Source organism: Francisella adeliensis, from assembly GCF_003290445.1.
Lineage (GTDB): Bacteria > Pseudomonadota > Gammaproteobacteria > Francisellales > Francisellaceae > Francisella > Francisella adeliensis.
Window position 1 is genome coordinate 634,386 of record NZ_CP021781.1, and the last position, 57,671, is coordinate 692,056.

The following is a 57,671-nucleotide window of genomic DNA, read 5'->3' on the forward strand; positions in this document are numbered from 1 at the left end:
AGAGAATGCCAGTAAAGCATCAGCTTTGCTAAAAGCAATATCTCATGAATCAAGATTATTGATACTATGTTTGCTTTTAAGAGAAGAAATGACTGTCGGTCAGCTTGCAGAATATTCTGATCTTAGTCAGTCAGCTTTCTCACAGCACTTATCTGTATTGAGAAAGGAAGGGTTAGTACAAACTAGAAAAGAAGCACAAACAGTTTTTTATAGTTTAAAAGATCCTGCAGTAAAGAAAATATTAGAAGCTTTATATAGTATATATTGCGACTAAAAATTTTGTAAAATATATTAGAATAAACTAAATTAGAAAAACCTAAAGGAAAATAAAAATGCATAATGTAAAAAATATTTCAGTAAAAGAGTTTTTTGACCTTCAAAAGAAAGAAAAGGTTAAGTTGGTAGACATTAGGTCATCTGATGAGCATAGAAGAGAGTGCATTGAATGTGCTCATAATATCTCTATTGATGATATTCATAAAGCTGGTATCAAAGATGATGAGATTGTGGTTTTACATTGCCAATCTGGTAATAGAACAAACCAAGCTGCTAGTAAAGTTAAAAACTTAAATGCAAAAGCGGTTTATTTACTAGATGGTGGTATTGGTGCTTGGAAACAGCATAATCAACCTACAAAAAAAGATGAAAAAGCACCTCTACCTCTAATGAGACAAGTGCAAATCATCGTTGGATTTATGGTGCTTCTAGGTGTAGTGCTTTCATTCACAGTTTCTCAGTACTTTGCGATACTAAGTGGCTTCTTTGGAGCTGGTTTGTTATTTGCTGGTGTTACTGGATTTTGTGGATTAGCTAGAGTATTAATGATATTACCATACAATAAAAAATAAGGATTATAGGCGATGGCTAAAAAATATCTAATAATCGGAGGTGTTGCTGCAGGAGCTTCTGCGGCTGCAAGACTGAGAAGGCTTGATGAGTCTGCAGAGATTATAATGTTTGAAAAAGGACCTCATGTATCATTTTCAAATTGTGGTTTACCATACCATCTTGGTGGATATATAGAACCCGCGGAAAAGTTGATTTTGATGACACCGGAGAAGTTTGATAAGCAATATAATATTGATGCTCGCACAAATTCAGAAGTTGTAGATATTGACAAGTCAAATAAGCTTGTAACAGTTTTAAATCATAAAACAGGTGATAAATATACCGAAAGCTATGACAAGTTAGTCGTAGCTGTTGGAGCTAAACCTATAGTTCCTCCATTTGAAGGTTTAGATTCTATAGATCATTTTATCCTAAGAAATGTAGTCGATGTTGAGAAAATCCATAGTGCTGTTTTTAGTAAAGAAAAAACTGTAAAGAATGTAACAGTAATCGGTGCTGGATTTATTGGTATTGAAGTCGCAGAGAATCTCAAAGAAAGAGGTTTTAATGTAACTATCGTTGAGATGGCAAATCAGATTATGCGACCTTTTGATTATGAGATGGTTAAGCCTTTAGAAAAAGAACTTTTAGATCGCGACATTAGTTTAATGCTTTCTGAAAAAGTTGTAGGCTTTGAGTCTGATAAAGTATTACTTGAGTCAGGTAAAAATATAGATAGTGATTTAGTTGTATTATCTATCGGTGTAGCACCAGATACAGCTTTTCTAAAAAATGTAGGTATAGACTTAGCTAAAAGTGGCCATATTGTTGTAAATAAAAATTATCAAACTTCTGATGAAGATATTTATGCAGCAGGTGACGCTATTTTAGTGAAAAATGCTCTTACAGGTCAGGATTTTAATCTACCTCTAGCTGGTCCAGCAAATAAGCAAGGGCGTTTAATTGCTGATCATATTAATGGTAAAAAAGTTGTAAATAAAGGTTATATAGCTTCATCAATTATTCAGATATTTCACTATACAGGTGCTGCTACTGGCTTAAATGAAGCTTGGATTAAATTTTATAATTTAGATATTGATTATGGTGTTGCCTATACTGCTCCATTTGATAGAGTTAGTATTATGCCAAATGCTGAACATGTATTCACTAAGATTTTATTTGAAAAAAGTAGTGGTAAATTACTTGGTGCTCAGGTTGTAGGTAAAGGAATTGTTGATAAAAGAGCCGATGTATTTGCAACAGCGATTAAGGCTGGAATGACAATTGAAGACTTACAAGATCTTGAGCTATGTTATGCACCGCCATACTCAACAGGTAAAGATGTGGTAAATCACACAGGTTATGTTGCTAACAATCTACATAGTGGGGAATTTAGACAAATATCTTTCACAAAGGTAGCAGAGCTTGTCGCAAAGAATGCTCAAGTTGTAGATGTAAGAGAAGTTGCTGAAACCCGTAATGGTATGCTAAAAAATGTTAAAAATATACCAATGTCTGAAATAAGAAGTAGACTATCAGAACTTGATAAAACTAAACCTGTATATGTACATTGTCATACAGGGCAACGCTCTTATAATGTGGCTCTTATGTTGCAACAACATGGCTTTGATGTTTACAATATATCAGGAGGGTATATCATGATTTCATATTACTATGCTACTCTTGAGAGAATAACTGGTGAAAAAGCACCATTTAATAAGGCAAATTTTAATTAAGTTTTTATAGAAAACTAAGGAGAATACTATGATTTTAAGACAATTATTCGACCAAGATACATGGACATATACTTACATTCTAGCATCTGGTGTAGGTCGTGAAGCTATAATTATCGACCCTGTAGATACTCAAATAGCAAAGTATCATAAGCTACTAAATGAGTTAGATATAAAGCTAGTTGCAGCGATTGATACTCATGTGCATGCTGACCATATCACAGCGATTGGCCAATTAAGATATGATACTGATTGTAACTCAATTATGGGAGCACATACAAAAGCTGAATGTGTTTCTGTAAAAATCAAAGAAGACGAGACTGTAGACTTTGATGGTATGAAGCTAAAAGCTATTTATACACCAGGTCACACTGATGATTCTTATAGTTTTATCTTAGATGATAAGCTTTTTACAGGGGATACTCTTTTTATTAGAGGGACAGGTAGAACAGATTTCCAGCATGGTGATTCATTTGCTCAATACGATAGTATTACGAACAAATTATTTAAATTACCAGAAGATACTATAGTATTACCAGGGCATGATTACAATGGCGCTACAACAAGTAGTATTGGCGAAGAGAAAAGGTTTAACCCAAGGCTTCAAGTAAAAAATGCTCAAGAGTATGCTGAGCTTATGGCTAACTTAAATCTTCCGCATCCTAAGTATATGGATGTAGCAGTACCAGCAAACTTAAAGTGTGGTTTAGTTAAGTAATGACTCTTATAATATTTGGACTAATCTGTGGAATAGCTCTTGGCTTAACAGGAGGGGGTGGTTCTATATTAGCTGTGCCTCTTTTGACTTATGGTGTGGGTTTAGATTTTCATAGTGCGGTTACAATATCTTTATTAGTAGTTGGATTTACAGCTATCTTTGGTATAGCAATGAACTATAAAAATCTTGATATAAACTTTTTGGCAGCGGCTGTTATGATTGTTACAGGTGTTGTATTTGCACCTATTGGTACTTATGTATCTCAATCAATAGCAGATGAAACCCTTATGACCAGCTTCTCTATGCTGATGGTAATAATTGGTGTTTGGAGTCTAATTAAATCAAGGTTTATGCCAAATTCTCAAGAATCTAAGAATGACAGTGTAAATTTCAAATACATAGTATCTTTACTGATCGGCGGAGCTATTGTTGGTACTCTAACAGGTTTCTTTGGTGTCGGTGGAGGTTTCTTAATTGTACCGGCACTTATTTTCATAACAGCTATGCCGATTAAAAGAGCTATTAGCACTTCGTTATTAGTAATATTTGTAGTTTCAATATCAGGTTTTATTTCTCACTATGATGATTCAAGTATGAGTTGGTATGTCGCTAGTTTATTCATTTTAGGTGGTATGGTTGGTATGTTTATAGCGAACAAACTAAAAGCTAAGTTAAATGACAAAATCCTTCAATTAATATTTTCTATCATGTTAGTGGTTTTGGGAATTACTATTTATTTTGTAAACTAAAATTTTATATTTTTTTTAAAAATAAAATATAGCTTTATCTGCTTCCTTATAGTATTTTATCATAAAGGTCATTTTTTTAATTTACTGTTTTTTCACTTAGAAAAACACTAAAAAACACACTAACTCATTAAGGTTAGCCTGCTTTATATCAATCTTAACACAAATTGGTATTACTTCAGAAAAGAGTAAATTATAGACTTTGGATATTTATTAATTTTCATAAGGATAAAATAAAACATGGCAATGATAAGTCATGAGTCTCTGAAGAAGACTCTTAAAAACAGTGGTTTGGTTGTAGACATTCGTAGTTATCATGAATACTTGATAGATATGATTCCTGGAGCTATTCATATTAGTGAGCTTCTAATAAATTTTGATAAGTACAAGCACCATAATTCTGTAATTATTTATTGTGAAACTGCTAATAGGTCTGGTAAAACACATAGTTATTTTGTAGAACTATTTGATGAAGCAAATTGCTTATCTGGTGGTATGTCAAGCTGGCGAGAAGCTGGTAATGAAACTATCGTTCCTAAAGAGCTTAAATATTTTGATATTGATAAAATAATGTTCTTTAACTATGCTGCAACAACACCTGTATTTTCTGAAGTTGTAGATGAGATGCGTAAGTATATGGAAATCGAGACAGATTTTGCAAATCCAGCTTCAACTCACTACCCAGGTAGAGTAGCAAAACAAAAAATAACGGATTCAGAAAAAGTTATCAGTGATTTTATAAACGCTAAAAATGGTAATATCATTTGGACATCGGGTGCTACTGAATCAAATAACCTTGCTATCAAAGGTTTGATTGAAGCAAGTGACAGAACTAAAAAGCATATTATTACAACTTCTATAGAGCATAAAGCTGTGTTAGATGTATGTAAGTATCTTTCTGCAAAAAATGAGAATATTTCTGTTAGCTATCTTGATGTTGATAATCACGGTAGAATCAATCTTGAGCAATTAAAAAGCTTTATTACAGAAGATACTATTCTCGTATCTGTAATGGCAGTAAATAACGAAGTTGGTGTTGCAAACCCTATAGAGCAAATTGGTAATATCACAAAAGAGCATAATATAGTCTTTCATGTAGATGCAGCACAAGGTATAGGTAAAGTAGATATTGATGTTGAGAAAATGAATATTGACTTAGTTTCTATGTCTGCACATAAATGTTATGGACCTAAAGGAATAGGTGCCTTGTATGTGCGTGAAGGGGTAGAGTTAGCAGAGCAAATTCATGGAGGAGGTCATCAAAATGCTATGCGTTCTGGTACACTTTCAACACAGCAAATAGCTGCTTTTGCAAAAGCTGTAGAATTGTTGGAGCAAAAAACTGATTTAGCTAAGATAGAGAACTATAGAGAAACTGTGGTTAAAAGCCTTAGTAAACTTGATAATGTAATCATAAATACACCTTTAGATGAAAGTTATGTTGGGATACTAAGTGTAACTGTTGAAGATGTAGCTGGTGATATTTTGTTTACACTAATGCCAGAATTTGCTTTATCAATGAGTTCTGCTTGCACAGCTGCAGCAGATAAGCCATCGCATGTTTTGACTGCTTTAGGATTAGATGCAAAGCAAGCTGCTAGTACTTTGCGTATATCTTTTGGGTGCTTTACCTCTGATGAAGATGTACAGAAGCTAGTTAAAAGTTTAGTTAGTAATATAAAATTACTGAGAAGTATTCATAAAGAGTAATCTTTTTAAAATTAAGTAATCATAAAATATTTACAGTATTTATCTAATTGTAAATTATTTTAAGTTTTTTAAAAAAAATGGAGTTTAATAACAATGGCAGCAGATTTATCAAATCTCAATAAACAGCCAAGTCTATTTACCGCTGTAGGTATTGGTCTTGGTTGCATGATCGGAAGTGGCTGGCTTTTTGCAGCATATTACGCAGCTCAATATACAGGGCCTTCAGCATTTATCTCTTGGATAATAGGTGCTACTTTAGCTCTTATACTCGCTTTATTACTTGCAGAAATTGCGACAATGTATAAAGAAACTGCACTATTTTCAAGACTGTTAACAATAAGTCATAAAAATAGAGACTTCGGTTATGTGATTGCGATTTCAAATTGGCTAGGATTGGTTATAATAATCCCATCTGAAGCTTCAGCAACAGTCCAATACCTAAGTGCAACTTTCCCAGATATAGAGCATATTTTTTATTCAAGTCATGAGCTTACAGCATATGGTTTAGGCGCAATGTTTGTATTGATGGTAATATATGGTCTTGTGAACTTTTGGGGGATTAAAGCTCTTGCAAGAATTAACAATATCATTACTTGCTTTAAAGTTATCATTCCAATAACAACAGCTCTAATTTTGATGTATGTAGCGTTTAATCCAAGCAACTTTACAGACTATGGTTTTGCCCCAATGGGAGCTAATAGGATTGTAGGTGCTGTAGTTGTATGTGGTATTTTCTATGCTTTTTATGGCTTTGGTATGATTGCAACATTTGGTAGTGAGATAAAAAATCCACAAAGAAATATACCAATCGCTCTAGTACTATCTGTTGTAATAAGTTTGAGTATATACCTTTTACTTCAGGCGGCATTTATTGGTGCATTACCTACGGATATTATCAGTAAAGGCTGGGAGAATATGAATTTCACCTCACCATTAGCTCAGCTATTAATCTTACTAAACATAAATGTTTGGGCTATGATTTTATATGCAGATGCTGCTGTTAGTCCTTCTGGTGCTGGTATTTTGTACCTTGGTTCAGGTGCTAGAATGTTTAATGGTATGGCAAAAGATAATCAAGTTCCTAAGTATTTTGCAAAAGTGACAAAAAATAACAATCCAAGAAGAGCACTGATATTTTCTTTAATAGTCGCTTGTGCAATTCCTATGTCTTTTAAGAATTGGCAAGAAATAATGATTATCGTAACGGTATTTCAGATAATATCTTGTGTAGCTATTCCTGTAGCGTTTGCTAAGCTTAGAATGACAAAGCAAGGTCAAGAAAAAAGACTTTTCAAAATGCCTGGAGGTTCTATCTTAAGCTTTATCATGTTTGTGGTTTTGACATATTTATTAGTTGAGGCTGGAGAAAAAGCACTATTATGGGGATTATTGCTACATATCATTTTCTTTGTTATTTATTTGTTCAACTTTTATGGTTTCAATCTTGAAAAAGCAAAACTTGCAATTATGTCTTCTTGGAGTTTATTTGCATATATGACTTTTGTTTATATATTTGGTATTTTGAATGAAAATGGTATGTTTAATAATACTCTTGTAATAGTCTTATTCTTTGCTATTACTATTGCTTTGTATATAGCGTTACTATTCCAAAAAGACTATAACAAATAGAAGTTAATCTAATTTAATAATAAAATCTTCTAAATAATCCTCCTCCCCCATTTCATACTCTGAGATTGCAAAATGTTTTGCTGATTTTTTCTGGGCGTGCATTTGCTCTGTTGAGCCATCATTATTTAGATGGTGCCAATCAGGAAGATCATCTCCTTGTAAAAGAAGTTTGTAAGCACAAGAATTTGGTAACCATTTATGAGCATGATTCTTCAGTTGCTTATAGGTTAGGTTTATACAGTCTGGGACGATTTGCTTTCGCTTTTCATACATACTACATTGGCATTTTCCAGTATCTAAAAGTTTACAACTAACCCTTGTATAGAAAATTTCATCAGATTCATCATCTTGGAGTTTATTAAGACAGCAAAGCCCACATCTATCACAAATAGACTCCCATTGTTGTGAATCCATATCTTTTAGTTCAATTTCTTGCCACCATTTATGCATATTTTAAAATTGTTAGGTATAATAGTAAATTGCAAACAATGATATACCAAATCACCTAAAAAAAACACTAAAGGCAATAAATGAAAACTACCGCTAAAGCTAGAAATAATGCAAGACTTTATGCAGTGCAAGCTTTGTATCAAAAAAAAGTAGCAGGCAACACTTATTCAGAATTAAAAGTACAGTTTTATGCAGATAATGCTGGAAGGCATCAAACTGATTGGAACTTCTTTAATAGGTTAATAGATGCTGTTGAGGCAAATGAAGAACAAATAAACCAATACATCGTTGATAACTCAAGAGATGGTATAGAGTTTACTAACCACGTTGATCTTGCAGTACTTCAAGTTGCGATTGCTGAGCTTATTGAATGCCTAGAGAACCCTTACCAAATTATCATAAAAGAATATGTGGAAATTGATTTTAGTATGGGAACAGAAGAAGGCTTTAAATTTATAAATGCAATGCTGCAGAAGCTATCGAAGATTATCCGAGGTGCAGAGTAAACTTATCTTGTGATTTTAAGAAGTTAAATTTCTCTCGATGCTCTATCTGAGCATTTTTATCTAAATTTGCATACAAAATAGTTTCATCAAAGTCTTGATGAGCTATTATAACGCCATTATAGTCAATAATCATACTATCTCCAGCATAGCTAAGATTTGGGTCTTGACCAACTCTATTGCAGGCTAAGACAAAAGTTTGATTTTCTATCGCACGAGCTTTTAATAATGCCATCCAATGTTCACGGCGAGACTCAGGCCAGCATGCTACATTTAGTAAAATGTCGTAATCGTGATTATTACAATTAAAGACAGGAAAGCGTAAATCGAAGCAGACTGTTAGTAGGATATTAAATCCTTTGTAGTTAATGATTTTTTTTTCATTACCGCCACAGTATTTCTTACCTTCTCCAGCGTGTAGGAAAAGGTGGTTTTTATCATAGGTATGCAAAGTACCGTCAGAAGTTACAAAATATAGTCTATTTGCTATTTTATCATCCGTAAAAGTAGCAGCACTACCAGTTATAGCACAGTTTTTATTTTTAACTTGTGAGCTTAGCCAAGCGATAATATCTTCTTGAGTGCTAGCTTCATTTGTCGGATTCATAATAAAGCCAGTATTAAACATTTCTGGCAATACTATCAAATCAACATCATTATCGAGCTTAGATATTTTTTGTTCTAAGTTTTTATAGTTAGCTTCTTTGTTACTCCAGGTAATATCTGTTTGGATTATAGCTATTTTTAAAGTGGTCATTGATGTCTACCTATATGTTTATACTGTCTGAATTTTAACATTTTTTTTTGTAAAAAATGAAGAGTTATTCTATATATAGCAATAGTCCTTAAAATTGTTTGACAAATAAATAATCTAATAAGATAATCAAAGTTACTAAATGCTTACAATTATATAAACAATGAAAACATTAAGGTTAAAAACTAATATATTAATTTTGATAGCTATATTAATCGTTGTGTCAGGCTGTACTATGTTTGGAAATAGTAATGATACAGAATATAAAGGTGGCTTTTTAATGGTTACCTTGCATGAGAAATTTGAGGAAGTGTATTCTGCTACTATAGAGGCTATAAATAAGGGGCAAACTTATGATGAAAATAATAGTGCTTATGATTTAAGAATAAATGAGAAAACTGATAGTAAAGCAGTAGTAGGTGCTATTAGTGAAAATAATCCTTCAGATTTTGTTGAAGTTGTGATGGCAAAAACATCAGATGATACGACAAGAATCTCTATTAAATACGGTAAACAAGGTGATACAATAAGATCTTCAGCTTTAATTGATATAATAAAAGCAAATATCCGTGAGTCTAAACACTAAACATATAGCTAGTTATATCTGGGATAAAATCTTAGCACCTTTGATAATATCGTCATCTTTTTTAGCAAAGCATAGTCTTAATAAACCATTTTGAGGTTTTTCAAATAGAGTAGATATAGGGATTAAGCCAACACCATGTTCTTTTATAAGGTTGGTTGCAAATTCATGATCATTTTCATTGCTTATATTGCTATAATCCAACACTTGGAAAGGTGAGCCTTGCCATTCAAGTACTTTAAATCTTGAATTTTTTAGTCCTTCACGAAGTAATTGATTTTGTTTTTTATAGAGGCTGTGTAGGTTTTGATAGTACTCTGGATGCTCAACTATGCCATCAGCTAAAGCAAGTTGCATTGGGTGAACAGCTGAAAATGTAGAGAATTGCTTGATATACAATATTTCTTTGATGATTTTACTTGGGGCGATAGCAACACCAAGACGCCATCCTGTTAGGTTATAAGTTTTACCTAGAGACTGTAGTACTACAAGCTTATTGCGTAGTTCAGGGATCTGTATGGCACTAGTAAAGCTATCACCGGCATAAATATGCTCATACACTTCATCAGAAATTACTAGGATATCTTTGTCTTTAATTATATTAGCAATCTCTTTAAACTCAACTTTTGATATAACTGTTCCCATTGGGTTATGTGGAGAGTTTAGGATTATTATTTTTGTTTTATCTGTAATAGCATTTGCAATAGCTTGAGTATCTATTCTACCGTTTGGCAATAAATTCAGCCTTACACATTTTCCTTGATTAAAATTTGTAACACCGGCATAAGTGTCAAAAATTGGATCAAACATAATCACTTCATCATCTTTTCCGACATAGCTTGAGATAACAGCGAAAAGACCTTCTTGAGCACCAGCTGTTATAGTTATATTATCGAACTCTATATTAACGCCATAGCGCTGTTTGGTTTTCTGAATCATTGCTTTGCGTAAAGCAGGGGCTCCAGGAATAGGAGAATATTGGTTTTTGCCATTTTTCATATAAAAATTGGCTCTATCAATAAGCCATTCAGGAGTATCAAAATCAGGAGCTCCTTGAGTGAAGTTGACAGCTTTATGTTCATTTGCCATTGTAGCAAATTTTGCGTACACAGATGGAGATGTATCTATTTGAGGTTTTAACTTAGGCATATATTATTCCTTTATTTTTAAATGTGTTTTCGATTATATAGACTATACAGGATATTAATGGTTTCCTTCAAGTTGATTGTGTAGTTTAGATCTTCTATCATGCCTAGCATCTAGTCTTTCCTCTCTAAAAGGAGCTACTTTCTTACGAGATTTTTTGTTTTCTGCTTTTTTGCCACTGTTATCATCTTTATTTTCAAATCTATCTAAGAGTCGATGTCTTGATTGATCGTTAGAGTTGGCAGATGTATTATCGCTTGAGTTTATGTCTGTAGCAGTAGCAAAACTTAATGTAAAAAAGCTTATAAATAGAATTATGATAGTCTTGTTGGAAAATTTCATGACTACTAATGTTAAGTATTTCATATAAACATTCTAAACCTATTGATTGATTATTTATATAGTTTTAGCAGCTCTCAAGTTTATTTATCTCATCTATAGTTAGTTTTAAGTTACTATCTATAGTTTCTATAGGTGCTTGATGTGTTATAAATATTCTTAAGAAAAGAATACCTATTACAGCAACTAATAAATTGTCGTATGGGAAAGCAATACATCCTAACTCGTGAACAAATGAGATTAACCATAAGGTGATGATATAACCACAGACAAACCATACTTGTTTAAATATTTTGATAAGATTATTTCTTTCAAATACAAACCAGTAGAAAGCTATAACAACTATTACTAAAATTGATAAATATTTAAGATTATCAGTACCAGACCAGTACACAAAATAACTACATGAAATAAATCCTAAATAACCAAATAATTTATGGAAAGGTAGCTTGAATTTTCTATCCATTTGAGGGAATTTATCTCTAAATATAATCAGTACAACAGGACCAGATAAACAACTAAACAATACTAAAGAAGAAAGGAAGGATACTAGTTGTGACCATGTTGGAAATTGGAGTAAAAATATTAACCCTATAAAAAAGTTAATCCAAATACAGTATATAGGCACAGAATGTTTGTTGAGCTTAGTAAGTATAGAGGTTTTAAAGAACTCTAGGCCAAATGCTTGTAATACACGACCTGTCACAGCAGCATAGACATTTGAAGTACCTAGTGGAGCTACAATAGCATCTATAAATAACACTGTATATATAAAGTGTAATCCAAACAAACTTAGTAATCCTAATAAAGGAGCAACATTTACAGCTAAATGATCAGCACTTGCAGGTAAGCAAAACATAAATAATAAAGATAGCGATAAGTACATTGTTAAGCCAACTACAACTGGGGCAAATAGCGATAGTGGGATAGCAAGTCTGGGATTTTTTGCCGAATTTGCTACAACTAAGCCATTTTGGAATCCTGAAAATGCAAACGCTAACCCCGAGCCTGTTATTGCTAAAAGTATTGTTTCAAAACTTATGCTTGTAGAAGAGGTGTTATGTGAAAAATTATCAAATGATCCATAAAATGCCAACATTCCAAGAGCTATAGCTATAGGTAAAAAGATTTTCCAAACACTGACGACATTATTTACTTTAGCAACATTTTTTAGTTGGTATGTGTTTAGAATAGTTATTCCGACCATAATGAAAAAAGCTATACTAACACCAAAGTATGAAAGTAGTACACCAGTACTATTACTATCATCAACTAAGCTAGGAAACCAAAAACCTAAATACTGAACTACAGATTGTGCCTCTAATGGCAAATATACCAAATAACTTACCCATCCTAAAACTACAAACAAAAAGCCTAAAGAGCGAGAATGAGTTATTTTTAAAAATCGCATAGCTCCAGAAACTATAGGGAGCATTGATGCAACTTCAGCAAAACATACCGCGACAAAGAAGGTTAGTAGTGCTGTTATAAGCCATGAAAATATAACACCTACACCAGCTGTTTGATAACCATAGTATGGTGCAAAGAGCCAACCACTTCCAATCATGCCACCAGTTGATATGAATATTATTGACCATGTAGAAAGTTTTTTCATATATTATTTTGATATTTATCACTACTAATTAAATATACTTATATGAGAATCAAACATCAACTAAATGTCTTAACATATTTGTAGTTCTTGTATTTAGCTATCGCAAGTAATTATATGAAATTGTTTTAATTAGCAATAAATATACAATATAATCATTGATTACATTATTTTTTAAAAACACTTTTGGAAAAAAGTTATATGAGCGAAAGAGCTTCATTTACAAGAAGGATTGGTGCAGCATTAATTATTGCTGGGACTTGTGTTGGTGCAGGTATGCTTGTTATTCCATTAATCACAGCATCTTTAGGGTTTGTATTATCATCGGTAGTATTGTTAGTCATTGCTCTTTTAATGATGGCAACAGGTTATTTAATTGCTGAAGTTAACTTAGAAATGCCTGATGGTTCAAACTTTAGTACTATGGCTCGAGAAACTCTTGGTAGATTTGGTCAGATCATAGCTTGGCTTAGTTTTTTACTGCTTATGTATGCACTTACCGCAGCATATACTTCCCAAGGTTCATCACTACTGAAATCTTTATTATCTAATGTCGATATATCGATGCCTTTATGGCTTAATAGTATTGTATTTATACTTATACTTGGCAGTTTTGTTTATAAAGGGGCTTTTGCTGTTGATTGCTTGAATAAGATTTTTATTGCGTTTAAGTTTTTAGCCTTTATAGCTTTAGTTGTCTGTATATCTCCATATGTACAAAAAGTGCTAATAATGACAGAGACTACAGATATAAATTTTGTATGGATTACTTTACCGTTACTGATAACATCTTTTGGTTATCATACTGTTCTACCTAGTATGCGATCATACTTGAGATCTAATAAAAAAGATCTCCATACAGCTATTATATTGGGTGGTTTTGTTGTGCCATTTATTGTGTATATTATATGGGAGGTTATCACTTTAGGAACTATTCCTCTACATTCACAAAACAATGATAGTTTTCATTATATTGTAAATCATGGTAATGATATTACAGCACTAGTTGAGGCTTATCATAGCTCGTATAATTTATTAGCAGTAGATACCTTTGCAACTACATTTACATCGATAGCTGTTACAACTTCATTTTTAGGTGTGACACTTGCATTATTTAATTTCAACCAAGATACATACAAGTTAAATAAACCAAATCATAGCTCTAAAATATTAGTATTTATAATTACTTATTTGCCACCATTTATTTTTGCTGTTTACTATCCTCATGGCTTTGTGATGGCCTTAGGATATGCAAGTATATTTGTAGCGGTCCTTCTTATAAGTTTACCTGCGATGATGGCGTGGAAAGTTCGTAATGATAAAGGAACAAATACTTTAGTTAGTAAGCTATATTTATCATTTATAATTTTAGCTGGTGTATTGATGATATTTTTGCAGTTTGCAACAGAATTTAAATTATTACCTAGTTTCAGTTGATTACTAAGTAAGTGAAAACCATCATATAAATGCATCAAATTGATCTGTAATTTACTCCAGCTAGGTTATCCGAATATTATAGAGGTTTAAGGTTTTATAATCATTTTGAGCAGCCTAAAATTGTTTAGTAAACATTGCTGTTTTTTCTGGAATCTAGTAGTTATTGCCAAAGTTTCTATCTAGATTTGAGATTTATTTCTTCCCAATATTAATACACATAGTATAGTATTTATAAACAATGACATACTTGGTACCATACACCAAAAGTATAGCCAAAAGTCAGGACTATCATAGTATCTAAACATCGATAACACTGCAGATATAATACCTATTAAAGAAAACAGTATCTTACCTTGGTTATTATATAAAACGACTAACCAGCTATCTGGCTTATCAAAAGTTTTACTTGTTGGTTTCCAGCCCTGTTTTAGGTTGAGATAATAATTAATCTCAGCCTTTATACAGCACCAAAAAACAAATGATGATAGCATAAACATTGCCGCATAAATTTGCCCCACCTTGCTTAGTATACTTCCTTTAATGTTGCCATAGATGTAATACCATATGCTTAGAATTATAAGAGGGAGTAGCGACAAGTTAACGATACAAACAAAGCCTAAGTTATTTTTTGGAAAAATGACTAGTAATAATGCAAATAAAGGCATTATAGATATAACAACTTTAAATAAAAGATACATCATATCTAGCTTAACTCGAAAGCATAATTTAGGTGAGCTTATGATTTTATAGAGGTATTTATTCATAATCTGCATACCTCCAAAAGACCATCTAAGCCACATTTTCTCAAATTCTTTAAGTGATGTTGGGACCCATTCACCAGTTTTTAAAAATATCGGTTTACTGATGAATCCAGCTGCATAACAACGAAAACTAGCAGCAATGTCTTCGGTAACCATTACTTGTGATTTGTGATATTCTTCCCATTTTGAAATTGCTTGAAGAGCTTTTTTACTCCAAATACCGTTATGTCCTTGATAGTTGCAATAACCATTTTTACCAACAAATTCATTAAAATAACGAATAGTGTTTTGAAAAATACTAGATACTTTTGTTATTAAGTTCACACCATAGTTTGTACTTTCTATTAAGAAACTAAGAAAACCAAGTTTTTCATTTTTCTTAAACTCTTTTAAACCAACATGTAAGATTTCTTTTGGAACAGTGGAATCTGCATCTAAAAATAGTACATAGTCATTACTAATATGCTTTGTAGCTAAATCTAAGTTTCTTGGCTTAAAGCCTTCAGTACCATCTCTATGTATAAACTTACATTTTCCATTATAAAAGTCTGCATGAGAGTTGACATAGTCTTGCCATTTATCAAAATCTTTAAAGGATAAGTCACTATTATCTACAACTATGATTTCCTTTAGATGTCTTGGATAATCTATCTCATGTGCTGAATCAAAAGTCATCTTACATACATTGAAAGGTTCATTTCGTGTGCTTATTACAATCGAGCAACTTAAATCCAAACTACCATCAGTAGAATCATCTATGCTTTTATTTTTACTAATAAGACTATCAAAAAAGCAATGTATAGCTATGATAACTCTGTACCATAATAAAAAGAAACTTGGTAATACAATGCTTAATATAAATGTTGTGATAAGTGGATGGTACGAGTAGCTACCATTTAAAACTTTCCAAAGTGAGAAGCTGGTTAGTACAAAGCTGAAAAGTACATATATTATTGTTAGTTTGTTATTGGTTGTTGAGTTTTTATCTGAAGTAACAAACATATAGGCTAGAAAGCTAAACAGTACAAATGAAAATATACCTAATACGATAAGTTTGTCAGAAAAAGCCACACAGAATAATATAATAACCAAAATAGGAAGTAAAAAGAGCTTTTTCATTTGAGGTGAACTAGAAATATAATAATATAAAAACTAGAGTTTACTTTAATGTTGATAAGCTATCAATATAAAGATTATAAATTAGCCTTAGATATTAGAATATTAATCTAGTTTATTTCTTTTAACCTTTAGTAAATTTTTGATACTTTGCCATTCTTTTACTCGGGGAGTTAGAGAAGTTATCTTTTTATCTAACTCTTGATCTAGATCAACATCATAAAGATTTGCTAACTCTAGCAAACATACTAATACATCAGTCATCTCAGCTTTTATATCTTCATTATGGTTTGTTTCTTCATATATCTCTTTTTTCATTATTTCATTAGCAAGTTCACCGACTTCTTCAGTAAGAGCTATATAGCTTGCTAGGCGAGGGTGAGGTATATCTTTAAAAAGTTCAGCAACTGTTTTTTGAGCTTGTTTGATCGACATTTTATATGCTTATTTATCTAGCGAATAGGTAATTTTATCATTATTTGAGTATATATCAGTAGGACTATGGTTTATAATATATATCTTAAATTCAAAAGAATAGAAAGCAGTTTAATGAGTGATATAACGATAAAAACACCTGAAGAAATAGAAAAAATGCGTATAGCTGGGAAGCTTGCTGCAGAAGTTCTTGAAATGATAACACCACATGTAAAAGAAGGTGTAACTACTGAAGCTCTTGATAAAATGTGCCATGATTATATTGTTAATGAGCAACAAGCATATCCAGCACCACTTTTTTATCCAAGTTACGATAGTTCTGATCCTAGAGCATTTCCAAAAGCTGTTTGTACTTCTATAAACCATGTAGTTTGTCATGGTATACCTGCTGATAAAAAACTTAAAAAAGGTGACATAGTAAATATAGATGTCACAGTAAAAAAAGATGGCTATCATGGCGACTCTAGTAAAACTTTTATGATTGGTGAACCGACACTTATGGCTAAAAAACTTGTTGAGGTTACTTATGAGTGTATGTGGAAAGGTATCGAGGTTGTAAAACCTGGAGCAAGGTTTGGCGATATTGGCGCTGTTATTGAAAAGTATGCTAAAAAATTTGGTTACTCAATCGTTGATGAGTTTTGTGGTCATGGTATTGGAGCAAAGTTTCATGAGGCACCACAAGTTATGCATCATGGTAAAGCAGGCACAGGTCCTGAGATGAAAGAGGGCATGACTTTTACAATTGAGCCGATGATAAATATAGGTAAAAGAAAAGTTTCAATTTTAAAAGATGGTTGGACAGCTGTTACAAAAGACAGATCTTTATCTGCACAATGGGAGCATACTATACTTGTCACAAAAGATGGCTATGAAGTACTAACTTTGAGAGAAGAAGAAAAGTAGTATGGCTGAACTTGTAACTCAACAACAGGTCAATGAGAAATGTGATTTATTAAGATTGCAGAATGAAGAAATTACTGTCAATAAGATTCGTAAGCTTATTGGTAGTAATATTTCGATGATTGATTTGATTGAGAAAGTTACTGTATATAAGGAATCAAGATTTAAAGCTTATGATCTTGCTAAAAATGAGCAAGTTGTTGAAACAGCCCCAAAACGAGATAAATTATTAACATTGCTCGAACAGTCATTTACTGATTTTGGTATCGATAAAAAAGAGCTAGTTGTAAGTTTAAGAAATAAACTGACAGATTTTATAGCTTCTGAGATTAGTGAACAGACTCAAAAACTACGCAGAGCAGAATCTGATCTTTCTAACAAAAATAATAGCCTTGAAATCTCGCAACTTACTTTAAATAAACGCTATAAAGAGTTACTAGAAAAGTATAACTCTTTGAAAGATGAGTCTTATACTCTTAAACAGAACTATAACCAAAGTGCTTCAAAGTATCGTGAAAAAGAGAATGCTGAAAAAGCATTACTTGCGTGGGAAGATTTTAAAGGCGTTAAAGAGCAAATTTCAACGCTCAAAAACTATGGAAAACTTGCTGTTTATGATAAAAATGGGCAGATAATTATAAAATTTCCTGCCACAGATTTTCTTACTCAAGAGTGTAGGTCTGGCAAAAGTCGTTACCTAAAGGCAAAAGCTGTTTATGATTATAATATTCAGGCATGGGCATTGTCCGAGTTTAGTGAGATTACAAAAACTCTAGATTTTCTTAAAAGAAATAGGTTTGTATTCTCAAAAGAGCTTGAAACAATAGTTCATCATCAAAATAAAAATTCAGTTAATTAAAACAAATATTCTTATTATATTTGTTTAAGAAATACTTGTTGTAAAGTTTATATGTGGTGGGATATAATGTTGGTATCAAAATACTATCAAAATACTGCTATGAAAAAAATAATACTAATGACACTTGCATTATCTGTAGTGCTTTTAACATCATGCTCTAATGATGCAAAAAAGAAAGAAGAGCAACAAAGAAAGTGTAATGCTGTATACACATCATGTAATGATGGCTGTGCTCCTATTACAAATCCAGATACAGTAACTCCAGCAATAACAACACCAGCAACTTGTACTTGTGGTGATCCTATTGCTGCAGGGTTTCCTGCTGGTAGTACTTCAACTCTTCAAGGAGCGTGTACAGCAGGTGCTGCATGTATAATAAGAGACTCAGGCGGAGCACAAATCGGAATAGCTCCTGTTGCTAGCTATACCGCAGGAACAACAACTCCAGGAACAACAATACCTGGTGAAACTGTTGAAAACACTCAGTGCTTACAAAACTGTACAGATGCACTTAACCAGTGTAGCCCATATTAGCAGGTTTTACCTATAGTTGTAATTCAATCTGTAATTCTCACGAAAGTGAGAATCTCCTAAACTTTTCTCTATATTTTATATACTTAAAATGATACCCACCTTCGTGGGTATTACTGTTTTCTTTGCTTCAAACAACGAGTCTTTACTGCTCTCAAGAAGAGAATCGTATCTAGCTTTAGGTATAATTATTCCCCTCTAGAGAGGAGTACCGACTTTGTCGGTGGGGTGTGTTTTTTATCGTTAAACTACAATAAGGAAGACTTAGCTGTGGAGTAGAAGATGAACCTGTTTGGTTAAGTATATATTTACATTATGTTTTTTTTAAGAATATTTATTGTAAATTATGTATGTAGTATGTATAATAACCGCTATCAAAATACTATCAAAATACTATCAAAATACTACTGTGAAAAAAATAATACTAATGACACTTGCGATATCGGTGATGCTTTTATCATCATGCTCTAATGATGCAAAAAAGAAAGCAGAACAGCAAAAAGCTTGTGATGCAGCTTTCACTCAATGTAATGAGACTTGTAAGCCAGATGCATTACAAAAAGAGTCAGATGTAGTCATTCCACCAATCTGTACTTGTCCAACTCCGGATGAAATAGGATTGCCAGCTGGTTCCACAGTTCAATTACAAGGTGTGTGTTCAGTAACTGCTCAATGCGAAATGACTTTCCCTGATGGATCATCTGCTGGAATAGCAGGGCTTGAGGATTTCACCCCTGGCAAAACTATCCCAGGTGGAATAACCCCTGGTGAAACAACTGAAAACACTCAGTGCTTACAAAGTTGTACAGATGTGCTTAATCAATGCAGCCCCAGTTAAAGTTCGTAAAAGAGTCATAGAATTAGCTGATTTTATAGCTTCTGAGATTAGTGAACAGACTCAAAAAATACGCCAAACAGAATCTGATGTTTCTAATAAAAATAATAGTCTCGAAATTTCACAGTTTACTCTAAACAAACTCTATAAAGAGTTGCTAGAAAAGTATAATTCTTTAAAAGATGAGTCTTATACCCTTAAACAGAACTATAACCAAAGTGCTTCAAAGTATCGTGAAAAAGAGAATGCTGAAAAAGCATTACTTGCGTGGGAAGATTTTAAAGGCGTTAAAGAGCAAATTTCAACGCTCAAAAACTATGGAAAACTTGCGGTATATGATAAAAATGGACAGATAATATAAAATTTCCTGCAACAGATTTTCTTACTCAAGAGTGTAGGTCTGGCAAAAGTCGTTACCTAAAGGCAAAAGCTGTTTATGATTATAATATTCAGGCATGGGCATTGTCCGAGTTTAGTGATATTTCTAAGACTTTAGACTTTTTAAAAAGAAATAAATTTGTATTTTCTAAAGAGCTTGAAACTATAGTTTATCGTTATGCTTTAAAATTTTAGATCTTTAGTTTATTTTGTGATACACTGCATCAAGTTTGATCTTATGGTGATAATATTATTATATGTTTTATTATATCAATTCTTTAGAAAAGTTATTTATTATGTTAGTGGTTGTTTTCTTGTCTTCTTGCTCAGATAGAATAAGAGAGGAAGATGAAGAAGGCAATATAGTTAACAGTAGTATAGTTGATGCTGAAAATAATTGTGAGGCAAAATTTGCAAAATGTAAAAAAGATTGTGGTTTAACTACTCTAGTACAAGCTGTATCAACACCAGCTCAATGTTTTTGTCCCAAAAAAAGTGGATATATTGAGAATTTGATAGGAGGATATCCATGTGAATCACCAAATGCCATGTGTTATTATTATAGTGGTGCTCTTGGTGTGAAGCCTATTTCTCATCCCCCAACTAGAATTCCTGCAACTGTAGTTCCTGCTGTTACAACTATAGATATGAGCTGCTTAGACTCTTGTACAGCTTCTCTTCTCAATTGTTATAAATAATTAGTGGTATTTAACTATTTTAAATCTCGTAGTATTGAAACTACATTTAATATGTAATACCAGTTTCAATATAAATTGGTATATATTCTCTTTGCGCTTCACGCTTATTTTAATCTTTGGTGTTAGATGATAGTTGTTGCTATTTACCCACAGACTAAAAAACTAAATTAGGTTTCAACTCCTTTGAGATAAATGTGCCAATTTGATACGGAATTGGTATAATCTACGGCAACTATATCTAAAATTTTATAAAACAATAAATGGATTTATTTTCAACATTAGAAAATCAACAAACAATTGGTGAGTTTTCCGAAAAAGCCTATCTTAATTACTCGATGTATGTAATTTTAGATAGAGCATTACCACATATTTCTGATGGCTTAAAACCAGTACAAAGGCGTATAATCTATGCAATGAGTGAGATTGGTCTTAGTCATTTATCTAAGTATAAAAAGTCAGCTCGTACAGTCGGTGATGTTTTAGGTAAATATCACCCACATGGTGATAGTGCTTGTTATGAAGCAATGGTTCTTATGGCACAAGGATTTTCTTATCGTTATCCATTTATAGATGGTCAAGGTAACTGGGGGTCAGTAGATGATCCTAAGTCATTTGCTGCAATGCGTTATACAGAGTCTAGACTATCTAAATATGCGACTCTACTTTTAGAAGAGCTTAAAAAAGGTACGGTAAATTGGAAGAAAAACTTTGATGGTACAATGGACGAACCAGAGTTGTTGCCAGCGCAAGTACCAAATATCTTGCTTAATGGTGCAATGGGAATCGCTGTGGGAATGTCTACATATATTCCGCCGCATAATATCACAGAAGTTATAAATGCTTGCTTGCATTTATTATCAAATCCAAAGTCTACTATAGATGATGTTTTAGAGATAGTTTCAGCTCCAGATTATCCTGGTGGTGCAAATATCATCTCCTCTAAAGAGGAGATAGCAGAAGTGTATAAAGCTGGAGCTGGCTCAATAAGACAGCAAGCTGTTTATGATTTTGATAGTGATGGGAATATAGTTATCTCGAAATTACCTCATCAGGTAGCAAGTGCAAATGTTATGGAACAAATTGCAAACCAACTAAAAGCTCAAAAAATTACTTGGATCAAAAATATTCAAGATGAATCCGATGATAAAGACCCTATTAAAATTGTTTTATATTCTGGTACTACTAAGAAAAATACTACTAAGTTGATGGGGCATTTACTTGCAACAACGGATTTAGAAAAAAGCTTCCGTGTAAATATGAATATGATAGGACTTGATAATCGTCCAAGAGTTAAAAATTTACTAGATATTTTACAAGAATGGCTTGAGTACCGTAAGCAGACTTTAAGAAGAAGGTTACAAACCAGCTTAGATAAAGTTCTTGCAAGACTGCATATACTTGATGGCTTGTTGACAGCTTTTTTAAACATTGATGAAGTTATTGAGATAATCCGCAACTACGATGATGCTAGTGCTGAGTTACAAACTAGATTTTCACTTTCTGAGATTCAAGCAGAAGCAATTTTGAATATCCGTTTGAGAAAGTTAGCTAAAATTGAAGAGTTTGAAATTAGGAAAGAGCAACAAGAATTAGAGAAAGAAAGGTTGCTTTTAGAAGGTTATCTAAATAGTGAAGTTAAGTTTAGAAACTTAATGAAAAAAGAGTTCAAGCAAATTTTAGCAGATTTTGGCGATGATAGACGCTCACAGATAATCGCTGTTGAGAAAGCTCAAGCACTAGAAGAAAAAGATCTTATTCCTAATGAAAAAGTTACAGTACTACTTTCTAAAGCAGGTTGGTTGAGATGTGCTAAAGGTGAAAATATTGATCCAACAGGTTTAAACTATAAGCCCGAAGACAGTCATTATTTGGCTGCATCAGGCAACAGTAATGTTAGAGTAGTATTTTTCTCTAAGCTAGGTAAATCATACTCTATGTTTATAGATAAACTACCTTCAGCTCGTGGTTATGGAGAGCATATTACTACTTATATTCCACTGGATAAAGATGATGAGATTATAGGTGTATCATTTGTAAATTCTGCTGAGTATTTCTTACTAGCAAGTACTGAGGGTAAAGGTTTTGTTATCCCGGCTAATGATCTGATAGTAAATAAAGTGACAGGGAAAAACATTTTTGATGCTAGTGAGGTTAGTGAATTTGAGCCATTTGATAGTTCTCTAAAAGCACTTCTTCTAAGTTCTCAGGGTCGAGCGGTAGTTCGTGATTTTGCTAGTTTTGCTATTATGAAAAGAGGAAAAGGTAAATCAATTATTAAATTAGATAAAAAAGATAAACTTAAGTTTATCAAATTCTTTGATCCGCAAAATACTGAAGTAATCCTAAAAGCAGGCAAAAGATTTATTCGTATTGATAGTAAAAATATTGATACCTACTCAACTGATAAAGCCTCTGGTGGAGGAGTTCTTCTACCACAAGGATTTAGAAAAATTACAAAAATTGAAATGGAAAAAAGATAGGCTTTATATGCAATCACAAGAACTTCATGTTTAGATTTATTCTTACACTTATTGCTATCTCGGGAATATTTACTTTAGATATTTATTTACCAGGAGTTCCAGAACAAATAAATTCTTTGAATGTAAGTAATATGGCAATTAGCTGGACCTTTACTATATTTTCAATTACTTTTGCTATATCACAATTAATTGCTGGCCCATTATCTGATAAGTATGGTAGAAAGCCTATATTAGTATTTGGACTATTATTAGCAGTTATATCAACTCTTTTATGTGGAATAGCTCAGAATTACTGGCAATTTTTGTTATTTAGGATATTGCAAGCAGTTGGAGTATCATGTGTCGTTGTAGCTAACGCAATAATTAGAGATTTACATGACGGGGTTGTAGCTACCAGATTGAGAGGGTATATAACAATGGTAGCTGGAGTAACTATTTCATTAGCACCAGCTTTAGGTTCATTTCTCGTGTACTTTTGTGGATGGAGGGGTACATTTGTTTTAAGTTCAGTGGTTTTCCTTATTACACTGGTATTAATAATATTTTTCTTTAAAGAAACAGCAATACCTCATAAGATAAGTTCTAAACAAATAGTTAGAAATTATTATGATCTTATTAGGTATAGCCCTGAATATATGAGACGAAATACACAGTATGCACTAGGTTATTCTGTTCATTTTTGTTTTGTAATTATGTCATCTTATATAATAGTAGTGCAAATGAAGTATAATCTCTTTGTATATAGTCTTTTTATGGTGTTTTATGGTTTAGCCTTATCTATCAGTGGTTTTATCACAAACATGTTAAGTGTCAAATACAACAATGTTCAAATTATTCAAATAGGAGCTGTAATTATGCTATTGAGTGCGGTGTCATTGTTAGTGTTTAATTTTATAGGGTATTCTAATATTTATGTTTTTACGATATTTATATTAATGATGATTTTAGGAGGGACTATTCTTAGGCCTAGTAGCTTAACTCTTGCACTTAGTTCTGTGCCCAAGTTATCAGGGCAAGGTTCAGCAGGAATAAGTTTATTACAGTTTTTGTTATCAGGAATAATTGCTAGTATAATAAGTCTTTCTAGTAACAATATTGTAAATACGATTTGTATTTATACCATATTGGCAGGCTTTATTATTTATTTTATAAATAGGGATAAAAAATATAAGTAACTAGCAATAAATGTGTGGTTTGAATGATTAGGATTTACTTATAGCATCAAAAAAATCTTTAATTGTGCAATGCTCTTCTATAGGATGACGAAGGTTTTTATCTTTATTTATGCTGTAGCAATTATTTCTACCTTCTTTGGTAACTTTTAGATAGGCAGTCTCAGTTAGGTCACCTAGAATATTTAGGACAGCTCTTTCAGTGATCCCAACCTTGATAGCCATATCTCTAATAGTAATTTTGGGATTACTATTAATGAGATAGAGAATATGAGAATGATTTGTTAAAAATGTCCAGTTAGTTTGTTTTTTGGTAGACATAATAAATTCTCTCTATAATTTAGGTTTAATACATATATTTTTATTTATGTATTTTCATTCATGTATTATATTTCTTTAAATATATTTGTAAATAGTTATTTTATTTTTTTTATATTTAAATTCTATTAATCTCTAAAAATATATAGCCTAAATATACCTTTCAATGTATTATTTATCCAAAATTGTAGAACAGTGATTTCATATGATTAATTTCTTAGCAAAAAATCAAAATTGGGCAAAAATAACTCCGTGGGCAGGAATAGTTTTTATAACTCTTTTATTTATAAACTTTTCTTTGGCTGATCCTCATTTTTGGGCTTTATTGAATATTCCACTATATTTATTTCATCAGACAGAAGAGCATTATATCCCAGGTGGGTTTAAAGATTTTATGAACCAAAAAGTTATGGGTCTTCCTACAGGGAAAGAAAAGCTTACAGACATTAAGATTTTCTGGATAAATATTTTGATGGTATGGCTAGCATTTGCTATATTTGGAGCGTTAAGTTTTATAAATATAGGTTTTGGTTTGCTAATCATAATATTTAGTATAATGAATTGCCTGACACATATAGCAGAAGGTGTTAAACGCAAAAGTTGGAATCCTGGCTTGGTGATGGCAACACTACAATTTTTGATTTCAATATATGCTGCATATTTTGTTACAGTCCATGGTTTGACTAGTCCTTTGCTATGGTGGGTTGGAACTATAGTTTTTTCTATAGTAGCTCATGTTATACTATTTAAAGCTGTAATGACTAAAGACTAAAAAAACACAAATAAAGCTAAAAAATATTTACAAACACTCAAGAGAATATAATTAAATCATGTCAGAAGATAGATATAAAATTACGAAAAAAGTTACAATAGTTGGAATGTTTATAAATGCATTATTAGCATTTGTAAAGATGTTAATAGGGATAGTTGGTAGATCACCAGCATTATTTGCTGATGGCGTACATTCACTATCAGATCTTATAAGTGATGTGATGGTTTTATTTGCAGCTAAATATGCAAGTATTGGAGAGGATGAAAATCATCCTTATGGACATGAAAGAATTGAAACGATAGCAACATTAGTTATATCTGCACTACTTATAGCTGCAGGTTTTATGATAGTTTATCACTCATTGTCTGTTCTGATTGATGGTGGATACACTACACCAGATAAGTTTACAGTATATGCCGCAATATTTTCTGTATTTGGAAATGAGTTTATTTACCAGTATACAATGCGAGCTGCAAATAAAATTGACTCAGACATGCTCAGAGCAAATGCATGGCATAGCCGTTCAGATATGTGGTCATCTGTTGTTGTATTAGTTGGTCTTGCTGGTGCATTATATGGCTACGCTTGGATGGATGCTTTAGCTGCGTTTATAGTGTGTTATATGATTGTGAAGATGGGTGTGAAATGGGGATATTCAGCCGTTTCTGAACTTATTGATGAGGGTGTTGATGAAGAAACAAACGCTAAAATCCGAGAAATAATAGCTAATACTGAAGGTGTTGAAGATTTTCATTATCTGAGAACTAGAAAAATGGCAGGCAAAATCATGCTTGATGTTCATGTAATAGTAGATAAATATAGTACAGCTTCAGAGGGGCATTATTTTGCAGAAATTGTTAAGAGTAATATTTATCACAACATTGAGAATATTAAAGATATAACAGTACATATTGATGTTACAGACCATGAAGATGGAGTTATTAAGCTAGAGAGTTTTGAACCATCAAGAAAAGAAATTTATGCCGCTATAGCAGAGTTTTTAGAAGAATATGGTTTAGAAGAAAGTCTTATTTTAGGAAAAAATATGTCAATTTATTATTTTGATGATGTCATTAAGGTCGACCTTTTTGTTAAAAGGTCAAATGATCTTAAGAAGTATTCACAAATTATTGATAATTTTGAATTTAAAGGATTTAATATTAGTGTAAATCTTTATTGTCCATTATAAAGGAGTAAAATAGTGAAAATAAGAAAAGCAGTATTTCCAGTAGCAGGTTGGGGTACTAGGTTTTTACCTGCAACTAAGTCGTGTCCTAAAGAAATGCTTACAGTAGTAGATAAGCCTCTTATTCAGTATGCAGTAGAAGAAGCTATTGAGGCAGGATGTAAAGAACTTATATTTGTAACAAGCTCAAATAAAAAGTCACTAGAAGATCATTTCGATAGAAACTTTGAGTTAGAATATTCATTAGAAAAAAAGCAAAAATATGAATTATTAGAGATGGTTAAAAATATTGTTCCTAAAGATATTAGCTTCTTTTTTGTTCGTCAACCTGAAGCCTTAGGTTTGGGGCATGCAGTGCTATGTGCAAAACCATTAGTAGGCATAGAAGATTTTGCAGTTATATTGCCTGATGATCTTATTTATAATCATAATTGTGGTACTGGTGCTTTAAAACAGATGGTCAAAACTGTTGAGGGTACAGATATAAGAGGTTGTATCGCGACTCAACAAGTAGCTAAAAATAAAACAGACTCATATGGTATAGTTGCTAAAAATGATGAAAATATAATTAAAGCAATAGTTGAAAAACCAGCTCCAGAAAAAGCCCCTTCAACTACAGCTGTAGTTGGACGTTATTTATTGCCAAATAAGATTTTTAAGTGTCTTGAATCTACATCAGAAGGTGCTGGTGGAGAGATACAATTAACAGATGCGATTGCTAAGCTTGTTGATCTTGAAGAAAAAATTATAGCACATGATTTTAAAGGCACTCGTTATGATTGTGGTGATAAGCTTGGTTTTTTAATTGCAAACTATGAAATTGCATTACAACATAAAGAATTAGGCGATAAATTTAAAGATTACCTCGAAAATAGGTAGTCTATATTTTAAGTAAATACATTTGCATCAAATCAATAGCCTTATTGCACTAATGCAAATAGGTTAAATCATCTATGAAATCCAAAGAAAAAATATAAGTATCCTTAACATTACTAACTTCAGTTAGCAAAATAAATATGCTACTATGAAATCATGTGCAAATTATTTTGTAGTAACAAACATGTCATATTCAAAATTTCAGGTATCAAAAGAATTTATTGAAAAATCATATATAGATAATGATCTTTATGAGAAGCTTTATAAAGAATCTCTTGAAAATCCGGAGCATTTCTGGACAAAGCAAGCTAATCGTATGCATTGGGATAAGCCATTTACAAAAGCTTGCAATAGCAGCTTTGATAAGGTCGATATAAAGTGGTTTGAAGATGGTGAACTAAATGTTTGTTATAACTGTGTAGATAGACACTTACCTGAAAGAGCTAACCAAGTGGCTTTTATCTGGCAAGCAGATAACCCTAAAAAATCTCGTAAAATAACATACCGTGAGCTATATCATCGTGTTTGTGAAATGGCGAATATTCTTGAAGCAAATGGTGTTAAAAAGGGTGATGTTGTTACTATATATATGCCACTTGTGCCAGAGTCGATTTACGCTATGCTAGCTTGTGCTAGAATTGGTGCAATACATTCAGTTGTATTCGGTGGCTTCTCAGCAGAATCATTAAAGCAAAGAGTTATCAATGCAAAAAGTGACTTTATTATAACAGTAGATGAAGCTGTAAGATCTGGCAAGAGAATTCCAATGAAAGCTGGTGTTGATAAAGTAGTATCCGAAGTTGATGGAATCAGAAAAGTATTAGTTGTACAAAATACCGAGACAGAGAATATTACATGGAATGCTGAAAAAGATATTTGCTATGCAGAAGAATTAAAAAAGGTTTCTAATGAGCATGAGCCAAAGTCTTTTAAAGCTGAAACGCCATTGTTCATGCTTTATACATCAGGCTCAACAGGTGCACCTAAAGGGCTAGTTCATACCAGTGGTGGATACTTAGTTTATGCAAGCATGACTCATAAGCTTGTGTTTGACTATAAAGATCATGATGTGTATTGGTGTACCGCAGATATTGGTTGGATAACAGGACATACTTATGTGGTTTATGGTCCTTTAGCCAATGGTGCTACATCTGTTATATTTGAAGGTGTTCCAACTTATCCAGATGCTTCAAGACTATGGCAAGAGGTAGACCAGCATAATGTTAGCATACTTTATACTGCACCAACACTTGTCAGATCACTATTAAAAGTTGGTGATCAATATCTTGAAAATACAACACGGAAATCACTTAGAGTATTAGGTTCTGTAGGTGAGCCAATAAATCCTGAAGCATGGAATTGGTTCGTCGAGAAAGGTGGTAATAATCAAGCGCCATTAGTTGATACTTGGTGGCAAACAGAAACAGGTGGCCATATGATAGCTCCTTTACCTGGGGCTCATAAATTAAAAGCAGGCTCAGCATCAAAGCCATTTTTTGGTGTTGATGTAGCTTTACTTGATACTGATGGTAACGAGATAGAAGGTATTGGAAAGGGAGCTTTATGTATTAGGCGAGCTACTCCGGGAATGGCCAGAACTATTTATGGTGACCATGATAGATATTTACAGACTTACTTTAGTAGTTTTAAAGGATTTTATTTCTCAGGAGATGCAGCTAGACGTGATGAAGATGGTTATATTTGGATAGAAGGTCGCATGGATGATGTAATTAATGTCTCTGGTCATAGAATGGCAACAGCTGAGATAGAATCTGCATTAAACACTCATCCACAGGTAGCAGAAAGTGCTGTTGTAGGTATGCCTCATGAGATTAAAGGCGAAGCAATATATGTTTACTGTATACTAAAAGATAGTAGTAAGTGTTCAGAAGAGGATTTTGCTGAAATTAGAAAAAGTTTAACTAAATACATACGACAAGAAATAGGTCCAGTAGCATCACCTGAAGTTATACAGTTTACTCCAGAGCTGCCAAAAACTCGTTCAGGTAAAATTATGCGTAGAATTTTAAGAAAAATCGCTGCTTCTGATTATGATAATTTTGGTGATATTTCTACACTATTGAACCCAGATATAGTAGAGTATCTGATACAAAATAAATAACACGTATAAATAACATGAATAAAAATCTAATTAAGGGCTATAGCAAAATAATGCTTGCTCTTACTTTTTGGGCTAGCCTATATCACATAGCTCCTATTCCATTAGGTTATGTGGATCTTTACTTAGTTGGCTTCTTCCGATATCTTTTTGCATCCATTATATTTTTATTAGTGCATTATCATTATACTAAAACTTTTTTCCCTAAACTAAATATAAAGCAATGGTTATATGTTATAGCTGTAGGTTTCTTCGGTGTGTTTTTGTATAACCTTACATTTTTATGGGCTGAAAAACTTATTTCTGGAAATATCGTTGCAATTATATATGCTTTCTCACCTTGTCTGATTACAGTAGCATCTTGTATAGTGTTTAAACTACATATAAATAGTCAGGCTAAAGCAGGGATTTTAGTAGCATTGCTTGGGACTGTAGGTGTTGTGATGTTTTCAGCAGGTGGAGATGTTTCTCAATGTCTTAATGGTATTGAGATAAATTTTGGAGAAGTTCTTAGTATATTAGCCGTTTGTTGTTTTGCATCATATGCTATTCTTGGTAAATGTTGTGTTCGAGAAGGTGTTCAGATGATCACTATAAATACGTATGGAGCTATAGTAGGAATGCTAATGTTTGGTGTGATATGTGGATTTAAGTCTGATTTTTCGCAAATAGCTCATACTGATTTTACATTTTGGGCTAGCATACTTTATATCTCAGTTTTCGCTACTGTTATCGCTTATGTATGGTATTTGGGAGCATTAGAAGAGATAGGTGTTTATAAGACTGCAGTTTTCCAAAATATGTTGCCATTTTTAGTCATTTTAATCGGTTTTATTTTCTGTGGAGAAACAATCTCAATGCTAGCTTTACTTTTTGGTGGGGTGGTTTTTTTAGGTGTATATCTTACAAATGTAGCAGTAAATAAAAAAGACTGATTTTAGTGCATCAAGTAAGCTATAGATCATTATAAAAACTATGTATTGGTCTTTTCTTAGAGTAATTGTTGATGGAATTATTTTACTTTAAGTAGCCTCAAAGCATTCATTATAACTAAAAAAGTAGCTCCCATATCAGCTGCTATTGCCATCCAAAGAGTTGCCAAATTCATAACTGCAAGACCAATAAATAATACTTTTAATCCAACAGCAAAAGAGATGTTCTGTTTTATGATTTTAAGTGTATTTCTAGAGTGATTGATCAACCATGGTAGTTTAGATATATCATCCGACATTAATGCTACATCGGCAGTTTCTATAGCTATATCATTTCCAATAGCGCCCATGGCAATTCCTAAGTTTGAGCTTGCAAATGCTGGTGCATCATTTATACCATCTCCTACCATAGCGACATGTTTATACTTACCAACTAATTCTTGAATTTTTGTGACCTTATCTTCAGGTAATAACTCAGCATAAAAGTTATCTACTCCACTTTGTTTTGCGATATTTTTAGCTGTGCCATAATTATCTCCAGTAAGCATTATTGTTTCATCTACGCCGACGTTTTTTAAATCTAATAATGCATCTGTAATATTTACTTTTAAGGCATCTTGTACACCAATAGCTCCAATTATTTTGGAATCATTTCCAATGAAAATTAAACTATAACCTTGTTCTTCGAGTATTAAAACTTTACTGTGCAACTCTTTATCGTTACACATGTTCTTTTCATGCGAATAAGCATGGCTTCCAAGCCAATAATTCTCATTTTGAAGTTTACCCCAAACCCCTCTACCTTCTATAATTTGTATATCGCTAGTTTTCAGAGGTCTTATTTGTTTGTTTATTGCGTAATTTTTAATAGTATTAGCTATTGGATGATCAATATTTTCTTCTAAACTTACGGCTATTTGTATAATCGTTTGTTTCGAGATATTATCTAAAGCTATAATTTTCTTGAGGATTGGACTACCAGTTGTAAGAGTACCTGTTTTATCAAAAGCTATTGCTTTAAGTTTTGCTGGAACCTCGATATAGGACCCACCTTTTATCAGGACTCCATTTCTAGCAGCACTTGCTAGTGATGATACTATTGATATAGGTGTAGATATCACCAATGCACAAGGGCATGCTATAACTAGTATTACAATTGCTTGATAAACCCACACACCCCAATTACCATCAAAAATCAATGGGGGGATAGTAGCTACTGCGATTGCAAGTATAATCATAATAGGAGTGTAAATTTTAGCAAAGTGATCAACCCATTTTTCAGATTCTGATCGTTTTGATTGGGCTTGCTCTACAGCTTTGATTATCCTTGCGATAGATGAGGTTTCAGAGGTTTTAGTCGTTTTTATTTCTAGCGGAGAGTTTCCGTTAATACTACCTGCAAATACTATGTCACCTGTTTTTTTAGCTACAGGTATAGATTCTCCAGTTATAGGAGCCTGATTTAAAAAGCTGTTCCCCTTAATTATCTCGCCATCAAGAGCAACTCTTTCACCTGGCTTCACTAGCAAAGTTTTGCCTATATTAACTTCAGCAATTAATTTCTCTTCAAACTTTTTATCATGATTACAGTAAACTAATGCAGTTTCAGGGGTGAGGCTCAAAAGTTTCGTTATAGCTGAACGAGCATTACCAACACTCCATGCTTCTAATAGCAAAGACAACGAAAATAAAAAGCTAACTATTGAGGCTTCGAACAGTTGACCTATAGTAACAGCACAAACTATAGCAATTAACATTAGCAAATTCATATCAGCATTGAATCTTTTGATTGCTGCATATGCTTTAGGAACCACAAACCAGCTACCAAATACTATAGCTAAAAGGTAAAAAACTCTGACTAAAGTTAACGTATTAGCATCTTCAGCTATAAAAGCATGTACGAAGCCATCTATAGCACCATGATATAGGTATGCGATTAAGATAAATATTCCACTGATTATTGTTGTTATTAATCGTACGTTTTTTTTAAGAAATGTTTCATTTTTATTTTTATTAATGAAATCTTCCCATAGTACAGCATTCAGCCCTGCTTTTTTGATTAAATTAATTATTTCTTTTGAAGCTACTTCATTGCTTTCATTATTTTTTTTTATGAGTAGTTTGCCGTTAAGTAGGTCAAACTCTAAATTATCTTGAGATATTTTTTTGCCGAGAGTTTTTTTAATTATGGTTACTTCTTCAATACAATCTAATCCATATACTTTAAAATTCATATATTCTGTAGTCATAATTTCACCTGCTTTGCATGTATTTCTGGTAGATGTTCAAGGTTGTTGTTGATCATATGCTGAACAGACTTTAGGTCTTTTTGAATGGTTTCGTCTTCACTTAAGGATCTAAGTAGCCATTTTAATTGTCCCTCATATGCATCATTAAAGAAGAAGTAGTGAAACCTCCCTTGTTTACGTTTAAAGATAAAACTGTTACGCCTTAGTATATCCAAATGCTTTGAAAGGGTTGAGTTGGCAAGATTAAAAACATGAGATAAGTGGCAGAGGCATAGCTCATGCTGGTATATTGCCATCAGTATTCTTATCCTTGTTTCCTCTCCGAGTGCTTTTTGGAAATCAACTATATCAAGTAATTTCATGTTTACAACCATGTTTCGCGAAGTAACGAAATGTTAAGTTATTATATTATCATTGTCAAATAAAAAGCAGCATATTCTAACGAAATTATTTTTTATTAAGATATTTTGAGTTAATAATACTGGAGCTTGCAGTCAATTTTAATGAGGTTAAACTGATAGGAATAGTTAGTTTAATTTAGAGTGATGTATTTTTTAGTTTCTGTAGAGATTTTAAGGACTATAGTTAGAAATATAGAGAATAATATAAGGATATAAATAATACTCATCCCTAAAGACCCCCAGATACTTTTAAAATGATTGATATAAATATTGCCCTCAAGATTAGCACGAATATCTTTCGGTATCTGTTTAGTGATAGTACCATCAGGAGCAATGATAGCCGTTATACCATTACTTGTAGTTGATAATACAAATTTAGAGTTTTCTATCGCTCGTACCTCTGATATTTGTAACTGCTGATAGCGAGCAATAGAGTCACCGAACCAAGAATCATCACTTATAATTGAGATATAGCCGGCACCTTGTAACTGGTCACGGATTTGCTCAGGGTAAGCTGTCTCATAGCACATGAAGTTTGCTAAAGGAGTACCAAAAGCATCCATTAATGGTTGTATGTATCTTCCTTGATTAAAATTACTAAGACCTGCACTGTCTACATAGCCAAAGAATTTGATTGGGAAATATTCACCAAATGGTACTAGGTGATGTTTGTTGTATACTCCGTGACCATTACCGACAATTATAGAGCTATTATAAATGTGTGAAGTATTATCACTAACCTTTTGAAGATTTAATGAACCAACTAGCATAGCATTATTGTTTTCGATATTTATATCTGTAAGCTCATTAAAGTACGGAACTTGATATTGGCGAAAAGAAGTTACAGCATTTTCAGAAAGAATAATCAAAGAGTTTTGATGTTGCTCAGCGATTTTCTTGTAGTATGCTTTCATTTTTATGAAATTATCTCGCTCCCATTTGAAACCTTGACCAAAATCCCCTTGTACGAGAGTTACTTTTTGTTCTTTACTTGTATGGTAATCAGGTTGTATGATAGAAATTATAGCTCCTGATAAATATAGTAGACCAATTATGATAATTGCTATTAGAGGCTTTTTAAGTTTTTTGTCTTGTATGATTGGTAGCATGTAAAATACTATCAAACATGAGATAAAAGCCACTACATAACTTACAAGGTAAACGCCACCAATATTTGCAAACCATATTAGTGGTGACTCTGTTTGTGAATACCCAATAGAAACCCATGGAAAGCCACCCCAAAGCAGGTTTGCTTTTACAATTTCAAAAAGTGTCCAAAGAGCAGGGTATACAATAAGTTTGATATAGTTCCTTGAGTTTTTTGTTAGTAAATAACTGCAAATTGCAAAAGGGACTATATGTAAAAAGCTTAAAAGTATGACTAATGCAACAGCTGCTGCTGTACCTGCAGCTATTGATTCTGTAAATAAGTGTATAGATACATAAACCCAAGAAATACTAGTACCAAAAAAGCCTATACCAAAAAGTAATGAGCGACAAAAAGCTTGTTTTAGACTTGTAGTATTACTAAGTAAGTAAAAAAATATACATAGTCCAACTATAGCGAGTATATCGATGCGAAATGGTGCAAAAGCGAGTGTTAAGACCGCACCACTTAATATTATAAGAATTGCTTTAAGTAGTTTTCTTTTCATTATTTTTTAAATTTCTCAACTAGTACATTTATGATTTTGCGATTATCTGCCTCATTTACAGTAAATTTAAAGCCATCTACAACTATACTGTCTCCTTTTGCGGGTAGATATTCAAGTGTTTGAATAATCATCCCAGCAATAGTATCAAAATCATTCTCATCATTTATAGATGTATTAAAGTATTCGTTAAAATCTTCAATAGCCGTTGTAGCATCGACTAAGTATTTATCATCAGCCATCTTGGAAATATTCTCATCGATAGTATCAAACTCATCTTCAATATCTCCAACAATCTCTTCTAAAATATCTTCTATAGTTATTAAGCCAGAAATTGCACCATATTCATCAACTACCATTGCTAGATGATTTTGACTATTTTTAAAATCTTTAAGCATTGAGTTAAGTTTTTTAGTCTCAGGGATAAATATTGCAGGGCGAAGAATGTTTTGAATATCTTTAGTTTGAATTTGTGTTTCTACAGCACCAAGTATCTCTATATCAAAAATTAATTTTAATAAGTCTTTTGAGTGTAAAATACCTAAAACTTCTGTTTTATTTTTACAATAAACCGGTATACGAGTATGAGTAGAACCAATAGTTTTTTCAAGCATTTCTCTGACTGACATTGACATATCAACTGAAATCATTTTTGTATGAGTTATCATAATATCTCCTACATCAAGAGATGATATTTTCATAGCTCCAAGAATCATGCTTTGAGATGATTTATCTATGACTTCATTATCAGTAGCTTTTTCGATTATATCAATAAGATCATCTTCATCTTTTATGTTGAAAATATTTGATATAAATTTCTTCATGAAAGAGCTTTTTTCTTTTTTTATTAAGTCATTATCACTAGACATTTTGTTCTCTTTATAATTTTTAGTTTATTAGTTATATGGGTTAGCTATGTTTAATTTAGCTAAAAGCTCTATCTCTAAGCTTTCCATCTCTTCAGCTTGCTTATTTTCTATATGGTCAAAACCTAACAAATGTAGCAATCCATGTATAAATATATGACACCAGTGGTTATCAAGGGGTTTGTTTTGCTCTATAGCTTCTTTTTTTAAGACGTCTGGAGCGATAACTATATCACCTAAAAAATCATTAGCAATTTCATCAGGTAGTCCTTCAGGCTTTTCAAACTCAAAAGAAATAATATTAGTTGGTTTATCTTTATTACGAAAATCACTGTTTATTTGTTGGATTTCATCATTTGAAACAATATTTACATTTACACTTGCAAGCTCTAGTCCGCTATGATTTGTTACTAACTCAAAGCATTTTAAAAGTTTATCTGTAGAGGGTATAGGGTACTCATCATCATTGATGATATTTAAATCTAAGTTTGATTCTATGGAGGCCATTATTTATTATTCTCATGTTTATCGTAAGCATTGACAATTTTTTGAACTATTTCATGACGGACAATATCAACAGATTTTAAATAATTAATACCAATACCATCAACATTTGAAAGTATTTTAAGAGCATTTTTCATGCCTGAAGTTACATTTTTTGGTAAATCCACTTGAGTTACATCACCAGTAATAACAGCTGTAGTATTAAAACCAATTCTTGTTAAAAACATTTTCATTTGTTCTTTTGTAGTATTTTGACTTTCATCTAATACTATAAATGAGTCATTGATAGTTCTACCACGCATATAAGCTAGAGGTGCAATTTCTATAGCTTGTCTTTCAATAAGCTTTGTGACTTTTTCAACACCCATAAAGTCAAATAAAGCATCATACATTGGGCGTAAGTATGGATCAATCTTTTGTGTAAGATCTCCAGGTAAAAAGCCTAGTTTTTCACCAGCTTCTACAGCAGGGCGGACTAGTACAATTCTACGCACTTCACCTCGTTCATAAGCAGCTACAGCACAAGCAATCGCAAGGTATGTTTTACCTGTACCAGCAGGACCGACACCAAATGTTACAAAGTTATTTTTGATGTTATCAAGATAGGCTGCTTGGTTTTGCGTACGAGCTCTAAGCTTTTTACTGCGAAGTTGTACTTCACCTTCTGCTGACTCTCGTGGGCGAGGTGTTTCATTTGTTTGCTCTTTTGCTGTAGCATTTAGAATAGTTGAGATTTCTTCTAAATCAAGATGTGTACTACCACCTAAAATTTCAGCATAACAAGATTTTACAAATCTGCGAGCTTGAGTGTTATTTGCACTAGAGTTACTTTCTATCTCAAATTCATCTGCTCGATGTTTAATCTCAACATTGAAATAATTTTCTATTGCACGAATATTTTCTTCTAAATTACCACAAAGAATACCAAGCGAGTCGTTGTCGTAAGGTTCTAGTGTAAACTTGGTTTTGTTCATATATTTAAATCAGCTCTCCTTTTAGAGAATTTGGGTGTGCTTCTGTTATCTTAATATCTATAAAGTTACCAATCAATGATTCATCACCGATAAAGTTTACAATTCTGTTATTTTCTGTTCTACCAGCTAAGACATTGTCTGACTTTTTAGACTTACTTTCTACAAGTATATTTTGCACAGTGCCAACCATTTGTCTTGAGATGATTTGAGCATTACTTTTTAGTAGTGCTTGTAGTCTAGCTAAACGCTCTTTTTTAACTTCCATAGGAGTATCATCTGGTAAATCTGCAGCTGGAGTACCAGGGCGTTTACTATAGATAAAGCTAAATGAGTTATCAAACTGTATATCTTTGACAAGATCCATAAGCTTTTGGAAATCTTCCTCTGTTTCACCAGGGAAACCAACGATAAAATCAGATGATATTGTAATATCTGGACGAAGAGCCTTAAGCTTTCTAATCTTTTGTTTAAACTCAAGTATAGTATGGTTTCTTTTCATATTTGTAAGAATACGGTCTGAACCATGCTGTACAGGTAAATGTAAATGATTTGCAAGTTCTGGCACACTACCGTAAGCATCTATCAAGTTTTGAGAAAACTCAACAGGGTGTGAAGTTTGGAATCTAATTCTATCAATACCATCAATTTCAGCTATGAAATGTATTAGTAAAGCTAAATCTGCTATTTGACCATTTTCCATTGGACCCATATAGTGATTTACATTTTGCCCAAGTAGAGTAATTTCACGCACACCTTGTTCTGCTAATACAGCACATTCTGCTAGTACATCTTCAAAAGGTCTGTTTACTTCAGGCCCACGAGTATAAGGTACTACACAATATGAGCAATACTTATCGCAACCTTCCATAATAGATACAAATGCTTTAGCACCTTCAGCTTTTGGCTCTGGTAAGTAATCAAACTTTTCTATTTCAGGGAAAGAAATATCTACCTGAGACTTTTGAGTTTCAGATTTTTGCTTAATAAGTTCCGGCAATCTATGGATAGTCTGTGGGCCAAATACTAAATCTACAAATGGAGCTCTACGGATAATATTTTTACCTTCTTGAGAAGCTACACAACCACCAACACCGATAATTAAATCTTCATTTTTATCTTTAAGTTTTTTCCATCTACCCAGTTGGTGAAATACTTTTTCTTGAGCTTTTTCACGGATAGAGCAAGTATTTACGATTATAATATCTGCTTCTTTATAATCATCTGTCTTTGATGTGTTGTAACTTTCGTTTAGAATTTCGTACATTCTTGATGAATCATACTCATTCATCTGACAACCCATTGTCTTGATAAATACTTTTTTATCTTGCTTTATTTCTTTCATTAGAAACCTTTTTTATTAAAATTTATACATATAAAATCTCCGAAATTCTATCATAAAAACAGTTTAAAATCACTTTCAATATCTCTCAGGCTAATGCAGAATATATATAGCTAATCTAATAATTTTTAAAAACATGCAACAAAATCAATTTACAGATTCTAAAATATGGGACTATTGCCTTGAAACTACTAGTGATTTATCAGATACACTTTTAGAGCTTGCAAATAAAACTCGTGATAGTGTACATGGTTCGCAAATGCTATCAGAAAAGATAGTTACAAAGCTTTTGCAGATGTTAGTATTTACTAATCAGGCAAAGCTATGCGTAGATGTCGGTACATATACAGGGATGTCTGCTATAGCAATGGCAGAAGCTTCACCAAGTGCAAAAGTAATAACTATAGATAGACCAAATCAAGCAGGGCAAGAGCTTGCAGACTTTTATATAAGCAAGTATACAAATATTGAGTCTATAGTAGAAGATGCAATAACAGCTTTACCAAAGTTGCCTGATAATATAGATGTAGCATTTATTGATGCAGATAAAAAACAAACACAGAGTTATTTTGATATATTATTACCGAAACTTAGTAATAATGGCATTATAGTTGTTGATGATGTTTTGTGGCGTGGAGAGGTTGTAGACTCTCAAGATAAACGCGCAAAAGCTCTTGATGATTTTAATAGAAATATTAAGTCACGAAAAGATGTTGAGAGTTTAGTTTTACCTATTCGCCACGGTGTGAATATTATTAGAAAAAAATCTTAAAAGGGATGACGATGAAAATTAAAAAAATAATTTCAGCAGTAGCTATAGTACAGCTAGGCTTAGTTTCTGCAGGTTTTGCAATAAGTTGTGATGTTCCAAATATTGATGGAGTGAAATGGTATAATGAGTCGGTTGAGAAAAGAGCTATAGCATTAGAGGTTTATAACCTTGCTAAAATCAAAATCGCCGAGCAAATTAAGAAAGAAAAACTACAGTCTGGTACATGGGGTATAGTTTTAGATATAGATGAAACTACTCTAGATAACTCTTGGTTAGAGCATGATGATTATAAGAATTATCAGTATAATCCGGATAAGTTTGATAAAGCTTTGAAGGAAGAAAAGTCTATAGCAATTCCAGGAGCTAAGATGCTGACTAACTTTGTGCATAAAAAAGGCGGTTTTGTGAGTTTAGTCACAAATAGAACTGGTAATGATAAGGAGCTGATTAAAGCTACAGAAGAAAACTTATCTGAACAGGGTATTTACTATGACCAGATACTTTTTACAAACAAAAATCAAGAAAATCATAATGATAAAAACCCTCGCTTTAAAGCAGTTAGTACAGGTAAATATTCTGAAGGGATGATTTACACTGATAAGTTGCCAGCTCATGATATAGTTGCTTATTTTGGCGATAATATTCAAGACTTTCCAGCAATGACTCAAGAGAAAATGAAAACAGCTGATGATAGTCAATTTGATGTGTTTGGGAGTAAGTATTTTATATTACCAAATCCTATGTATGGCAGTTGGCAGTAGGAAATAGCTATTATGGCAAAATTATATTTTAGGTATTCATCGATGGATGCGGGTAAAACTCTAGACTTACTTAAAGTTGCTTATAACTATGAAGATAGAGGGCGTACACCACTGATACTGACTTCAGCTGTAGATAAGCGAGCAGGTCCAAACAAGGTCAAGTCGCGTATCGGTATAGACCAAGATGCTTATTCTCTAACTGCAGAAGATAACATTTATAGTTATGTGAAAAGCCAGCTTAAACAAGGTGCTATAGATTGCATACTGATAGATGAGATCCATTTTTTCACCCCTAAACAAGTGTGGCAATTATCAGATATAGTTGATGATCTAAATATCCCTGTTATTTGTTATGGTTTGCGTTCTAATTACCTTGGGCAACCATTTGAAACGGCGGCGTTATTATTGGCTATAGCAGATACACTTGAAGAGGTTAAAACTATCTGCCATTGTGGTAAAAAAGCTAGTTTTAATATGATGGTACAAAATGGTGTAGCTGTCAAAGAAGGTAACCCTATAGTAGTTGATGATGACTCACTTAAAGAGATAGATACTAAGTATGTGTCTGTTTGTAGAAAACACTGGAAGGAAGGTGTTTATTGTTGAAAATGGAAAATTTAAAAACCTTAAAGTTTTCTATAAAGAAACTATTTTTATCTATATCAGTAATATTTTTTGCTGGAAGTTGTAGCCTATCAGGAATGTATGGGTATAATGATGACGAGTATTACTACCCAAATAGTGCAGGTGGTTTGTCAGATAAATATTTTCATCAGACAACTGAGCAATTTATAACAAATCCAAATACTGCCCCAGGTGAGTACTATGAAGAAACAGGGCATGCTGTAGATAGTCCATTTATGCAGGGTGGTAATATGTTTATGTATGGCGGTGGCTATATGAGTACCCCTGCTGAAGACGCTATATAGTTGAGTATAAATTAGGAAATAATAATGAATAATAACAAAAACATGAGCTTTGCTGCGCGTATAGTTCATATGGTTGGATTTGAAGTTTTTGGTGTAATAATTTTCACACCATTTGCAATGTTTGTTTTAAATGAAAGCATGTCGCATATCGGTTTTTTAGCGATAGCAGTTTCATTGATAGCTATGGTTTGGAATCTTGTATATAACTATGCGTTTGACATTGTCGAAAATAAATTTGATGGGCATAGGTCAACAAGAGGGGTTTTACTTCGAATTCTTCATGCTTTATTGTTTGAAGCTGGATTACTTATAATTACAATTCCACTTATAGCATATTGGCTTAGTATGGACTTTATAACAGCGCTACTTGTAGATATTGGTTTTGTGGTTTTCTATTTGGTGTATGCTTTTGTATATAACTATATATTTGATAAAATTTATTTTAGAAATAGTAAAACAATATCTGTTACAACTAACGATAAGTTAGATTGTGCTTAATATCAGTAAAAATTTATCTTTAGGATTTTATTTTTAAAGTATGAAGAATTATTTATTGCAAGTTGAGTATTTTGGTAAAGATTATTGTGGCTGGCAAAGACAAAGCCATTCTCCAAGTATTCAAGAGGAGCTAGAAAAAGCTTTATCAAAAGTAGCAAATCACCACGTTGAAGTTATATGTGCTGGCCGTACTGATACTGGCGTTCATGCAACCTCTCAAGTTGTGAATTTCTTATCTGATGCTAATAGGGATGTAAATGCTTGGCATAGGGGTGTAAACGCTTTACTACCACAAGATATAAAAGTGCATATTTTAAAAGAGGTAAGTCTAGATTTTCATGCAAGATTTTCAGCTCTTAATAGAACTTATAATTATGTTTTATATAATGCTCCTACTAGTTCGCCAATATTTGCAAATCATAGTTTATGGGAGCGAAACCCACTTGATATTGAAAAGATGAATGAAGCTTGTAAACACCTGATTGGTGAGCAAGACTTTAGTTCGTTTAGGTCTTCACAATGCCAAGCAAATACTCCATTTAGAAATATTCAAAAGGCTGAATTTGTCCGTTATGGTAGTTTTATAGTATTTGAAGTGGTTGGTAATGCTTTTTTACACCACATGATTAGAAACTTGATTGGGTCGTTTTTAAAAGTTGGGTTAGGGTTAAAAGAGCCATCATGGATACAACAATTACTAGAGTATAAAGACAGAACAAAAGCAGCTGAGACAGCTAAAGCACATGGTTTGTATTTTGTAGGGGTTGAGTATGAAGGAAATAGCTTTTATAAGTCTATTAAGGGTATTTTTTCAGTAAATACTTAGGTTATCTTAGAACTATATTTTCACCACAATAATTACTTAAATTATCTGTAGGTATTATGTGTTTTGAAAGATCTGTTTTTGATAATGATCTCCATTTATCATTAGATATATCTTCTATATTCTTATCTAATGAAACTCTTATTTCTTTGAGCATTCCTGTATCAGGATTACAAATTAAATCAAAATCATCTATATTTTTAGTAGGAAATTGTTTTAATATAATGCTGTAAAGCTCACTCTTTGTGACACTGTCTTTATTTTCAAGAGGAGCAACTAGAGTATCTCTAAAGAGATTAAGCATTTTTGATTGTACATAAAAATACTCAGGTTGATCCCACTTTAGCTGACATGTGCCGTGTTTGTTCCATTCATGCTCAGGTAAGCAAAATCCTGTGTTGTCACAGTATTTGGCAGCTGGTAGAGAATAATTCATTAGTATATTATTAAAAGCACTGGCTTGGTAATCATTAAATTTAGTACTGGTACAGTTACCATATGTAGTAGTCCCATTTACATTTGGCCATAAACCATGAAGAGTAACAGCGTAGTTATAATCACTTTTTAGTTCTTTATTTAGAGCTTGGCATTCTTGTTTACTTTGATTTTCTTTACAAAATCCAGGAGCCCAAGTAATTGCGAGTTTATAGCTATCGAAATCTCCTGCTTTTTCACCATCTGCAAAAGCGTACATGCTAGAAGTTATTAGAAATAGAGATATTAGAGATTTTTTGAACATAAGGTGTTGGTTAATTAAGGATCAGTTTATAAAAAAGGCTACTATATATTTTAAGTAAATAAAAGAGGGGGTTTATATTTATTCTGGTTTTGTAGTCTTATCAACAATCACAGCAGTAGTCATACTTCCGTGTATGTTTAAAGGAGTTCTAAAGCTATCAATAAGAGCATCAACGCCAAGTATTAGACCAATGATTTCCCATGGTAAGTTGAAGTAAGTAAATACAACACCAGCAGCAACATAAGCCGTACCCGGTATGCCTGAAACCCCAAGTGAAGCAAACATACAAATCAAGGATATAGATATTACAGTAACAAATGTAATGTCCATACCTGTAGCAGCCATAGCCATTATAGCTAATATAGCAGGAAATACACCTGCACATGCATTCATACCCATGGTTGTACCCATAGTAGGAGCAAATGTAGATACAGTCTCAGATAAGCCGTATCTATTAAGACCATTTATAGATAATGGTAGAGTTCCCATACTAGATCTAGAAGTTGCTGCAACTAGCATAGCTCTCCATATACTTTTGTAGAATTTGACTAAATTTGTACCGAAAACTAGAAGTAATACTATATGCATAAGCAAAACTATAAACATAGCTATATAACAAGCTAAAATAAATGAAAAGACAGTCGAGATACTACCCTTATCTAGCTCAATACTCATCTGGATCATCAAACCAAGTACACCATAAGGAGTAGTAGCAATTACTAATCTAGCTAGTTTTTTAATTACAAAGAAAGCTGAATCTATAAAATTTATAAATGGGCTAGCTAACTTACTATCTTCACGATGGGCAATAAGCATAGAAAAACCAATCAATATTGCAAATACAACAATAGCAATGACATTATTTTTGTCCATTTGGTGGACTATATTGTTAGGTAAAAAGCTAAGAATATTTTCAGAAATTGTTGCAGACTTCATCTCTTTAGTAACTTCGCCAATAGAGCTGATATCTATATTTTGACCAAGTTTCATGAAAATAGCTATAGATGATCCTATTGCAGCACTTATACCTGTTAGTACTAATAATATAACGATAGTTTTTACAGCTATTTTTATAATATATGAGCTATTATGGTTTCTTAAGCTAGTTATAGAATGAATTATGGATGTTAAAACTATTGGTATTATTAGCATCTGTAATAGAGAAATATATCCGTTAGCTAAGATGTTGTTTGCTTGTATAAAAGCACCATCTTTAGAATCTGTATAGTTATAAAGTATTCCTATTGATATACCTATTATTAAAGCTAAAACAGTTCTAAGGTTAAAGCTATATTTTTTGATATGAAGAAATATTAACAGGGCTAATGCGATTAGTAGGGTTATTAACATGTACTCACCTTTTAAATGTTTTGAGTTTGTAAGTATGATAATTGATATCAAAAAGATCCGAGGATTATAGCATACTTTACTAATTTGGTATAGTATTAAACGAGCATTGAGAGAGCAGAGTTTTTGTGCCATACTAGATATAGAAAATCGTTTCTAACAAAAGGAGATTTGTAATGTTTAATATCACAGATGAAAGCGGATATACCAAAATTGAAGTTGAAGGTAAGCTTACTCACAAAGATTATGTCGAGACATTAATCCCTAAGTTTGAAGAGTTAGCAGGTAAGGGTAAATTAAAAGTACTAGTTATAATGTCTAACTTTGAAGGTATTGAAGTCAAAGCAATGCTTGATGATCTAAAAACAGCGGTTAAACATCGAAAAGATTTTGAAAAAGTTGCAGTTGTTACAGAAGCAGATTGGATTAAGGTAGGACTTAATGTTTTTAAAGGTATTGTATCTGCAGATGTTAAAACTTTTCATGATGAAAAAAGTGCATCTATTTGGATGAATATTTAGAAAACAATTTTTTTGTAAAAAAAAGTGTAAAAACTGATTTCAAATAATATAATCATCTTACATCCTGTAAATTTTAGTCAAAATCATGAAAAACACATTAATGTTTCAAGAGGCTAGTAGTAGCTTTGAAAAAGTTGCTAATCAGCTTAACCTCAATCAAGAGATAATCAAAAATATAATTTCTCAATTAAAACAGAAAAATATTAAGAGAGTTATTACTATAGCTAGAGGTAGTTCAGATTGTGTTGCAAACTTTGCGAAGTACTTGTTTGAAACGCAGTTAGGATTTAGCGTATCTTCTTTACCACCATCAATCAGTACCATTTATGGCAAAAATATTGGTGATGAAAACACTCTTGCAATAGCAATTTCTCAATCTGGTGGATCTCCTGATTTGCGTTTAGCATTAGAGGGTTGTAAAAAAGCAGGATGTACAACATTAGCTATTGTTAATAAAGAAGCCTCTCCTTTGGCAGAAGTAGCCGATCTAGTATTGCCTGTAAGAGCGGATGAAGAAAAAGCTGTTGCGGCAACTAAAAGTGTAATTACATCTTTAATAGCTTTAGTAAATATAATTGCAGAATATAAGCAAGATAAAGAACTCTTAAATAGTCTTCAATCATTACCAAATGTATTAGAAAAAGCTCTAGAGTCAAATTGGCAAACTGCAGTCGAAGTGCTTAAAAAAAGCAAAAGTATGTTTATAATTGGTCGAGGGTTTGGTTTCCCTGTCGTACAGGAAATGGCTCTTAAACTTAAAGAAACTTGTGGAATACATGCAGAGGCTTTCAGTGGAGCAGAAGTACTTCATGGTCCATTTGCTCTTATGAATAAAAATTTTACCACATTTACTATTATGCAAAATGATGTAAGTGCTAAAGGTACTTGTGAGATTGTCTCAAAAATGACTGGGCTAGGAGTAAATACCATATTCGCAAGTACAGAAAATTGTGCTGATGCTAAAGTTCACTTAGCAGTTGATGTAAGAACACACCCAATCTTAGAGCCTATCGTTTTACTTCAAGAGTTTTATTTAATGGTTAATAATTTAGCTGTTGAATTAGGGTTTGACCCAGATAGCCCCGTCAATCTTAAAAAAGTTACAGAAACCGTTTAGTTTGCAAATATAGTTAACTATATAAAAATGTCATGCTGAATTTATTTCAGCATCTGATTTTAAGTATTGATTTTGTTGAAATTCTGCACCTCGACAAGCTCAGCGACCGAGTTCAGAAATTTATTTGTTGTTTTGTACTACTTTTAATAAAGAGTAGGTTATAACTTGAGTAACTAAAAATAAAGGGATTTAATGATGCAATATAATAAGACGCGAGTTTATTTGATTATATTTTTTGCTGCTATGGGTGGCATGCTTTACGGTTATGATATTGGGATAATAAATGGAGCGTTTCTGTTTATAGAAAATGATATTCCCATGTCTGCATTTCAAACATCTTTGCTGGGTGGGTCAGTCCTATTTGGTGGAGCTTTTGCTATACTTGTAGCTGGTTTAATTGCAGATGCTATTGGTAGAAAAAAGACATTAATATTGGCGGGTTTAATATTTATAGTTTCTGTAGGGTTGATTTATGTTTCAGATAATTATGAAATGTTACTTTTTTCTAGATTAGTTCAGGGTGTTTCAGTTGGTTTTATTACTGTTACAGTACCTCTTTACCTAACAGAAACAGTTCCTGATAGTGTTAGAGGTGTTGCGGTGACATGTTTTCAACTTTTTCTAACAGCAGGGATTTTAATATCTAACTATATAGGCTTACTTTTTGAAAGCTCAGGTGATTGGAGATCAATGTTCTTAACATCATTAATACCTGCGATTATATTTTTTGCAGGAAGCTTTTTCTTATTAAAATCACCTAGATGGTTAATAATGGTCGGTAAGGATAAAGAAGCAGAGCAGATGCTAGAGGTCACAGTAGGTAGTGAAAATGCAAAATCTCAGGCTGATAAGATAAAGCAAGTAGTAAAAAGTTCTGATGATGAAGGTAGTCTTCTAGCTAGTTTGAAAAACAGACATTATTTAATGCCGGTATTAATTGTGTTCACAATAGCAATATTAGCTCAAATGACGGGAATAAATAGTATCTTACAGTTCTCATCAACTTTACTAAAAGAGTCTGGTCTAGGGTCTAACTATGCAGCTATATTAGGTGGAGTAACCATCACAGCAATTAACTTTATGGCAACTATACTTGCTGTATTTATTGCAGATAAAATTGAAAGAAAATTCACTGTGGTCTTTGGGACACTTATGGTTGCTTTGACTTTAATAATGACAGGATTTATGGTTTTAATTTTGCCTACAGGCATGGTGAAAGGCTGTGTGTTATTAGCCGGATTTATTAGTTTCATTTTCTTCTTTGCGATAGGTCCAGGTGCTTATGTATGGGTAATAATGTCAGAGCTTTTACCAAATAACATTAGAAGTAAAGCTTTAGGTATAGCACTATTCTTAAATAGTATGGCATCAGCAATATTAGCGTCAGTATTTTTACCGATTACAGCAGCATTTGGAGATAGTAGTGTTTTCTTTATCTGTGGTAGTTGTACTTTACTATATTGCTTTATAGTATTTAAATATGTGCCAAAAACTTCTGGTAGATCATTAGAAGATATTGAAAAAGAGTTTATGAAATAATTTTTCATGCTAACTCTATAATTGTTGCTATATAAACATCTGATTTTTTTTCTAAAATATATTATACTCGGGCAAAATTTAAAATTTAGAGTAGAGTAATAAGAATGTTTAAGCTTATATCAGTGGTAGTTGTATCCGTTATATTAATCACAAATAGTTATGCAGAAAAAGTATTATCTGTAGAGGAAATAAAAATTCCTAATAGTCTAAAACTTTTACCTGAGCCTCCTACAGCTAATAGTATTGGTTTTTTAAATGATAAAGCTATTTCTGAGTCTGCTTTAAAAGGAAGAAAAGATAGTGAAAGATATGAGCAAGCGATAATTGATACTGGTTATTCAGCAAATAGTTTGGCTAAAAATTTCTCTAAGAGTTTTGGATATAATATATCAAAAGAAAATACTCCTATTATCTATAGCTTAATAGATTTAGCTATAAAAGTTTCATCAAAAGCTACAGCAGATGCAAAAAAAGAACATAAGCGTATAAGACCATTTGTTTATTATAATAAGCAAACTTGTAACCCTGCTGAAGAAAAACATTTAGGTAAGTTTGCATCATATCCCTCAGGGCATACTACAGAAGGGTGGGCAATAGCACTTATACTTGCGGAAATAAACCCTAACCATCAAGAACAAATATTAAAGAAAGGTTATGAATTTGGTCAAAGTAGAGTAGTGTGTGGAGCACATTGGCCAAGTGATGTAGAGGCTGGTTATATAGTTGGTAGTACTGTTTTTTCCGCATTAAATGCTAATGATCAATTTACACAGTTAATTATCCAAGCTAAAAAAGAAATTTCTAGTAAATGATTTTAAGCAGGATTATCTACATCTATAAACTTTGTATCTACCCCAAATTTTTCCTTAAGTAATTTAGCTATAGCTTTCACACCTTCTTTTTCTGTGGCGTGATGTCCGGCTGCGATGTAGCTTATACCTAGTTCACGAGCTGTATGAGTTGTGCGTTCTGAGATTTCCCCAGATATAAAAGTATCAGCACCAGCTTCATAAGCCATTTCAATATAGTCTTGAGCTCCACCTGTACAGATTGCTACTTTTTTATTATTATCATTAGCTTTGATGATAGTTGGTTTTCTATCAAGTTTATTTTCAATAAATTTGCCAAAATCATCTAAGCTAGTATTACAATCCCCGATTATAGATATATCAGGTTTTGAACCTGTCTCAAAAAACTCTAAGTTTGTAAGTCCTAATTTTTTCGCTAATAAAATATTATTACCAATAACATAATGGCCATCAAGCGGTAAGTGATAACCAAAAAGGTGAATCCCATTTTTGATAAGTTTTGAGATGCGGTTGTATTTCATACCAACTATTGGATAACTTTCGCCTTTCCAAAAGTAGCCATGATGTACAATGATAGCATCAGCATTTTCTAAGATAGCTTTATCTATTAGCTCTTGGCAAGCTGTCACACCTGTAATTACTTTTTTAATATTACGATCACCTTGGATTTGTAAACCATTTGGTGCGTAATCTTTAAATAAGTCAACTTGAAAATATTCGTTTAGGTATTTTTCTAAATCTTTAAAGTGCATATGGAGTTTATCTATTTTATAACTAGCGATATAAAATAGTATATATTTGAAGTAGGCGTTTGAACATGGTTTATTCTTGTTATAAGAGTGATATAATCTCATTTAACTTTATTAAGAAAATTTATTACAATGTCTCAGAAGTGCTTCATAATCCCAACTAAGAACCCAACAAGTGAGTTCCCTAAATTAATAAGTAAGTTGAGAAAAAAGTCAGAATTTCCTATTTTTGTTGTAGATGATGGTAGCGATGTTGGAGTTGAATTTTTTTCTGAGATTGAAAAAGCATCAAATATAATAGTTTTAAGGCATGCAATAAACCTTGGTAAAGGTGCAGCACTAAAAACAGCATTTAATGAGATTCTTACAAAACACCCTGAAATTGATGGTAGTGTTACGCTTGATAGTGATGGTCAACATAGTATAGATGATGCACTAAGAGTGTTAAAATGTTTATCTGATGGGGATGATTTTGTTTTAGGGTGTCGTAATTTTACAAAAGATATTCCCTTGAAATCTTATGTCGGTAATCAAATCTCAAAAAAAGTATATCAGTTCTTATTAGGTAGGAAGATTAAAGATACACAGACGGGTCTTAGAGGACTGAGTAAAAAATTTATGCTTGATTGTCTAAGTATTAAATCAAATAGATTTGAGTTTGAAACAGAGCAGTTTGTGGTTGCTATAAGAAATAATATAAATATTCATGAGATAGATATAGAAACTATCTATATAGAAAATAATTCAGGCAGTAATTTCAACCCATTGAAAGATTCTTTAAGAATATATTTTATACTTCTTCGTTATGTTTCTATTTCGATAATAACATTTCTCATAGATATAACCGTGTTTGTCTTTTCATTTAATCTTGGAGCAAATATTTTGTTAGCAAATTTTCTGGCAAGAACTGCTTCGATACTATTTCAATATAATGCTTCTAAAAAAATAGTTTTTAAAAGCTCAGGGAATAAATATAGTTTTTTACTATTTGTTTCGTATGTTTATTTTAGTGGGGCGATATCAGTAATTCTCCAGGAATTATTGGTTAAAGATCTTGGAGCTAATTTCTTATTTTCTAAGATATTTGTCGAAACAATATTGTTTTTTATAGGTTTTAGTGTGGTAAGACTTTTATTTCGTAGAAAAGGGGAATATTAGTAACAATGCTTATTAGTAACATATTTTTTATATTAGCTATAGTTGTGCTGCCAGGATTATTGTCATCGAAGTTGTTTCAAAATAAACCACAAAGTTTATCTTTGGTTTATTCGTTTATAATCACTCTATCTTTTGCGTGGATTTTATTTGTAATCTTATTCTCTATAAACTTACAGCTTGGATCAGAGTTATTACACTTTTTAATATATTTACTTGGTGGTTTAGCTTTAATCATCAGTTTTAGGCTAAAGCCAACTATAGGTCAAGTATCAAAAACCTTATTGGTTTTATTATTGTTTTTTGTTGTATTTATATCTAATACTAAAGCTTTTGTAGACTGGGATGCTTTGGTTTCATGGAATAGATGGGCAATAGAGCTTTATTCTAATAAATATTATCCGATGAACACAGGGTATCCAATATTATTTCCTGCAATATGGTCGTTGATATATAAGATGCAAGGGAATTTTGTCATAAATATATTTGCAAAAGCCTTTTTATTTTATCCTTCAATTATAATTTTATTATTTGCAATCAATATTTATAAAGAGATAAGTAAGTCGTTCTCAATAGTTTTTATTATTTTGATAATAAGCTATATGGTTTCTCCAAAATCATTTAGTGGTTATATGGATTATCCTGTTGCATACGTCGGGTTAGTATCCATTATGTGTATATATTGTGCAGAAAATTATAAGAAAATAAATAGTCAATATTTTTTTGCTTATCTTTATGCTGCGATAGTTATTTCTGGTATAGCTATGATTGTCAAACAACCAGGCATATTCTTTTACCTATTTACTATAGGTTACACTATTTTTAATATTAAAAGGTTTTCAAAGAAACAATTTATTATAGCAATATTATTAACGCTAGTATCTTTACTCTATGAGTTATCATTTTTGGTTATTTTTTATAATCATGCAAATGATTTTACAGGGAACCTAGACTACTTGGTTGAGTTAACAAACATAAGTTTAGAAAATATACCTCAAAGGCTATTGAAATTTGTTTCAGGAAATAGTGGGATAATTGCGATCACAAACACGATAGTTATAGTTTTATTGCCAATATCTTTTATTTTTTCAGTTAAAAAGTCATTTAAAAATGCATATAAATTAGAAGCAGTATTCCTGTACTGTTATATTTTAGGTTTAATAATTTGGTTATATGCTTTTTCATATGATATCCGCAATAGTATCTGGGTTCAGATGTTTGGAATATTATCATTGAGTATGTATGTGCAAAGCTTTAGATCTAATCAAAAAATATTGCTTTCTGATAGTAAGCTAAATATAAACTCACTAAAAAATCCATATATTAAGGTCTTTACTGCTATAGTTTTATGTGGGGCAATTTACCCTTTAGTTAATTCAGATGATTTCATTTATTCACTTCAAGAAAAAAGTCAGTCAGTGGTTGGTGGAGGTGCAGCTACAGGTAAGCCACTAGAGAACATCTTATCAAAAAGTGATAGTTGTGTTGTTATTTATACAAATGATCAGCCAGTAAGGTATAATTTTTTTCTTGCAGACTATATGGATAGGATTAGTCAAGGTGGTTGGTTACAGGATCAAATACCACAAATAGTTGAAGGTGCTCGCAATAATGGTTGTAAATATGGAGCATATATTTTGTTGAATTTACCAATAATGTCTCAAGAAAAAACAGATGTTATTGTAAATAAATTTATAAAGAAACATGAGTTAGAGTCTAGAAATGATATATTGCAAGGGTTATATTATATACCCATAAAATAATTACTCTTCTCCAGCAGCTACTTTAGCCTTATCAATTTCAGAATTTAAGCTTGCTGCTTTAGATAAGTTTTGAGTTGCTTTCGCTTCAAGAACATCAGCTTTATCTTCGTCGTATTTGGCTTCTGAACTACTTTCTTTAGACTCTTTATCTAAGTTGCTAGCGTTAGTTTTTGCAGTCTCAGACTCCAGTTGCTCAGACTTGGCATCTTGTGAATAGTTGGTTTGCTCTTGTTCTAGGTTTTGTAAGGCAATTTCTTGTTTACTTTTACCACATGATGCTAACAAAATCATACAAGTCGCTGCTAATAATATAAGTTGGTAAGTTTTTTTCATGGTTATATATCCTTTTTAAATTATACAAGTTGACCTATCGTCATTATTGAGTCTATAAAGTTTTGGCAGGTTGTTCAATAGATTTTTAAGCTTTTTAATCTAATTATAAATGTATGAGCATCTCATAATTTGTTTTAAAAATGATATAATTACGCTATATAATTTATGTCAAAATTTTGAATAAGAACAATTGGTTAGGTTTTAATATGTACAAAACAAATACTGTAAAAGTTGGTAATGTCTTAATTGGTGGTGAAAACCCTGTTGTAGTTCAGTCAATGACTGATACATATACTGCAGATATTGAAAAGACTGTAAAGCAAATCTTAGCACTATATAAAGCAGGTAGTGAGATAGTAAGACTAACTGTAAATGATGAAGCCGCAGCTGCAGCAGTACTAACTATAGTTACAGAACTTGCTAAACATGATTGTCATGTGCCATTAGTAGGGGATTTCCACTACAATGGGCATACGCTTTTGACTAAATATCCAGAGTGTGCAAAAGCTCTTGCTAAGTATCGTATAAATCCAGGTAATGTTGGTTTTGGTAAGAAGAAAGATACTCAATTTGCTGAGATAATTAATATAGCTATAGCTAATGATAAACCTGTAAGAATAGGCGTAAATTGGGGAAGCTTAGACCAAGGATTATTAGCTAAATTGATTGATGAAAATCAGGCTTTAGAAAATCCATTACCATTACAACAAATTATGCATAAAGCTTTGATAACATCAGCGATAGAAAGTGCCAAATATGCAGAAGAACTTGGATTAGCAAAAAATAAAATCATAATCTCATGTAAGGTCAGTGAAGTTCAGGATTTAGTTACAGTTTATCAAAAGCTTGCGAAAGAATGTGATTATGCTCTACATCTTGGGCTTACAGAAGCAGGTATGGGTACTAAGGGTATAGTTGCTAGTGCGGTAAGTCTTGGCATACTTTTACAACAAGGTATTGGTAATACCATACGAGTATCTCTAACACCTGCTCCAAATGCACCGCGTACGGAAGAGGTACGAGTTTGCCGTGAGATACTACAAGGTTTAGGGCTTAGAGCATTTACTCCTAGTGTGACATCTTGTCCTGGCTGTGGTCGTACTACAAGCTCATACTTTAGAGAGCTTACACAACAAGTTAAAGAACATCTTGATGAAAAAATGCACTCTTGGAAAAAAGAGTACAAAGGTGTAGAAAAGATGAAAGTTGCAGTGATGGGCTGTATTGTAAATGGTCCTGGAGAATCAAAAAATGCGGATATAGGTATAAGTTTACCTGGTAGTGGAGAGTCTCCTGTAGCTCCTGTATTTATTGATGGTAAAAAGGCTCATACCCTGAGGGGTGAAAATATCTCGGATGACTTTATAGAAATTGTAGAACGCTATGTAAAAAATAATTACGCAAAATAAATAAGTAGAAAACAATATGTCAGTAGTTTTTGTAAACACATCATTCAACGGTTTAAATCTTGGGTATACGACTACTGATAAGGGTTTTAGTAAAGTAGAGTTTGCAAAGTTTAATCTTTCCGATAATGTTGGTGATGATTCTTTAACTGTTGAAAATAATCGTAACCTTTTTAGCTCTTATGTAAGTGGTGAAATAAAGTGGTTGAATCAAAATCATACAAATATAGCTACAACTTTTGATGAATACGATGGTATTTCATGTGATGCGATAATTACAGATAAGCCTAACCAAGTTTGTGTGGTGCTTACAGCTGATTGTCTACCAATATTGATTTTTGATAAGAAATTAACAAAAGTTGCTGCAGTACACGCTGGTTGGAAAGGGCTAGCTCAAGGTGTAATCGAAGCGACTCTTAAAGAGTTTATTGGTTTAGACATGGTAGCTTGGTTAGGCCCTTGTATAAGTCAACCTCACTATGAAGTTGGCGAAAATGTATTTGAGTATTTCACAGCTCAAAATAAATCATTTTCTCAAGCATTTGTACCTAAAGGTGGTAATAAATATTTGTTTGATATGAAATTTATCGCGAAACACATTCTAAACGAAAATCATTGTGTTGATATTGTAGATTCAATGTTATGCACATATTCTGATAAAAGGTTTTATTCGTATCGTAAAGACAGTAAAACAGGCAGGCAAGCTAGTTTTATTTGGCTTGAATAGAGTTATGATTAGATAGAATGTGAGTCCAAGTAAAAAGGACAATCAATATGCTCAAAGAATTGACAGTTGAGGTTCTTGATGAAGGTATTTGGTTGTTCATATATTTGGATTAGTTTATTTGAGTCAATATTTGCTGTTATAAGATGGTTTTCTATATTTGAGTAATAATAACACTTCACATCACAAATATTATTTTTACAGTTAGTCAGATTTGCTCCAGCAAATGTGATTGGAAACTCCGGATATTGTGATGGTGATTTGACTTTACCATTCCAATCATGTTTGAAGCCATTATAATTTGTTGTTGCTTTTAGAGAACCATTGATTTGCTTGAAATCATGGGGTGATGGGCAAAAATATCTTATGCTCTCAGCATATATGTTTGATGAAAATACTAGCAGCAAACAACAGGCTATTAATTGATTATACATTTAACAACGACATCTATTTTAATTTCTATGTTTAAAAATAGCTTATTTGACAGTATTATTAAAGGATAATATTAGAGTTGCTATTAAGTTGGGCTTACAAATGCCTGTTCTAACTAGTCTTATGTCTAAAAAAAATTTGGAGAAAATATGTCTATTAAATTAAATACTTTAAGAAAACTAATGACTGATAAAGCTTATGATTTCTATTTAGTGCCATCAATTGATGACCATAATAACGAATATGTACCTAAGTGTTGGGCATATAGAGAGTGGATAAGTGAATTTGATGGCTCTGCTGGTGATGTGCTAGTAACTTCGGATCATGCGTATTTGTCCACAGATGGTAGGTATTTTACTCAAGCTCTTGATCAATTAGATAATAATGAGTTTAGCTTATTAAAGCAAAAGGCATATGCATCAGAAATAGAGTCTTGGTTGGATGATAATTTTGCAGGTAAAACGCTAGCTGTTGATCCTAAGAAAATAAATATTACTAGAGCTGAAAATCTTTTAAAGTTAGCTGAAAAGCATAATGCTAAAGTAGTGTTTGATAATGAAAACTTAGTTGCTTTAGCGCAACAAGAACTCAAAGACACTAAAGATATTCCAGTATCAGAAGTTTTCCTACATGAAATACAATATACAGGACAGTCTACAAAATCAAAACTAAGCAATATTCGCAAGGAATTAAAAGAAAACAATCAAACGGCATTAGTAGTTTCAAGCTTAGATGATATTGCATGGAGTTTAAATATTCGTGGTAGAGATACTCAAAACACTCCAGTAAGTATTAGTTATTTAGTTGTAACATTAGATCAGACTTACTTTTATGTGGATGAGCAAAAGCTTACTAATGAAGTTAAAGATTACCTAAGTGAAAATGCTATAACAGTAAAGAATTATAGTCAGTTTTTTATCGATTTGGCAGAGTATGAAGCTAAATATTTGTTGGATAATCGGAGTGCTAATTTTGCGATGAAGCAAGCTATTTCACAAAATAATGATAGTGTTATAACAGTAGATAAATCACCTATTACACTAAGTAAAGCACTTAAAAACTCTATGGAACTAAATGGTTCTCAAGAAGCTCATAGAAAAGATGCTGCTGCATTTATCAAATGGTGGTGGTGGATGGAAAACAATTTTGAAGGCAAAACTGAGCTTGATGCAATGGCAAAACTTAGGGAATGTCGAGCTGAGCAGAAAGGTTATGTTGAAGACAGTTTTTCATATATTGTAGGTCACGGTGCAAATGGAGCTGTGATTCACTATAATGCTAAAGATGATGAAAATCTAAAGACTATTGACGATAAAGCGCCTTTGCTATGTGATTCAGGAGGACAGTACAATGAAGGCACTACAGATATTACACGAGTTTTACATTTTGGTCGTCCAGAGTCGGAGCACCGTAGGTATTATACTTTAGTTTTAAAAGGACACTTAGGGTTGGGTAGAGCTGTTTTTCCACAAGGAACAGTTGGTTCGCAATTAGATATATTGGCTCGTGAACATCTATGGCATTTCTGTAGTGACTATGGTCATGGCACAGGTCATGGGGTGGGTAGTTTCTTGGGAGTGCATGAGGGACCACAATCAATTGGGCCAAAAGCTCAGGTACCATTGATGCCAGGAATGATTTTAAGTAATGAGCCTGGAGCATATTTTCCTGGTGAATTTGGTATTAGAATAGAAAACCTATGTTATGTGAAAGAACGCAAACAAGACTCACCAACAGGACATGGACCTTTCTACTGTTTTGAGGACTTAACTCTTATTCCTTATGAATTTAAACTTATAGAAACTTGGATGCTTACTTATACAGAAAAGAAAACTATAAATAATTATTATAGTCGTATTCGTAAAGAAGTACTGCCATTAGTACAAGAACAAGAAGTTAAAGATTTTTTGTTGTTTAAAACTAGACATATTAAATAAATATTATGAAATTTAAAAATGAGGCTTTTACTAGGTCATTTCTTCAACCTTTAAAAATATAAAATTACTTTATAAGTCTGTATTATTAAAACAGCTCTAGATGCTATATACTTATACAATAGTCTTTAGTTATATTTTGAATTATGAAGTCAACAAAACATACTCTCTTAATTGGTTGGGCAATATGGATTATTGCCGCTGTATTCTATGGTTTGGATTATTTTCAGCATACAGCACCAAGTGTTTTAATAAAACCTATATCTGATGGAATGGGAGTCGGTGTTGAAGATATTGCTTATATTATGAGTATTTATTTTCCCATTTATGCTATATCTCAAGTTCCAGCAGGTATTTTATTAGATAAGTTCGGCTCAAAAGTCATGCTGAGCTTTTCGTGTCTTGTAATGAGTTTAGGGATATTGTTTTTTGTATATGATCCATCATTAAATACAATGCTTATTGGTAGGGTGTTAATAGCTATTGGTTCCGCTGTAGCCTTTATTGGTACGCTTAAAGTCGCTGCGGATGTCTTGCCTGAAAAAGTATTTCCAATAGCGGTGGGACTTACAAATACCATAGGTGTTCTTGGTGGTATATTTGGACAAGTTTATCTTCATCAGCTTGTTAATATATATGGTTGGCAGTCAGCATTAGCAGTTATTGGATACTTTGGAGTATTTTGGAGTATTATCATTCTTGCATTTCTTAAGTACTCAGTTCCACAAGACTCTAAACTTTCAAAAACATATTTGAGTTTTGGAGAAAGCTTGAAA

58 protein-coding genes and 1 pseudogene (2 of these 59 cut by a window edge) are annotated in these 57,671 nt (G+C 32.4%); 39 read left to right on the plus strand and 20 right to left on the minus strand.

The genetic code is table 11. The features are described from left to right. The 7 genes from CDH04_RS03055 to CDH04_RS03085 all read left to right on the plus strand — a co-directional run. Positions 1–274, plus strand: partial view of an ArsR/SmtB family transcription factor gene (locus tag CDH04_RS03055; RefSeq protein WP_112870877.1) — the 3' portion only. 20 nt of this gene lie to the left of the window's left edge; the window shows 274 of its 294 coding nt (coding positions 21–294); the start codon falls outside the window, past its left edge; the stop codon is at positions 272–274. Positions 275–332: 58 nt separating this feature from the next. Continuing rightward, complete coding sequence (locus CDH04_RS03060) at positions 333–848, plus strand: rhodanese-like domain-containing protein (protein ID WP_112869626.1); 516 nt, start codon at positions 333–335, stop codon at positions 846–848. Between the two features lie 12 nt (positions 849–860). Beyond that, positions 861–2,564 (plus strand): FAD-dependent oxidoreductase, encoded by a 1,704-nt coding sequence (locus CDH04_RS03065; RefSeq protein WP_112869627.1) that lies wholly within the window; start codon positions 861–863, stop codon positions 2,562–2,564. Between the two features lie 28 nt (positions 2,565–2,592). Next, a complete protein-coding gene (locus CDH04_RS03070; RefSeq protein ID WP_112869628.1) occupies positions 2,593–3,279 on the plus strand; it encodes an MBL fold metallo-hydrolase in 687 nt (228 codons plus the stop codon). Beyond that, positions 3,279–4,028, plus strand: coding sequence for a sulfite exporter TauE/SafE family protein (locus tag CDH04_RS03075; protein ID WP_112869629.1), 750 nt, complete (start codon positions 3,279–3,281; stop codon positions 4,026–4,028). The genes CDH04_RS03070 and CDH04_RS03075 overlap by 1 nt, the downstream gene beginning before the upstream one ends. 237 nt (positions 4,029–4,265) lie before the next feature. Beyond that, a complete protein-coding gene (locus tag CDH04_RS03080; protein ID WP_112869630.1) occupies positions 4,266–5,735 on the plus strand; it encodes an aminotransferase class V-fold PLP-dependent enzyme in 1,470 nt (489 codons plus the stop codon). Between the two features lie 93 nt (positions 5,736–5,828). After that, entirely contained in the window at positions 5,829–7,364 is a 1,536-nt protein-coding gene (locus CDH04_RS03085; RefSeq protein ID WP_112869631.1) for an APC family permease, read from the plus strand. A gap of 3 nt (positions 7,365–7,367) precedes the next feature. Here CDH04_RS03085 and CDH04_RS03090 read toward each other — a convergent pair whose 3' ends face one another. After that, positions 7,368–7,814, minus strand: a complete 447-nt coding sequence (locus CDH04_RS03090; RefSeq protein ID WP_112869632.1) for a YcgN family cysteine cluster protein — start codon at positions 7,812–7,814, stop codon at positions 7,368–7,370. An 80-nt stretch (positions 7,815–7,894) separates the two neighbouring features. On the opposite strand from CDH04_RS03090, the gene nusB reads away from it, so the two are divergent. Further along, positions 7,895–8,320 (plus strand): transcription antitermination factor NusB, encoded by a 426-nt coding sequence (nusB, locus tag CDH04_RS03095; RefSeq protein WP_112869633.1) that lies wholly within the window; start codon positions 7,895–7,897, stop codon positions 8,318–8,320. Here nusB and CDH04_RS03100 read toward each other — a convergent pair. Beyond that, complete coding sequence (locus CDH04_RS03100; RefSeq protein ID WP_112869634.1) at positions 8,301–9,074, minus strand: amidohydrolase; 774 nt, start codon at positions 9,072–9,074, stop codon at positions 8,301–8,303. The two genes, nusB and CDH04_RS03100, sit on opposite strands and share 20 nt — an antisense overlap. A 160-nt stretch (positions 9,075–9,234) precedes the next feature. On the opposite strand from CDH04_RS03100, the gene CDH04_RS03105 reads away from it, so the two are divergent. Further along, positions 9,235–9,657 carry a DUF3568 family protein gene (locus tag CDH04_RS03105; protein ID WP_112869635.1) on the plus strand — a complete coding sequence of 141 codons (423 nt, stop codon included), beginning with the start codon at positions 9,235–9,237 and terminating at the stop codon, positions 9,655–9,657. A 12-nt stretch (positions 9,658–9,669) separates the two neighbouring features. On the opposite strand, the gene CDH04_RS03110 is transcribed toward CDH04_RS03105, so the two are convergent. The 3 genes from CDH04_RS03110 to CDH04_RS03120 all read right to left on the minus strand — a co-directional run bounded on the left by CDH04_RS03110 (position 9,670) and on the right by CDH04_RS03120 (position 12,754). Next, entirely contained in the window at positions 9,670–10,803 is a 1,134-nt protein-coding gene (locus tag CDH04_RS03110) for an aminotransferase class I/II-fold pyridoxal phosphate-dependent enzyme (protein WP_112869636.1), read from the minus strand. A 54-nt stretch (positions 10,804–10,857) separates the two neighbouring features. Beyond that, the gene (locus tag CDH04_RS03115; RefSeq protein WP_200164541.1) at positions 10,858–11,142 is read right to left on the minus strand and encodes a hypothetical protein; all 285 of its coding nucleotides are present in this window, start codon (positions 11,140–11,142) and stop codon (positions 10,858–10,860) included. A gap of 64 nt (positions 11,143–11,206) precedes the next feature. Further along, the gene (locus CDH04_RS03120; RefSeq protein WP_112869638.1) at positions 11,207–12,754 is read right to left on the minus strand and encodes an APC family permease; all 1,548 of its coding nucleotides are present in this window, start codon (positions 12,752–12,754) and stop codon (positions 11,207–11,209) included. 198 nt (positions 12,755–12,952) lie between these two features. Between CDH04_RS03120 and CDH04_RS03125 the strand changes: the two genes are divergently transcribed. Then, entirely contained in the window at positions 12,953–14,188 is a 1,236-nt protein-coding gene (locus tag CDH04_RS03125; protein WP_112869639.1) for an amino acid permease, read from the plus strand. A 179-nt stretch (positions 14,189–14,367) separates the two neighbouring features. Here the strand turns inward: CDH04_RS03125 and CDH04_RS03130 are convergent, their stop codons facing one another. Together CDH04_RS03130 and CDH04_RS03135 are read right to left on the minus strand one after the other, a co-directional pair. Further along, a complete protein-coding gene (locus CDH04_RS03130) occupies positions 14,368–16,068 on the minus strand; it encodes a glycosyltransferase family 2 protein (protein WP_112869640.1) in 1,701 nt (566 codons plus the stop codon). Between the two features lie 102 nt (positions 16,069–16,170). Beyond that, positions 16,171–16,500: a MazG nucleotide pyrophosphohydrolase domain-containing protein gene (locus tag CDH04_RS03135; protein WP_112869641.1), complete on the minus strand. Its 330-nt coding sequence runs from the start codon at positions 16,498–16,500 to the stop codon at positions 16,171–16,173. Between the two features lie 114 nt (positions 16,501–16,614). Between CDH04_RS03135 and map the strand changes: the two genes are divergently transcribed. The 8 genes and pseudogenes from map to CDH04_RS03175 all read left to right on the plus strand — a co-directional run bounded on the left by map (position 16,615) and on the right by CDH04_RS03175 (position 24,359). Then, the gene (gene map, locus CDH04_RS03140; protein WP_112870878.1) at positions 16,615–17,406 is read left to right on the plus strand and encodes a type I methionyl aminopeptidase; all 792 of its coding nucleotides are present in this window, start codon (positions 16,615–16,617) and stop codon (positions 17,404–17,406) included. A 1-nt stretch (position 17,407) separates the two neighbouring features. Continuing rightward, positions 17,408–18,262 (plus strand): hypothetical protein, encoded by an 855-nt coding sequence (locus CDH04_RS03145; protein ID WP_112869642.1) that lies wholly within the window; start codon positions 17,408–17,410, stop codon positions 18,260–18,262. A 51-nt stretch (positions 18,263–18,313) separates the two neighbouring features. Continuing rightward, positions 18,314–18,796, plus strand: a complete 483-nt coding sequence (locus CDH04_RS03150) for a hypothetical protein (RefSeq protein WP_112869643.1) — start codon at positions 18,314–18,316, stop codon at positions 18,794–18,796. 406 nt (positions 18,797–19,202) lie between these two features. Beyond that, the gene (locus tag CDH04_RS03155; protein ID WP_162699188.1) at positions 19,203–19,631 is read left to right on the plus strand and encodes a hypothetical protein; all 429 of its coding nucleotides are present in this window, start codon (positions 19,203–19,205) and stop codon (positions 19,629–19,631) included. Positions 19,632–19,719: 88 nt separating this feature from the next. Further along, positions 19,720–20,201: pseudogene (locus CDH04_RS10110) on the plus strand (hypothetical protein); the annotation flags it as partial. A 101-nt stretch (positions 20,202–20,302) separates the two neighbouring features. Further along, complete coding sequence (locus CDH04_RS03165) at positions 20,303–20,704, plus strand: hypothetical protein (protein WP_162699189.1); 402 nt, start codon at positions 20,303–20,305, stop codon at positions 20,702–20,704. A 260-nt stretch (positions 20,705–20,964) separates the two neighbouring features. Next, positions 20,965–23,184: a DNA topoisomerase IV subunit A gene (gene parC / locus CDH04_RS03170; RefSeq protein WP_112869647.1), complete on the plus strand. Its 2,220-nt coding sequence runs from the start codon at positions 20,965–20,967 to the stop codon at positions 23,182–23,184. Positions 23,185–23,210: 26 nt separating this feature from the next. Further along, positions 23,211–24,359, plus strand: coding sequence for an MFS transporter (locus tag CDH04_RS03175; RefSeq protein ID WP_112869648.1), 1,149 nt, complete (start codon positions 23,211–23,213; stop codon positions 24,357–24,359). A 27-nt stretch (positions 24,360–24,386) separates the two neighbouring features. On the opposite strand, the gene CDH04_RS03180 is transcribed toward CDH04_RS03175, so the two are convergent. Next, on the minus strand, positions 24,387–24,677 hold the full coding sequence (locus CDH04_RS03180) for a winged helix-turn-helix domain-containing protein (protein ID WP_112869649.1): 291 nt from the start codon (positions 24,675–24,677) through the stop codon (positions 24,387–24,389). Between the two features lie 202 nt (positions 24,678–24,879). Here CDH04_RS03180 and CDH04_RS03185 point away from each other — a divergent pair, with 202 nt between their 5' ends. The 5 genes from CDH04_RS03185 to CDH04_RS03205 all read left to right on the plus strand — a co-directional run bounded on the left by CDH04_RS03185 (position 24,880) and on the right by CDH04_RS03205 (position 30,562). Continuing rightward, the gene (locus CDH04_RS03185; RefSeq protein WP_112869650.1) at positions 24,880–25,446 is read left to right on the plus strand and encodes an HXXEE domain-containing protein; all 567 of its coding nucleotides are present in this window, start codon (positions 24,880–24,882) and stop codon (positions 25,444–25,446) included. A 58-nt stretch (positions 25,447–25,504) separates the two neighbouring features. Further along, positions 25,505–26,635, plus strand: coding sequence for a cation diffusion facilitator family transporter (locus CDH04_RS03190; RefSeq protein ID WP_112869651.1), 1,131 nt, complete (start codon positions 25,505–25,507; stop codon positions 26,633–26,635). A gap of 12 nt (positions 26,636–26,647) precedes the next feature. Next, complete coding sequence (gene galU / locus CDH04_RS03195; protein WP_112869652.1) at positions 26,648–27,511, plus strand: UTP--glucose-1-phosphate uridylyltransferase GalU; 864 nt, start codon at positions 26,648–26,650, stop codon at positions 27,509–27,511. A 181-nt stretch (positions 27,512–27,692) separates the two neighbouring features. Continuing rightward, the gene (acs, locus tag CDH04_RS03200) at positions 27,693–29,630 is read left to right on the plus strand and encodes an acetate--CoA ligase (protein WP_112870879.1); all 1,938 of its coding nucleotides are present in this window, start codon (positions 27,693–27,695) and stop codon (positions 29,628–29,630) included. 14 nt (positions 29,631–29,644) lie between these two features. Further along, positions 29,645–30,562: a DMT family transporter gene (locus CDH04_RS03205; RefSeq protein ID WP_112869653.1), complete on the plus strand. Its 918-nt coding sequence runs from the start codon at positions 29,645–29,647 to the stop codon at positions 30,560–30,562. A gap of 77 nt (positions 30,563–30,639) precedes the next feature. On the opposite strand, the gene CDH04_RS03210 is transcribed toward CDH04_RS03205, so the two are convergent. From CDH04_RS03210 to miaB, 7 genes are all read right to left on the minus strand, one after another. After that, a complete protein-coding gene (locus CDH04_RS03210; RefSeq protein WP_112869654.1) occupies positions 30,640–32,808 on the minus strand; it encodes a heavy metal translocating P-type ATPase in 2,169 nt (722 codons plus the stop codon). Next, complete coding sequence (locus CDH04_RS03215) at positions 32,805–33,170, minus strand: ArsR/SmtB family transcription factor (RefSeq protein WP_112869655.1); 366 nt, start codon at positions 33,168–33,170, stop codon at positions 32,805–32,807. Before CDH04_RS03215 ends, CDH04_RS03210 begins: the two co-directional genes overlap by 4 nt. Positions 33,171–33,340: 170 nt before the next feature. Beyond that, positions 33,341–34,864: an apolipoprotein N-acyltransferase gene (gene lnt, locus CDH04_RS03220; RefSeq protein WP_112869656.1), complete on the minus strand. Its 1,524-nt coding sequence runs from the start codon at positions 34,862–34,864 to the stop codon at positions 33,341–33,343. Further along, positions 34,864–35,730 (minus strand): CorC family transporter, encoded by an 867-nt coding sequence (locus CDH04_RS03225; RefSeq protein WP_112869657.1) that lies wholly within the window; start codon positions 35,728–35,730, stop codon positions 34,864–34,866. The genes lnt and CDH04_RS03225 overlap by 1 nt, the downstream gene beginning before the upstream one ends. A gap of 27 nt (positions 35,731–35,757) precedes the next feature. Continuing rightward, complete coding sequence (gene ybeY / locus CDH04_RS03230; RefSeq protein ID WP_112869658.1) at positions 35,758–36,234, minus strand: rRNA maturation RNase YbeY; 477 nt, start codon at positions 36,232–36,234, stop codon at positions 35,758–35,760. After that, complete coding sequence (locus tag CDH04_RS03235; protein WP_112869659.1) at positions 36,234–37,205, minus strand: PhoH family protein; 972 nt, start codon at positions 37,203–37,205, stop codon at positions 36,234–36,236. The genes ybeY and CDH04_RS03235 overlap by 1 nt, the downstream gene beginning before the upstream one ends. Before the next feature lie 4 nt (positions 37,206–37,209). Continuing rightward, the gene (gene miaB, locus CDH04_RS03240; protein ID WP_112870880.1) at positions 37,210–38,538 is read right to left on the minus strand and encodes a tRNA (N6-isopentenyl adenosine(37)-C2)-methylthiotransferase MiaB; all 1,329 of its coding nucleotides are present in this window, start codon (positions 38,536–38,538) and stop codon (positions 37,210–37,212) included. Between the two features lie 142 nt (positions 38,539–38,680). On the opposite strand from miaB, the gene CDH04_RS03245 reads away from it, so the two are divergent. Genes CDH04_RS03245 through truA form a run of 6 tightly spaced genes read left to right on the plus strand, consistent with a single transcriptional unit; the run spans position 38,681 to position 42,330 of the window. Beyond that, a complete protein-coding gene (locus CDH04_RS03245) occupies positions 38,681–39,316 on the plus strand; it encodes an O-methyltransferase (RefSeq protein ID WP_112869660.1) in 636 nt (211 codons plus the stop codon). A gap of 17 nt (positions 39,317–39,333) precedes the next feature. After that, entirely contained in the window at positions 39,334–40,077 is a 744-nt protein-coding gene (locus CDH04_RS03250; protein ID WP_409254762.1) for an HAD family acid phosphatase, read from the plus strand. Between the two features lie 12 nt (positions 40,078–40,089). Next, positions 40,090–40,683, plus strand: coding sequence for a thymidine kinase (locus tag CDH04_RS03255; protein ID WP_112869662.1), 594 nt, complete (start codon positions 40,090–40,092; stop codon positions 40,681–40,683). Positions 40,684–40,685: 2 nt separating this feature from the next. After that, entirely contained in the window at positions 40,686–41,006 is a 321-nt protein-coding gene (locus tag CDH04_RS03260) for a hypothetical protein (protein WP_112869663.1), read from the plus strand. 42 nt (positions 41,007–41,048) lie between these two features. Beyond that, complete coding sequence (locus CDH04_RS03265; protein WP_112870881.1) at positions 41,049–41,504, plus strand: PACE efflux transporter; 456 nt, start codon at positions 41,049–41,051, stop codon at positions 41,502–41,504. 40 nt (positions 41,505–41,544) lie between these two features. Next, positions 41,545–42,330: a tRNA pseudouridine(38-40) synthase TruA gene (gene truA, locus CDH04_RS03270; protein ID WP_112869664.1), complete on the plus strand. Its 786-nt coding sequence runs from the start codon at positions 41,545–41,547 to the stop codon at positions 42,328–42,330. Between the two features lies 1 nt (position 42,331). Here the strand turns inward: truA and CDH04_RS03275 are convergent, their stop codons facing one another. Beyond that, a complete protein-coding gene (locus CDH04_RS03275; RefSeq protein WP_112869665.1) occupies positions 42,332–43,066 on the minus strand; it encodes a ribonuclease T2 family protein in 735 nt (244 codons plus the stop codon). A 78-nt stretch (positions 43,067–43,144) separates the two neighbouring features. Then, on the minus strand, positions 43,145–44,416 hold the full coding sequence (locus CDH04_RS03280; RefSeq protein WP_112869666.1) for a dicarboxylate/amino acid:cation symporter: 1,272 nt from the start codon (positions 44,414–44,416) through the stop codon (positions 43,145–43,147). A gap of 173 nt (positions 44,417–44,589) precedes the next feature. Here CDH04_RS03280 and CDH04_RS03285 point away from each other — a divergent pair, with 173 nt between their 5' ends. The 4 genes from CDH04_RS03285 to CDH04_RS03300 all read left to right on the plus strand — a co-directional run bounded on the left by CDH04_RS03285 (position 44,590) and on the right by CDH04_RS03300 (position 48,402). Further along, positions 44,590–44,934 (plus strand): SpoIIAA family protein, encoded by a 345-nt coding sequence (locus tag CDH04_RS03285; protein WP_112869667.1) that lies wholly within the window; start codon positions 44,590–44,592, stop codon positions 44,932–44,934. Positions 44,935–45,019: 85 nt separating this feature from the next. Beyond that, the gene (locus CDH04_RS03290) at positions 45,020–46,051 is read left to right on the plus strand and encodes an SIS domain-containing protein (protein WP_112869668.1); all 1,032 of its coding nucleotides are present in this window, start codon (positions 45,020–45,022) and stop codon (positions 46,049–46,051) included. A 192-nt stretch (positions 46,052–46,243) separates the two neighbouring features. Further along, positions 46,244–47,590, plus strand: a complete 1,347-nt coding sequence (locus tag CDH04_RS03295; protein ID WP_112869669.1) for a sugar porter family MFS transporter — start codon at positions 46,244–46,246, stop codon at positions 47,588–47,590. Between the two features lie 104 nt (positions 47,591–47,694). Beyond that, positions 47,695–48,402, plus strand: coding sequence for an acid phosphatase (locus CDH04_RS03300; RefSeq protein ID WP_112869670.1), 708 nt, complete (start codon positions 47,695–47,697; stop codon positions 48,400–48,402). 2 nt (positions 48,403–48,404) lie between these two features. Here CDH04_RS03300 and CDH04_RS03305 read toward each other — a convergent pair whose 3' ends face one another. Further along, a complete protein-coding gene (locus CDH04_RS03305; protein WP_112869671.1) occupies positions 48,405–49,151 on the minus strand; it encodes a Nif3-like dinuclear metal center hexameric protein in 747 nt (248 codons plus the stop codon). Positions 49,152–49,280: 129 nt separating this feature from the next. Here CDH04_RS03305 and CDH04_RS03310 point away from each other — a divergent pair, with 129 nt between their 5' ends. Together CDH04_RS03310 and CDH04_RS03315 are read left to right on the plus strand one after the other, a co-directional pair. Then, on the plus strand, positions 49,281–50,306 hold the full coding sequence (locus CDH04_RS03310) for a bifunctional glycosyltransferase family 2/GtrA family protein (protein WP_112869672.1): 1,026 nt from the start codon (positions 49,281–49,283) through the stop codon (positions 50,304–50,306). A gap of 5 nt (positions 50,307–50,311) precedes the next feature. Continuing rightward, positions 50,312–52,066 (plus strand): hypothetical protein, encoded by a 1,755-nt coding sequence (locus tag CDH04_RS03315; protein WP_112869673.1) that lies wholly within the window; start codon positions 50,312–50,314, stop codon positions 52,064–52,066. Here the strand turns inward: CDH04_RS03315 and CDH04_RS03320 are convergent, their stop codons facing one another. Then, positions 52,067–52,399, minus strand: a complete 333-nt coding sequence (locus tag CDH04_RS03320; protein WP_234393372.1) for a hypothetical protein — start codon at positions 52,397–52,399, stop codon at positions 52,067–52,069. Positions 52,400–52,605: 206 nt separating this feature from the next. On the opposite strand from CDH04_RS03320, the gene ispG reads away from it, so the two are divergent. Both ispG and pgeF read left to right on the plus strand, forming a co-directional pair. After that, positions 52,606–53,808, plus strand: coding sequence for a flavodoxin-dependent (E)-4-hydroxy-3-methylbut-2-enyl-diphosphate synthase (gene ispG / locus CDH04_RS03325; protein WP_112869675.1), 1,203 nt, complete (start codon positions 52,606–52,608; stop codon positions 53,806–53,808). A gap of 16 nt (positions 53,809–53,824) precedes the next feature. Further along, on the plus strand, positions 53,825–54,532 hold the full coding sequence (gene pgeF / locus CDH04_RS03330; RefSeq protein ID WP_112869676.1) for a peptidoglycan editing factor PgeF: 708 nt from the start codon (positions 53,825–53,827) through the stop codon (positions 54,530–54,532). Between the two features lie 8 nt (positions 54,533–54,540). Here the strand turns inward: pgeF and CDH04_RS03335 are convergent, their stop codons facing one another. Then, on the minus strand, positions 54,541–54,963 hold the full coding sequence (locus tag CDH04_RS03335) for a hypothetical protein (protein ID WP_112869677.1): 423 nt from the start codon (positions 54,961–54,963) through the stop codon (positions 54,541–54,543). Positions 54,964–55,110: 147 nt separating this feature from the next. Between CDH04_RS03335 and CDH04_RS03340 the strand changes: the two genes are divergently transcribed. Together CDH04_RS03340 and CDH04_RS03345 are read left to right on the plus strand one after the other, a co-directional pair. Continuing rightward, on the plus strand, positions 55,111–56,898 hold the full coding sequence (locus tag CDH04_RS03340; RefSeq protein ID WP_112869678.1) for an aminopeptidase P family protein: 1,788 nt from the start codon (positions 55,111–55,113) through the stop codon (positions 56,896–56,898). Between the two features lie 143 nt (positions 56,899–57,041). Further along, on the plus strand, positions 57,042–57,671 hold the 5' portion of the coding sequence (locus tag CDH04_RS03345) for an MFS transporter (RefSeq protein WP_112869679.1). Its footprint extends 621 nt past the window's final position; the window shows 630 of its 1,251 coding nt (coding positions 1–630); its start codon is at positions 57,042–57,044; the stop codon falls past the right edge of the window.

Bases quoted from the DNA above. Each gene is read 5' to 3' on its own strand.
- CDH04_RS03060 (WP_112869626.1), top strand. From the start codon at position 333: ATGCATAATGTAAAAAATATTTCAGTAAAAGAGTTTTTTGACCTTCAA.
- CDH04_RS03065 (WP_112869627.1), top strand. From the start codon at position 861: ATGGCTAAAAAATATCTAATAATCGGAGGTGTTGCTGCAGGAGCTTCT.
- CDH04_RS03070 (WP_112869628.1), top strand. From the start codon at position 2,593: ATGATTTTAAGACAATTATTCGACCAAGATACATGGACATATACTTAC.
- CDH04_RS03075 (WP_112869629.1), top strand. From the start codon at position 3,279: ATGACTCTTATAATATTTGGACTAATCTGTGGAATAGCTCTTGGCTTA.
- CDH04_RS03080 (WP_112869630.1), top strand. From the start codon at position 4,266: ATGGCAATGATAAGTCATGAGTCTCTGAAGAAGACTCTTAAAAACAGT.
- CDH04_RS03085 (WP_112869631.1), top strand. From the start codon at position 5,829: ATGGCAGCAGATTTATCAAATCTCAATAAACAGCCAAGTCTATTTACC.
- CDH04_RS03090 (WP_112869632.1), bottom strand. From the start codon at position 7,814: ATGCATAAATGGTGGCAAGAAATTGAACTAAAAGATATGGATTCACAA.
- nusB (WP_112869633.1), top strand. From the start codon at position 7,895: ATGAAAACTACCGCTAAAGCTAGAAATAATGCAAGACTTTATGCAGTG.
- CDH04_RS03100 (WP_112869634.1), bottom strand. From the start codon at position 9,074: ATGACCACTTTAAAAATAGCTATAATCCAAACAGATATTACCTGGAGT.
- CDH04_RS03105 (WP_112869635.1), top strand. From the start codon at position 9,235: ATGAAAACATTAAGGTTAAAAACTAATATATTAATTTTGATAGCTATA.
- CDH04_RS03110 (WP_112869636.1), bottom strand. From the start codon at position 10,803: ATGCCTAAGTTAAAACCTCAAATAGATACATCTCCATCTGTGTACGCA.
- CDH04_RS03115 (WP_200164541.1), bottom strand. From the start codon at position 11,142: ATGAAATTTTCCAACAAGACTATCATAATTCTATTTATAAGCTTTTTT.
- CDH04_RS03120 (WP_112869638.1), bottom strand. From the start codon at position 12,754: ATGAAAAAACTTTCTACATGGTCAATAATATTCATATCAACTGGTGGC.
- CDH04_RS03125 (WP_112869639.1), top strand. From the start codon at position 12,953: ATGAGCGAAAGAGCTTCATTTACAAGAAGGATTGGTGCAGCATTAATT.
- CDH04_RS03130 (WP_112869640.1), bottom strand. From the start codon at position 16,068: ATGAAAAAGCTCTTTTTACTTCCTATTTTGGTTATTATATTATTCTGT.
- CDH04_RS03135 (WP_112869641.1), bottom strand. From the start codon at position 16,500: ATGTCGATCAAACAAGCTCAAAAAACAGTTGCTGAACTTTTTAAAGAT.
- map (WP_112870878.1), top strand. From the start codon at position 16,615: ATGAGTGATATAACGATAAAAACACCTGAAGAAATAGAAAAAATGCGT.
- CDH04_RS03145 (WP_112869642.1), top strand. From the start codon at position 17,408: ATGGCTGAACTTGTAACTCAACAACAGGTCAATGAGAAATGTGATTTA.
- CDH04_RS03150 (WP_112869643.1), top strand. From the start codon at position 18,314: ATGTGGTGGGATATAATGTTGGTATCAAAATACTATCAAAATACTGCT.
- CDH04_RS03165 (WP_162699189.1), top strand. From the start codon at position 20,303: ATGTTAGTGGTTGTTTTCTTGTCTTCTTGCTCAGATAGAATAAGAGAG.
- parC (WP_112869647.1), top strand. From the start codon at position 20,965: ATGGATTTATTTTCAACATTAGAAAATCAACAAACAATTGGTGAGTTT.
- CDH04_RS03175 (WP_112869648.1), top strand. From the start codon at position 23,211: ATGTTTAGATTTATTCTTACACTTATTGCTATCTCGGGAATATTTACT.
- CDH04_RS03180 (WP_112869649.1), bottom strand. From the start codon at position 24,677: ATGTCTACCAAAAAACAAACTAACTGGACATTTTTAACAAATCATTCT.
- CDH04_RS03185 (WP_112869650.1), top strand. From the start codon at position 24,880: ATGATTAATTTCTTAGCAAAAAATCAAAATTGGGCAAAAATAACTCCG.
- CDH04_RS03190 (WP_112869651.1), top strand. From the start codon at position 25,505: ATGTCAGAAGATAGATATAAAATTACGAAAAAAGTTACAATAGTTGGA.
- acs (WP_112870879.1), top strand. From the start codon at position 27,693: ATGTCATATTCAAAATTTCAGGTATCAAAAGAATTTATTGAAAAATCA.
- CDH04_RS03205 (WP_112869653.1), top strand. From the start codon at position 29,645: ATGAATAAAAATCTAATTAAGGGCTATAGCAAAATAATGCTTGCTCTT.
- CDH04_RS03210 (WP_112869654.1), bottom strand. From the start codon at position 32,808: ATGACTACAGAATATATGAATTTTAAAGTATATGGATTAGATTGTATT.
- CDH04_RS03215 (WP_112869655.1), bottom strand. From the start codon at position 33,170: ATGAAATTACTTGATATAGTTGATTTCCAAAAAGCACTCGGAGAGGAA.
- lnt (WP_112869656.1), bottom strand. From the start codon at position 34,864: ATGAAAAGAAAACTACTTAAAGCAATTCTTATAATATTAAGTGGTGCG.
- CDH04_RS03225 (WP_112869657.1), bottom strand. From the start codon at position 35,730: ATGTCTAGTGATAATGACTTAATAAAAAAAGAAAAAAGCTCTTTCATG.
- ybeY (WP_112869658.1), bottom strand. From the start codon at position 36,234: ATGGCCTCCATAGAATCAAACTTAGATTTAAATATCATCAATGATGAT.
- CDH04_RS03235 (WP_112869659.1), bottom strand. From the start codon at position 37,205: ATGAACAAAACCAAGTTTACACTAGAACCTTACGACAACGACTCGCTT.
- CDH04_RS03245 (WP_112869660.1), top strand. From the start codon at position 38,681: ATGCAACAAAATCAATTTACAGATTCTAAAATATGGGACTATTGCCTT.
- CDH04_RS03255 (WP_112869662.1), top strand. From the start codon at position 40,090: ATGGCAAAATTATATTTTAGGTATTCATCGATGGATGCGGGTAAAACT.
- CDH04_RS03260 (WP_112869663.1), top strand. From the start codon at position 40,686: ATGGAAAATTTAAAAACCTTAAAGTTTTCTATAAAGAAACTATTTTTA.
- CDH04_RS03265 (WP_112870881.1), top strand. From the start codon at position 41,049: ATGAGCTTTGCTGCGCGTATAGTTCATATGGTTGGATTTGAAGTTTTT.
- truA (WP_112869664.1), top strand. From the start codon at position 41,545: ATGAAGAATTATTTATTGCAAGTTGAGTATTTTGGTAAAGATTATTGT.
- CDH04_RS03275 (WP_112869665.1), bottom strand. From the start codon at position 43,066: ATGTTCAAAAAATCTCTAATATCTCTATTTCTAATAACTTCTAGCATG.
- CDH04_RS03280 (WP_112869666.1), bottom strand. From the start codon at position 44,416: ATGTTAATAACCCTACTAATCGCATTAGCCCTGTTAATATTTCTTCAT.
- CDH04_RS03285 (WP_112869667.1), top strand. From the start codon at position 44,590: ATGTTTAATATCACAGATGAAAGCGGATATACCAAAATTGAAGTTGAA.
- CDH04_RS03290 (WP_112869668.1), top strand. From the start codon at position 45,020: ATGAAAAACACATTAATGTTTCAAGAGGCTAGTAGTAGCTTTGAAAAA.
- CDH04_RS03295 (WP_112869669.1), top strand. From the start codon at position 46,244: ATGATGCAATATAATAAGACGCGAGTTTATTTGATTATATTTTTTGCT.
- CDH04_RS03300 (WP_112869670.1), top strand. From the start codon at position 47,695: ATGTTTAAGCTTATATCAGTGGTAGTTGTATCCGTTATATTAATCACA.
- CDH04_RS03305 (WP_112869671.1), bottom strand. From the start codon at position 49,151: ATGCACTTTAAAGATTTAGAAAAATACCTAAACGAATATTTTCAAGTT.
- CDH04_RS03310 (WP_112869672.1), top strand. From the start codon at position 49,281: ATGTCTCAGAAGTGCTTCATAATCCCAACTAAGAACCCAACAAGTGAG.
- CDH04_RS03315 (WP_112869673.1), top strand. From the start codon at position 50,312: ATGCTTATTAGTAACATATTTTTTATATTAGCTATAGTTGTGCTGCCA.
- CDH04_RS03320 (WP_234393372.1), bottom strand. From the start codon at position 52,399: ATGAAAAAAACTTACCAACTTATATTATTAGCAGCGACTTGTATGATT.
- ispG (WP_112869675.1), top strand. From the start codon at position 52,606: ATGTACAAAACAAATACTGTAAAAGTTGGTAATGTCTTAATTGGTGGT.
- pgeF (WP_112869676.1), top strand. From the start codon at position 53,825: ATGTCAGTAGTTTTTGTAAACACATCATTCAACGGTTTAAATCTTGGG.
- CDH04_RS03335 (WP_112869677.1), bottom strand. From the start codon at position 54,963: ATGTATAATCAATTAATAGCCTGTTGTTTGCTGCTAGTATTTTCATCA.
- CDH04_RS03340 (WP_112869678.1), top strand. From the start codon at position 55,111: ATGTCTATTAAATTAAATACTTTAAGAAAACTAATGACTGATAAAGCT.